The sequence below is a fragment of the Streptomyces sp. NPDC047072 genome, assembly GCF_040643855.1.
Classification (GTDB): domain Bacteria; phylum Actinomycetota; class Actinomycetes; order Streptomycetales; family Streptomycetaceae; genus Streptomyces.
In genome coordinates, this window is record NZ_JBEYVC010000078.1 from 1 (window position 1) to 44615 (window position 44615).

The window sequence follows — 44615 nt, forward strand, 5'->3', positions numbered from 1 at the left end:
CAGGGTGTCCACATGCATAGGTGCCCGGCGCGGGGTGATCGCCCGTAGTCGGCTGTTGAGGGAATCCGAGTTCGCGGAGTCGGCCGGGTGGGTCGCCTCCTGAGCGGAGAGGCGCCCCACCCGGCCGATCAAGCTCCCGGCGGCTCAGACGCCCTGGCCGCTGCCGCCGCCCGAGGCCACCTTGATCCCGCTGGTGATCTCGTCGATGACCGACTGCTTCTCGCCGACGTCCACGCCGAAGCGCACGACGACGATCTGCTGCGGATTCGCCGGCGCGGGGAACGCCAGCGACTGGACATAGCCGTCGGAGCCCTTGCTGGTGACGGCCTTCCAGCGCACCAGATAGCCCTTCTGCCCGGCCACGGTCACCGCCTTCGAGGCGAGGACGTCGTGCGAGGTGATCGAGCCGTAGGTCTTGCCGCCGTACGACTCCTCCGCGTTCGCCGAGATGTCCGCCTTGGCGACCGCCTCGGCCGTGCTGCCCGCGGTGCCGAGCGCCTGGGCGGGCGCCGAGTAGGCACCGCCCTTGGTGCACGTCTGGGAGGTGTCGCCGGGGCACTGGTAGGAGTCGTTCGAGGTGACCTGCGCGCCGACCGAGATCTCCTGGCCGTACCAGCCGGACGGGATCGGCAGGCTGATGCCGTCCAGCGAGTCGGTCACCGAACCGCTCTCGATCTTCGGCGCCTCGGAGCCCTGCGGGGAGGGCGAGGCGCCCCCGGAACCGCCGGAGCCTCCCGAGCCGCCGTTGCCGCCGAACGGGCCGCCCTGACCACTGCTGCCGCCCGAGCCGCCGTTGCCGCCGAAGGGCCCGCCCTGGCCGCCCGGCCCCTGGGAATTGGCGGTGTTGCCGCTCCCGCTGTCGTTGTCGGCCAGCGCGTACACGCCCACGCCGATGCTCGCCAGCACCACGACCGCCGCCGCCACGGCTATGCCGGTACGTATGCCGCGCCGGGGAGCGGCGGGCGGCTGCGCGGGATACGCCGGGTACGCGGGATACGCCTCGCCCGCGCTCGCGACCTGCTCCGGGGGACCCCATGCGGCGGCCGAGCCCGCGGGGCGGGTCTGCTCCGTCCACACCTTGCCGTCCCACCAGCGTTCGGTGGCCGGACCGTCACTTTTCTGCCCGGGGTCGGGGTACCACCCGGGAGGAGTCACCTGCGTCATGCCCCCACCGTATGAGGCGTCGGTGAAAGAGGGATGAGAGGGGCACCGGCCGATTGCGGCTACCTGGCCGAAATGTCAACCCAGCACGAGTCGTACGGGCCTCTCCCGCGCGGGCGGCGGAAGGCGCAGCCCGGTGCGGCCCGGGGTGAGGGAGCCGAGAACGCTCGGATGCCGGGCGCCGGTACTCGTCGGATCGGTGCCGGGCAGACCGTGCACGGTCAGGAAACCGAGGACGGCGAAGGCGTACGCCTCCTTCGCCGCCGAGGGCAGCCCGAGCGCGTCGGAGGTGCGCAGCTCCACACCCGGCAGCAGCCCGGCGAGGGTGCGCATGAGGGCCGGATTGCGGGTGCCGCCCCCGGAGGCGATCACCTCCGTCGCCCCGACCGCCCGCACCGCGTCGGCGACCGTGCGGGCCGTGAGGAAGGCCAGCGTCGCGATCACGTCCTCGGCGGACAGCCGGCCCAGCCCCGCGAGCGCCTCCTGGAGATGGCCGAGGTGGAACAGCTCCTTGCCGGTGGTCTTCGGGGCGGGCAGCGCGTAGTACGGCTCTCCCAACAGCCGCTCCAGCAACGGCTGATGGACCTCGCCGCGCGCGGCCAGGGCGCCGTCGACGTCGTACGCCAGACGCCCGCCGCTGAAGCCGTGCGCCGCCGCGTCGGTCAGCGCGCACCCCGGTCCGGTGTCGAAGGCCGTCCCGTCCGGTGCGGTGAGGTTGGCGATGCCGCCGATGTTCAGCGCGACCGGCCTGCCGGGGCGGCCTCGCAGCCACATCCGGTCGACCAGGCTGACCAGGGGCGCGCCCTGGCCGCCCGCGGCGATGTCCCGTGGCCGGAAGTCGGCGACCACCGGCAGCCCGGTCGCCTCCGCGATCCACGCGGGCTGCCCCAGTTGCAGGGTGCCGTGCACCCGGCCGCCCTCGGCCCAGTGGAACACCGTCTGCCCGTGCGAGGCGATCAACTCGGCCTGGTCGCCGCACAGTTCACGGTCGGCCCGGACGGCCGCCGCCGCGAAGGCCCGCCCGATCAGCGTGTCGAGCCGGCACACCTCCGCCATCGACGTGGTCCCCGGCGGCAGCGCCGCCGCGAGCGCCGCGCGCAGGTCGTCGTCGTACGGCGCGCCGACCAGCCCCAGCGGCCTCAACACGACGCTGTCGCCGACGAGTTCCAGATCGGCCGCCGCCGCGTCCACGGCGTCGTACGACGTGCCGGACATCAGCCCGATGACCCGCATCGGCTCACCCCGCCTTCCGTACGGCGAGCGCCACCACGCTCACCGCACAGGTCGCCGCCGCGTAGTACGCGGGGATGTCCACGCTGCCGGTGTGCTCCACCGTCTTGGTGATGATGAGCCCGGCACACCCCGAGAAGACGGCATTGGAGAGCGCGTAGGCGAGTCCCAGTCCGGTGTAGCGCACGCTCGTCGGGAACAGTTCCGCCAGCATCGCCGGACCCGGACCCGCCATCAGCCCCACGACCGCGCCCGCGCCGAACACCGCCACCCCCTTCACGGCGTCCGAAGTGCCGCCGTCCTGAAGGAGGTTCAGCAGCGGCACCGCGAGCACCACCACGAGCACCGCGCCCGCCAGCATCACCGGCCGCCGCCCGACCCGGTCGCTGAGCAGCCCGGCGGGCAGGATCGTGACGGCGAACCCGACATTGGCCAGCACGGTGGCGACGAGCGCCTCCCGGAAGGAGGCACCGAGCGTGCTCTGGAGATACGACGGCAGCACCACGAGAAAGGTGTAACCGGCCGCGGCCCAGCCCATGATCCGCCCGGCACCGAGCGCGACGGTCCGGGCGACCGCGCCCGGGGGCGGTGACACCCGCGCCGCTTCCCCGCGGAACGCCGGTGTCTCCTCCAGCCGCAGTCGCAGCCACAGCGCCCCCAGCCCCATCGGCAGCGTCAGCAGGAACGGCACCCGCCAGCCCCAGTCGGACAGTTGAGGCTCCGTCAGCACCGTGGCGAGCAGGGCGGCGGCCCCCGCACCGCCCAACAGCCCCAGCGCCACGGTGAACGACTGCCACGCCCCGTACAGCCCGCGCCGCCCCGGCGGGGCGAACTCCGTCATCACCGACACCGCCCCGCCGAACTCCCCACCCGCCGACAGCCCCTGAAGCACCCTCAGAGACGTCAGCAGCCAGGGCGCGAGCGCGCCCACCTGGTCGTACGTCGGCAGCGCGCCGATCAGCGTCGTCGCGCCCGTCATCAGCGCGATCACCAGGACCAGCACCGGCCGCCGCCCGATCCGGTCGCCGAGCCGCCCGAACAGCGCCGCGCCGACCGGCCGGAAGAAGAACGCCAGCGCGAAGGACGCGTACGTCCGCACCAGCGCCTCGGCCTCGCCGCCGCCCTCCGGCGTGAAGAACCGCGCCGCGACGACCGTCGCGAAGTAGCCGTAGACACCGAACTCGTACCACTCGATGAAGTTGCCCACCGACCCCGCGACCAGTGCCCGGCGCGAGCGCGGTGCGCCCCGGTCCTTTTCGTGAATCTGCCTCACCTCTGGTCTCCGTGGGCCACAACTGACTGTCGGTCAGGTTTGTCGACGGCAGGTCGTGGGCAGGGCGCGTCGCCTTCCGTACCCGAGATCACCCGTCAAGGCAACAGCTACCCCGACCGGCCTCCGCTTCGGCACCCGGACGGCTACGCTCGAGATCTGTACGTCGTTCGGGCGACTTGGGGAGGTAGCGGGATGACGGAGGTACGGCCCCCGGCGGCCGCCCCGGCCCTCCTGTGGGAGCGCGAGAAGGAGATCGCCGCCGTGGAGCGGGCGATCGACTCCCTGGGTGCTGACCGCGCCTCCTCGGGCAGCGTGCTGGTGGTCCGGGGCGAGGCCGGGTTCGGCAAGACCGCCCTGCTGACCGAGACCCGCCGCATCGCCGAGGCCCGCGGCTGCACGGTCTGGTCGGCGCGCGGCGGCGAGACCCTCAGGTCCGTCCCCTTCAACGTCGTACGACAGCTGCTCCAGCCCGCGCTGCTGTCCCTGATGCCCGAGGAGGCCCGCGAGTACCTCGGCGACTGGTACGACATCGCCGGACCCGCCCTCGGCATCGCCGACCCCGGCGAGCGGCAGGCCGACCCGCAGGGCGTCACCGACGGCCTGGTCGCCGCCGTACGCCGGCTGGCGCGCCGCGACTGGCCGCTCGTGCTGCTGGTCGACGACGCCCACTGGGCCGACCAGGAGACCCTGCGCTGGCTCGCCGCCTTCGCCGAGCGCCTGGACGACCTGTCCGTGCTGGTCGTGGTGGCCCGCCGCCCCGGCGAGGCCGCCGGGGAGAGCGCCCGCCTCCTCGACGCGATCGCCGCCTCGGGCCGTCCCGCCGCGGAGCTGAGCGCGCTCACCCCCGAAGCGACCGCCGGGCTGACCCGCGCCACCCTCGGCGACCACGCCGACGCCCCGTTCTGCCGCGAGGTGTGGGCCGTCACCGGCGGCAACCCCTACGAGACCGTCGAACTCCTCGCCAAGGTCCAGGACAGCGAACTGGAACCGACCGAGGGCGCGGCCGCCGAACTGCGCGAGCTGAACCGCTCGGCCCGCGGCGGCGGCCTCGTCGCCCGCCTGGAGGAACTCGGCATCGACGCCACCCGGTTCGCCTGGGCGGCCGCCATCCTCGGCACCGACATCAGCGTCTCCCTGGTGGCCAAGCTCGCCACCCTCGGACCCGAGGAGGCGACGCGTTGCGCGGCCCTCCTCCAGGACGCCCGCATCCTCACCCAACCGGACCCCGCCCGCCCCGAGGCGACCACCGGCGAGCTGGAGTTCGTCCACCCGCTCATCGCCACCGCCGTCTACAACTCCATCCCCGACGCCCTGCGCACCGCCATGCACGGCATCGCCGCCCAGGTCGTCACCGACGACGGGCTCGGCGCCGCGGCCGCCTCGCGCCACCTCCTCCAGGTCCACCCGGACGACGACGAGGAACTCGTCGAGCAGCTGCGCGAGGCCGCCCGCGAACACCTCCTGGTCGGCGCCCCCGACGCGGCCCGCCGCTGCCTGGAGCGCGCCCTGCTGGAACCCCCGCCGTCCGAGGTGCACGCCCAGGTCCTCTTCGAGCTCGGCTGCGCCACCCTGCTCACCGCGCCCGCGAAGACCATCGGCCACCTCCAGACCGCGCTCGCCATGCCCGGCCTGGACGGCAGCGCGCGCGTGGACGCCGTCTTCCGGCTCTCCCAGGCCCTCCTCCACAACGACCAGCTGGAGGAGGCCGTCCGCACCGTAGAGGCGGAGGCCGCCCGCCACGAGGAGGGCCCGGCCAGGCTCCGGCTCCAGGCCGTCCAGTACATGTGGGAGGGCATCCACGCGGGCGAGGCCGGCTCCCCGGGCCGCTCCGAGCGCCTGGCCGAACTCGCCGCCACCTGCACCGGCCGCGACAACTCCGAGCGCGCCCTGCTCATGCTGCGCGGCTTCGACGCGATGGCCCGCGGCGAGAGCGCCGAGGAGGTCGCCGAGCTCTGCGACCGCTCCCTGGTCAACGGCCGCCTCGCGCCCGGACTCGGCTGGACCGACACCGAGTGGGGCCTCGAACTGCTGTTGATGCTGGCCAACGCGTACGCCTTCACGGACCGGCTCGACCGCGCGGAGGCCCTGTACACCGAGGCGCTGCGCACCTACGAGTCGGCCGGCTGGAGCGGCGGCCACCTCGCCCTGGCCCACACCTACGTCGGCGTCGGCCACCGCAGGCGCGGCCGGCTGCGGGAGGCGGAGACCTCCCTGCGCGAGTCCCTGCGGCTCGCCGAGCGCATCGGCCGCGGTCTGCCGCTGTACTGGTCGGCCATCTGCAACCTCGTCGACGTGCTGCTGGCCCGCGGCCACACCGACGAGGCCTGGGCGATCGCCGAGCAGTACGGCTTCGCGCCGCCGTACCCCTCCACGATCGTGCTGCCCGATCCGCGGTCGGTGCGCGGCCGGCTGCTCCTCGCCGTCGGCCGCACGAAGGACGCGATCAACGAGCTGGAGGCGGCGGAGAAGGCGGCGGCGGTCCGCGGCCACCACAACCCGGTGCTCGTGCCGTGGGCCGTGGACCTGGCCCGCGCGCTGGTGGTCGAGGACCCGGTGCGGGCGGCCCAGTTGGCCTCGGACGTCCGCCGCAACGCGGAACGCCTGGGGACGGACACGGCGATAGGCGAGGCGCTCAGGTGCGCGGCGTACCTGGAGACCGGCCAGCGCGCGGTCCGGCTCGCCGCCCAGGCGGTCGCCTACCTGGAGGCGTCCCCCTGCCAGTACGAACACGCGGCGGCCCGGGTCGAGTACGGGATCCTGGCGCGGTCGGTGGCCGAACTCAACCGGGGCCTGTCGCTCGCCCGTTCGTGCGGGGCGGACGGTCTGGTGAACCAGGCCAGGGAGGTGCTGGAAACCGGCAGGGGACTGCGCTGACTAGAGCCTGAGCAACTGCTCCGTGATCGTTGCCAGACGCTTCTGGACGCCCTTGTCGTACGTCTCCTCGTGCGCCCGTGCCCGGCTCGTGCCGTCGAAGTACTGGCCCGTGCCCAAGTCCCGCGTGGCCAGGGCCAGTGCGCCCGGGGCGCCGTCGGCGACCGTGGACCAGGGGGCGACTCCGCCCTCTCGGACCATCGCCGTGTCCATGAAGGTCGCCGGGTGGAGGACGTTCACCGAGACGCCCGTGTCCGCCAACTCCTCGGCGAGGGCGAAGGTATGGGCCGCCAGGGCGAACTTGGCCCGGCGGTAGGCCGCGAAGCCGTCGTAGCCGCGGCGGAACTCGATGTCGTCGAAGACGACGGGGTCCTGGCCCACCGAGCCGACGTTGACGATCCGGGCGGGGGTGTTCGCGCGCAGGACCGGCAGGAGCGCGCGGGTCAGCACCACAGGGGCCAAGTAGTTCACCGCGAACCGGAGTTCGTGGCCGTCGGTGCTCAACTCCCGGTCCGCGCCGGGAGCCCCCGCGCCCACGCCCGCGTTGTTGATCAGGACGTCCAGGTCCGGGCGCGCGTCGGCGACCTTCGCGCCCAGCTCGCGCACCTCGGCGAGCGACGCCAGGTCCGCGACGAACCCCTCCGCCTCGCCCTCGGCCCGCAGCTCCCGCACGAGAGCGTCGGTACGGCCCGGATCGCGGCCGTGGGCGAGGACGACATGCCCGGAGCGGACCAGCTCGAAGGCGACGTACCGGCCTAGTCCGGAGGTGGCACCGGTGATCAGGATGGTCGACATGCCCCCCACCGTAGGCAGATCACGGCGCCCCCTGCCTGCCCCTGCCGGTGTCACCCTCCCGTTTCCCCTTCCTTCGCTTCCTCCGCTTCCTCCGCCAGCACCCGCTGCGCCGCCGCGAACGCCGAGTTCGCCGCCGGGACCCCGCAGTACACGGCGGTCTGGAGCAGGACGGCCCCGATCTCCTCCGGCGTCAGCCCGTTGCGGCGGGCCGCGCGGACGTGCATGGCCAGCTCGTCGTAGTGGCCGTGCGCGACCAGCGCGGTCAGGGTGATCATGCTGCGCTCGCGGCGGCTGAGCGTCGGGTCCGTCCAGATCTCACCCCAGGCGTAGCGGGAGATGAAGTCCTGGAAGCGCGCGGTGAACGGCGTCTGCCGGGCCTGCGCCCGGTCCACATGGGTGTCCCCGAGCACCTCCCGGCGCACCCCCATCCCGCGCTTGGCGCCCCCGTCGAGGTGGGCCCGCAGGGCCGTCAGCACGGCCTGAGGGCACTGCGCGGGCGCCAGATGCGAGGCCCCCGGGATCTCCACGAGCGCGGCGCCCGGCACCGCGTCCGCGATCTCCCGCAGATGTGCGGGCGGGGTCGCCGGGTCCTGGCGTCCGGCGATCAGCAGGGTCCGTGCGGAGATCTCCGGGAGCCGGTCGCTCAGGTCGAAGGCGGCCAGCGCGTCACAGCACGCGGCGTACGCCTCGGGATCGGCCTCGGCGTGGTCGCGGATCAACCGGGGATCGGTGAAGTCCCCCGCGAACCAACGGGCGTTGGCGCTCTCCAGCAGCCATCCCATCCCTTCCCGCCGCACCCGCTCGGCCCGCTCCTCCCACGGCTTGGCCCCGTTGAAGTGGGCCGAGGAGCAGATCACCGCCAGCGACTCGACGCGCTCGGGGTGGTGCACGGCGAGATGCAGCCCCACCGCACCCCCGAGCGACACCCCGGCGTACGCGAACCGCTCCACGCCCAGCGAGTCGGCGAGCGCCAACACCAGGTCGGCGAGGTCCCCGACGCTCGCCCCCTCCCGGATCAGTTCGGCCGCACTGCCTCCGTGTCCCGGCAGGTCCCAGCGGATCACCCGGTGGGTGATCGACAGCTCGGGCGCCACCTTGTCCCACAGGGCGTACGACGTGCCGAGCGAGGGCCCGAGGAGCAGCGGGGGCGCCGAAGTGGCCCCTTCGGTACGGTGGTTGAGGAGTGTCAACGTCGCTCCAGAGCACGGTCGGTGAGGGCACCGGCGGAACCGGTGTAGCGGGCGGGGTCGGTCAGCTCGTCGAGGTCGACGTCCTTCAAGTCGGGCTCCCGCGCGAGGAGTTCACCGAGCGAGAGCCCCTCGGCGTACGTGCGCTTCGCGAGGTCGGTGAGCAGCTGCTTGGCGCGGGCCCGCCCCAACACGGCGGCCAGCTCGGCCGAGAGCCGCTCAGAGACGATCAACCCGTGGGTGAGGCCGAGGTGTTCGCGCAGGGCATCCGCGTTCACCCGTAGCCCCTCGGTCAGTTCGGCCGCGTCCCGGGCGGCCCCGCCGACCAAGCGCAGCAGATCCCTGAGCGGCTCCCACTCGGCGTGCCAGGCTCCGGCCGGCCGCTCGTCCTCGGCGGCCATCGAGCCGTACAGCGTGGCGGCGAGCTGGGGAGCGCGCCGGGCGGCCGCCGCGATCAGCGTGGAGCGGACGGGGTTGGCCTTGTGCGGCATGGCGGAGGAGCCCCCGCCGCTGCCCTCCTGCACCTCGGCGATCTCGGTGCGCCCGAGGACGAGCACATCGGCGGCGATCTTCCCGAGCGCCCCCGCCGTGAACGCCAGGCATCCGGCGAGGTCGGCGATCGGGGTGCGCAGGGTGTGCCAGGGCAGGAGGGGTTCCTGGAGTTCCAGTTCGGTGGCGAAGACCGCCGTGAGGGCCCGGGGGTCCTGGGCGCCGTACACCTGGAAGGCGGCCAATGTCCCGGCGGCGCCGCCGAGTTGGGCGGGCAGGGAGCTTCGTACGACGGCGATCCGGTCCCGTGCGTCGAGGACCAGCGACCGCCACCCGGCCGCCTTCAGCCCGAACGTCGTCGGTACGGCGTGCTGGGTGAGGGTGCGTCCCGGCATCGCGGTGTCGCGGTGCTCGGCGGCGAGCCGGGCGAGGGCCCGCTGGACGCGGTCGAATTCCGGCAGCAGCAGGTCCAGCGTGCGTGCCGCGACCAGCATCGTCGCCGTGTCCTGGATGTCCTGGCTGGTGGCGCCCCGGTGCACGTACGGGCCGTACTCCTCGCCGACCGCCTTCGTGAGGTCGGCGACCAGGGGGATGACGGGGTTGCCGCCGGCCCGCGCACGCTCGGCGAGGGACCGTACGTCGAAGCGGCTCGCGTCGGCCGCCTCTGTCACGGCTGCGGCAGCCGCCGCGGGGGCCAGTCCGAGCCCGGCCTGCGCCCGGGTGAGCGCGGCCTCCGTGTCCAGCAGCGCCTGGAGCCAGGCGCCGTCGCCGGTTGCGGAGGCGGCGGGGGAGCCTGCCCACCCCGGGGCGAGCAGGCCGGTGTCTTGCGGACTGGCAGATGTCACTGGAACTCCAGGAAGACCGTCTCGCCTTCGCCCTGAAGGCGGATGTCGAAACGGTACGTTCCGTTGCCGGTGTCGGTCGCGATCAGCGTGTCGCGTCGCCCGGCGTCCACCTGGGCGAGCAGCGGGTCGGCGGCGAGGGCGGCCTCGTCGCCGGGCAGGTAGATCCGGGTGAACAGGTGGACGAGGAGTCCGCGCGCGAAGACGCAGACGCTGAGGTACGGCGCGTTCCGGCCGCGCGCGCCCGGCCGCAGCGTACGGGCGTACCAGTGGCCGTTGGCGTCGGTCTGGACACGGCCCCAGCCGGTGAACTCCACGCCGTTGCGCCCGAGATAGCCGCCGGTCGACGGATCGCGCCGGATCGAGCCGTCGGTCGTCGGCACGTTGCCGTCCGGGTCCGGCCCCCACAGCTCCACGAAGGCGTCCGGCAGCGGGTTGCCCTCGCCGTCGGTGATGTAGCCCTGGACGGTGATGGTGTCCGGGTGGCCGACGGGCGCGATGTCACCGCCGCCGGGGAAGGGCAGCGCGTACCCGTAGAAGGGGCCGACCGTGTGCGAGGGGGTGGGCAGCACGCTCTCCGGCGAGCTGGTGTCGATCTTCGTCATGGCAGGTCAGCGTCCTTCCTCGACCCAGGTGGCGTTCGGCCCGTCCAGCACGATGTCCCAGTGGTAGCCCATCGAGAACTCCGGTATGGACAGGCTGTGGTCGTAGGTCGCGACCAGCCGCTGCCGCGCCGCGTCGTCCGTCACCGACTGGATGATCGGGTCGTACGGGAAGAGCGGGTCGCTCGGGAAGTACATCTGGGTGACCAGGCGCTGGGTGAACGCCGTGCCGAACATGGAGAAGTGGATGTGGGCCGGGCGCCAGGCGTTGACGTGGTTGCGCCACGGGTAGGGGCCGGGCTGGATGGTGGTGAAGCGGTAGAAGCCGCTGTCGTCGGTGAGCGTGCGGCCGACGCCGGTGAAGTTCGGGTCCAGCGGGGCGTCGTGCTGCTCGCGCTGATGCGCGTACCGGCCGGCCGAGTTCGCCTGCCAGATCTCTATCAACTGCCCGCGCACGGGCCGCCCGTCCCGGTCGAGCAACCGCCCCGACACGGTGATCCGCTCACCTATCGGCTCCCCCCGGTGGTGCCGGGTGAGGTCGTTGTCGATCTCGGTGATGTCGCGCTCGCCGAAGGCGGGGGAGTGGAGTTCGACCAGCTCCGGGTCGTTGGCCACGTCGATGGATATGGGCGGCTGCTTCGGGTGCCGGAGCACGGAGGACCGGTAGGGGGCGTAGTCCCGGCGGGGGTGGTGCTCGACGGGCGCCCCGTCGGCGACCCGCTTCTCGTAGGCGGAGTGCTCGGCGGCGATCTCCTGGTCGATGTCCTGCTGGGTGAGAGTCATGAGAGGTCCTGATGCCTTCTTAGCGTTCGAGAACGAGGGCGAGTCCTTGGCCGACGCCGATGCAGAGGGTGGCGACGCCGACTCCCGTGCCCTTGCGGGCGAGTTGATGGGCCACCGTGCCGGCGAGCCGCGCCCCGGACGCGCCCAACGGGTGCCCGAGCGCGATCGCCCCGCCCTGCGGGTTGAGGACCGCCGGGTCGAACTCGGGCCATTCGGCCACGCATCCGAGGACCTGGGCGGCGAACGCCTCGTTCAGTTCGAGGACTGACAGGTCGTCAAATCCCTTGCCCGCCTTGGCGAGGGCACGGTTGACGGCCTCGACCGGGGCGAGTCCGAAGTAGTGCGGGTCGAGGGCGTTCACGCCGGTCGCGGAGATGCGGGCCAGCGGTTCGCGGCCGGTTGCGGCGAGTCCCTCCTCGTCGACCAGGAGCAGGGCGGCGGCACCGTCGTTGAGCGGCGACGCGTTGCCCGCGGTGACCGTCCCGCCCTCCTTGCGGAAGGACGGCTTCAGCCGCGCCATGGCCTCCAGTGAGGCGTCCGCCCGTACGGACTCGTCCGCGCCGAAGAGCACCGGGTCGCCCTTGCGCTGCGGGATGGACACGGGAGCGAGTTCGGCGTCGAGGAGTCCGGCCCGCTGAGCGCGCGCCGCCTTCTCGTGGCTGTGCAGCGCGAACTCGTCCTGCTGCTCACGGGAGATCTTGTGCTTGTCGGCGATCAGCTCGGCCGACTCGCCCAGCGGGATCGTCCACTGCGGTTCCATCTTCGGGTTGACCATGCGCCAGCCCAGCGTGGTGGAGTACAGCTCGGTGTGCCCGGCGGGGAAGGGCTTGTCGGACTTGGGCAGCACGTACGGCGCCCGGGTCATCGACTCGACGCCACCGGCGACGGCGATGTGGGCGTCCCCGAGCGCGATCGCGCGGGCCGCCTGGATCACGGCTTCCAGGCCGGACGCGCAGAGCCGGTTGACGGTGACGCCGGGGACGGAGGTCGGCAGCCCGGCGAGCAGGGCGGCCATGCGGCCGACGTTGCGGTTCTCCTCGCCGGCGCCGTTGGCGTTGCCGAAGTAGACGTCCTCGATGCGGGACGGGTCCAGATCGGGGGTGCGGGTGAGGAGTTCACGGATCGCGTGGGCGGCGAGGTCGTCGGGGCGGACCCCCGCGAGGCCGCCGTTGTAGCGGCCGATCGGGGTGCGGACCGCGTCGACGATGTAAACCGAGTTCACAGCAGAACCTCCGCGACGGTCAGTTTGGCGTCGGTCTTCGCGACGACCTCGTCCACGCTCACTCCGGGCGCGACCTCGGTCAACACGAGCCCGTCGGGTGACACGTCGATCACGGCCAGATCGGTGATGACCCGGTTCACACACGCCTTGCCTGTGAGCGGCAGCGCACACTGCTCCAGGATCTTCGGCGAGCCGTCCTTCGCGGTGTGGGTCATCACCACGATCACCGTGCGCGCGCCGTGCACCAGGTCCATCGCCCCGCCGATCCCCGTGATCATCTTCCCGGGGATCGCCCAGTTCGCCAGGTCACCGCCCGCCGACACCTGCATCGCGCCCAGCACGGCCACGTCGATGTGCCCGCCCCGGATCATCGAGAAGGACAGCGCGGAGTCGAAGAAGGCCGCGCCCGGCAGGACCGTCACGGTCTCCTTGCCGGCGTTGATCAGATCCGGGTCGACGGCGTCCTCGGCCGGGTAGGGGCCGGTGCCGAGGATGCCGTTCTCCGACTCCAGGATCACCTCCACCCCCTCGGGCAGGTAGTTCGGGATCAGCGTCGGCAGACCGATGCCGAGGTTGACGTACTGCCCGTCCCGCAGCTCGCGCGCGGCCCGCGCCGCCATCTCCTGTCGCGTCCAGGCCATCAGCTGCTCACCGTCCGCTGCTCGATCCGCTTGTCGGCCACCTGCTCCGGTGTCAGGGCCACCACCCGCTGCACGAAGATCCCCGGCAGATGCACCGCGTCCGGGTCGATCTCGCCGGGCTCCACCAGCTCGTCCACCTCGGCGATCGTCACCCGCCCCGCCATCGCCGCGAGCGGGTTGAAGTTCCGGGTGGACTTGTTGAAGACGAGGTTCCCGTGCCGGTCACCGCGCGCCGCCCGGACCAGGGCGAAGTCGGTGCGGATGCCGTGTTCCAGGACGTACTCCGTGCCGTCGAACTCCCGCACCTCCTTCGGCGGCGAGGCGAGGGCGACGCCGCCCTGGCCGTCGTAGCGCCAGGGGAGCCCGCCGTCGGCGACCTGCGTGCCCACCCCGGCCGGGGTGAAGAAGGCGGGGATCCCGGCGCCGCCCGCCCGCAGCCGCTCGGCGAGCGTGCCCTGCGGGATCATCTCGACCTCCAGCTCACCGGCCAGGTACTGGCGGGCGAACTCCTTGTTCGCGCCGATGTAGGAGCCGGTCACCCGGGCGATCCGGCCGGCCGCGAGCAGGATCGCGAGGCCGGACTCCATCGCCCCGCAGTTGTTGGAGACCACCGACAGCGAACCGGTGCCCTGCTCGAACAGCGCCTGGATCAGCACGTTCGGCACACCGCTCAGCCCGAAACCGCCCACCGCGAGCGACGCGCCCTCCGGCACATCGGCCACCGCCTCCCGGGCCGTGGCGACCACCTTGTCCATCCGCGCAGCCTCATCTTTCCATTTGCTCAGTGTACTGAGTATTTCAGCGAGGTTTCTCTTAAGCTGCCACTGTGGGACTCTGGCGTCAAGACTCATCAGTCCGTCAGTGCACCAACCAATCGCACCAACCAATCGACCCAGCCGACTCGGGAGCGCACATGGCCGCCGTGGACCTGACCACCCACCCCGGGCACCTGGCCCGACGGCTCCAGCAGGCGCACTACCTGCTGTGGAACACCATGGTCTCGGAGGAGATCACCTCACCGCAGTTCGCGGTCCTCAACGCGCTCGTCGCCGAGCCGGGGCTCGACCAGCGCACGGTGGGGGAGCGGGTGGGTCTGGACCGGTCGACCATCGCCGAGGTGATCAGCCGGCTGGGCCGGCGCGGACTGCTCGACAAGGTCCGCGATCCGGAGGACGGCCGCCGTTCCCTGCTGCGCCCGACCGAGGACGGGGTGCGCACCCACCGCAAGCTGACCGTGCGCACGGCCCGGATGAACCAGGTCTTCCTCGCGCCCCTGTCCGCCGAGGAGCAGACGGTGTTCTTCGACCTGATCCGCCGGGTCTCGGACGCGGCGGAGGGGCTGCGCAACCCGGCGGAACCCCTCGTCACCCAGCCCTGACCGGTCAGGGCGCCTTCACGAACAGCACCCACACCTGCCCCTTCGCGAAGTTCACCGGCGTGCCGTCCGCCGTCGTGAACGCCGTGCCGTCCGTCGCCTTCGGGCGTTTCCAGTTCACGTCGTAGGCGCGCCCGTCGCGCAGCACCTTCGCCTTCCCGGAGCCGACCGTCTCGGTGTACGGCGTGTTGTTGCCGAGGAAGTCGTGGAAGGCGGACGGCCGGATCCGCACGTACTGCACGACCACGGTCGCCGGCGCGAGCCGCTTGCCGTCGGCCGTCACGTCCGGTGTGCCGTCCAGCGAGACCAGCCAGCGCTGCCGGTCCGCGGACCAGGTGAAGGAGAAGCGGGCGGCCGGGTAGCGGACGGACTCCGAGGTGTCCGGTGTGCCGCCCGCGGGCGCGGCGCCGTAGCGGAAGCCGGTCGTCAGCGCGTCCGCGCCCGGGGCGGACGGCATCAGTCGCCCCGGGCGTAGGTACAGGTTGTGCGGGGCGGCCTTGTCCGAGCCGCGGTAGTAGGCGCCGGAGACGTTGCCGGGCGGTTCGGCGAGCAGCGGGGCGCGGTCGATCAGCGGCAGCAGCTTGCTCTGGGCGCCCGAGAAGGCGAGCGCGGGCCGGTCGAACTGCGCCAGCAGCTCCAGATCCGACTCGCGGGCGCTGCGCACCGGACCGACGCTCGACGGCAGCCGGGTCGCGAACACCGCCATGAGGCGGCTGAGGCCGCCTTCCACCTGCTCGGCGTAGACGACGTCCGCCGCGTCGATACCGGTCTGCGGCCGGGCCGCGCGCACGTTGTCGATCTTCACGGCCAGTACGGACCCGTGGTCTCCCTCCGGACTTGGCGCCGAACTCGGTGTGGTGCCGCGTCCGTCGTCGCCGGAGGCGCGCGGAGTCCCCTCGGTTCCGTGTCCCGTACAACTCGCGGCGAAGAGCCCCGCGACGGCCAGCAGCGCCATCGCCGCACCCCGTCGCCCGCGCGACCCGCGTCCCCCGCTCACCCTGACCGCCATAGCCACCATGCCCGTCATGCGTGCCGCGCCGCCCGTCCTGTGTCATCGATTGTGCGCTTATAAGTTCATTGGTGGCCATACCCGACCGTTTCTGTTCGTGCGCGTCGAGTGGGCCGATCGGCCCAGGAATCGGTTCGGCGGGCGGGCCCCGGGTACCCGGGGCCGGACCCCAGACCGGATCCACAGGCGTGACGGAGGGAGTGCCGTGCGATGAAGGCAGTGACCTGGCAGGGCAAGCGGGACGTACGCGTGCAGGAGGTCCCCGATCCCCGGATCGAGGAACCGACGGACGCCGTCATCCGGATCACCTCGACCGGACTGTGCGGCTCCGACCTGCACCTCTACGAGGTGCTCACCCCGTTCATGACCCCGGGCGACATCCTCGGCCACGAGCCGATGGGTATCGTCGAGGAGGTCGGCGCCGGGGTGCCGGACCTGGCGGCGGGCGACCGTGTGGTGGTGCCCTTCCAGATCGCCTGCGGCAACTGCTGGATGTGCATGACCGGCCTGCCGACCCAGTGCGAGACCACCCAGGTCACCAGCGAGGGCATGGGCGCCGCTCTGTTCGGCTACACCCGCCTCTACGGTGCCGTACCGGGCGGACAGGCCGAGTACCTGCGGGTCCCGCAGGCGCAGTACGGCCCCATCAAGGTGCCCGAGGGGCCGCCGGACGACCGGTTCGTCTACCTCTCCGACGTGCTGCCGACCGCCTGGCAGGCCGTCTCCTACGCGGACGTCCCCGAAGGCGGCAGCGTCGCCGTGCTCGGCCTCGGGCCCATCGGGGACATGGCCTGCCGGGTCGCCCAGGTGCGCGGCGCCGGGCGCGTCTTCGGCGTGGACCTGGTGACCGAGCGGCTGCGCCGGGCCCGCGCGCGGGGCGTGGAGACGTACGACCTCAGGAGCTTCGACAGCGAGAAGGAGCTGGTCCAGGCGATCCGCGACGAGACCGACGGGCGCGGCCCCGACGCGGTGATCGACGCGGTGGGCACCGAGGCGCACGGCAGCGGGGTCGCCCGGCTGGCCCAGAACGCCTCGGCGCTGCTCCCGCGCCGGCTGAGCGGACCCTTCGCGGAACGCTTCAGCGTGGACCGGCTCGCCGCGCTCCACACCGCCATCGAACTGGTGCGCCGCGGCGGCACGCTCTCCCTGACCGGCGTCTACGGCGGGATGGCCGACCCGCTGCCCATGCTCACGATGTTCGACAAGCAGATCCAGATCCGCATGGGGCAGGCCAACGTGCGGCGGTGGAGCGACGAGATCATCCCGTACCTCACCGACGAGGACCCGCTCGGCGTCGAGGACTTCGCGACCCACCATGTGCCGCTGTCGGACGCCCCGCACGCCTACGAGATGTTCCAGAAGAAGCAGGAGGGCGCGGTCAAGGTGCTCATGAAGCCCTAGGTGCCCAGGATCTCGTCCAGGTCGTAGCGCACCGGCTCCTCCAGCTGCGCGTACGTGCAGCTCCGCGGCTCCCGGTCGGGGCGCCAGCGGCGGAAGCGGGCGGTGTGGCGGAAGCGGGCGCCGTTCTCCATGTGGTCGTACGCCACCTCGGCCACCCGCTCCGGCCGCAGCGGTACCCAGGAGAGGTCCTTCTTGCCCGACCAGCGGCTCGGCGCACCGGGCAGCCGCGCGCTCTCGTGGGCGGCCTCGTCGGCCCAGGCCGCCCACGGGTGCCCGGCGGTGTCCTTGAGACGCAGTGGCTCCAGCTCCTCGATCAGCTCGGCGCGCCGCTTCATGGGGAAGGCGGCCGACACTCCTACGTGTTGCAGGGCGCCCTGATCGTCGTAGAGCCCGAGGAGCAGGGAGCCGACGACCGGGCCGCTCTTGTGCAGGCGGTAGCCCGCGACCACGACGTCCGCCGTGCGCTCGTGCTTGACCTTGAACATGGCGCGCTCGTCCTGGAGGTAGCGCAGGGTGAGCGGCTTGGCGATGACCCCGTCCAGGCCGGCGCCCTCGTACTGCTCGAACCACCGCTGGGCCACCTCGATGTCCGTGGTCGCCGGGGCGACGTGCACGGGGGCCGTGGTGGCGGAGAGGGCCGTGGTCAGCAGTTCTCTCCGGTCGGTCAGGGGGACGTCCAGGAGTGACTCGTCGCTTACGGCGAGCAGGTCGAAGGCGACGAAGGAGGCGGGCGTCCGTTCGGCGAGGGTGCGTACCCGGGAGTCCGCCGGGTGGATGCGCTCGGTCAGCGCGTCGAAGTCCAGCCGTCCGTCGCGGGCGATGACGATCTCGCCGTCGAGGACACAGCGCGCGGGCAGACGCTCTTTGAGGGCCTGAGCCAGCTCGGGAAAGTACCTGGTCAGCGACTTTCCGGTACGGCTGCCCAGCTCGACCTCGTCCCCGTCACGGAACACGATCGCCCGGAAGCCGTCCCACTTCGCCTCGTACTGCATACCCGGCGGGATCTTCGCGACCGACTTGGCGAGCATGGGCTTCACAGGGGGCATCACCGGCAGATCCATGGTTCAGATTCTGCTGGGCGTACGGGTTTTTCGCCCGGTATGCGAGCTTTGGCCGCCGGGCCTACCGTGGCCGCATGGGTGACGCGGTGGAACTGGAGGCGGGCGGCCGGACGGTACGGCTGTCCAGCCCGGACAAGATCTTCTTCCCGGAGCGCGGCTTCACGAAGCTGGACCTCGCCCGCTACTACCAGGCCGTCGCCCCCGGCATCCTGCGCGCCCTGCGGAACCGCCCCACCACCCTGGAGCGCTACCCGGACGGGGTGACCGGCGAGAACTTCTTCCAGAAGCGGGCGCCCAAGAACATGCCCGACTGGATCCCGACCGCCCACATCACCTTCCCCAGCGGCCGCAGCGCGGACGAGATGTGCCCGACGGAGGAGGCCGCGGTCCTGTGGGCCGCCCAGTACGGCACGCTCACCTTCCACCCCTGGCCGGTCCGCCGTGACGACGTCGACCGCCCCGACGAACTCCGCATCGACCTCGACCCGCAACCCGGTACGGACTACGACGACGCGGTGCGCGCGGCCTTCCAACTGCGGGAGGTGCTGGCGGAGTTCGGCGGGCTGCGCGGCTGGCCCAAGACCTCCGGCGGGCGGGGCCTGCACGTCTTCGTGCCCATCGAGCCGCGCTGGACCTTCACGCAGGTGCGCCGGGCGGCGATCGCCGTCGGGCGGGAGATGGAACGCCGGATGCCGGAGCAGGTGACCATCAAGTGGTGGAAGGAGGAACGGGGGGAGCGCATCTTCATCGACTACAACCAGACGGCCCGCGACCGCACGATCGCCTCCGCCTACTCCGTACGACCACGCCCGCACGCCCCCGTCTCCGCACCCCTGACCTGGGACGAGGTCGGTGAGGCCCACCCGGAGGACTTCGACATCGCGACCATGCCCGCGCGCTTCGCCCGACTCGGCGACGTGCACGCGGACATGGACGACCACGCGTTCTCGCTGGAGGCGTTGTTGGACCTGGCCCGCCGTGACGAGCACGACCACGGGCTCGGAGATCTGCCGTACCCGCCCGAGTATCCGAAGATGCCGGGGGAGCCCAAGCGGGTACAGCCGAGCCGGGCCGCTTCGAAGAAGGCGCCTCCTACAGCTCCTTGATCCTGATGTCGCGGTACGAGACCACGTCCGTCGTGCCGTGGACCTGGAGGCCGAGGTAGCCGGAGGCGAACCGCCGGCCGTCGGTGCCCGGGTCGTCCGAGCGCGCCGGGTAGAAGTCCTGGCCGCCGATGTTGTCGAACTCGTTGATCAGGACGCCGTTGCGGAAGACCGAGTAGTGCTGGTCGACCACCCGGATCTCGTAGTCGTTCCACGTGCCCTTCTGGGTGACACCGGCCCCGGCGAGGCCCACCCGGTCGAACCCGTAGACCGATCCCGTCTTGTACATGTCGCCGTCCGGCCGGTCGAACACCTGCACCTCGTGGCCGTACTTGATGGCGACCCACTCCGGCCGGGACTCCTCCGGGTGGTCGTGGACCCACGGGAACCGCACGAACACACCGGAGTTGGCGTTCCCGGTGCCCGGCGCGTCGTCCCGCCACTGGAGCTTCAGCGAGAAGTCGCCGTACGTGCGCTCGGGGAACCACAGCATGCCGAGCCCGGCCTTCGTGGTGCCGCTGGTGATCGACCCGTCCGCGTTCTGCGCGAACGAACCACCGCCCACCTGCTGCCACTTGGCGAAGGACCCGGCGCTGCCGTCGAGGATCGTGCGGTAGCCCTCGGTCTGCCCGGGCGTGCCGATCCCGGACTCACGGGCCGCCTCGTCGACGGCGTCGTACTCGCGCTCGTCGAGGACGCCGTCCTTGAACAGCCGGTCCAGGACCGTCTTGACGTGCTTGAGGAACAGGGCCTGGGACGTCCACTCCTTCTCGTCCTCGACCAACTCGTTGATCCGGCACCGGCTGTTGGTGATCCGGTTCGGCACCCCCGAATCGACCGTGCCGACGATTACCGTCAACCGCTCGTCGAACTCGGGGCAGTTGGGCGCGGGGACCTGGCTCGACACCACCGTGAACGTCACCGTGCGCGCGGCGGAGGTGTTGCCCGCCTTGTCGCTCGCCCGGTAGGCGAGGGTGTGCGTGCCCGCCCGGTCGACGACCACCGGCGCGGTGTACGCCAGATAGGGTCCGCCGTCGATCGAGTACTCGACGCCCGCGACCCCCGAACCGCCCGCGTCCGTGGCACTTACGGTCACCTTGGCGTTGCCCACGTAGGCCCCGTCGGAGTTCCGCGTCCCGTCCACGGTCACGCCGGTCACCGGCGGGGTGGTGTCCGGCGCGGGCGCGGCGACGACCGTGAAGTGGACGCTCTTCTCGGGGGTTGCGTTGCCCGCCTTGTCGGTCGCCCGGAAGCGCACGGTGTGCGTGCCGAGTTGATGGACCATCACGGGCAGGGTGTACGGCTGCCAACTCTCGCTGTTCACCGCGTACTCGATCGTGTTGACGCCCGAGCCGGTGTCGGATGCCGACACCGTGACCGTCGCCATGTCGATGTACGTTCCGTCGGTCTGCTGCTCCCCGCTCACCGTCGCCGAGGTCTCCGGCGGTGTGGTGTCGTCGGAGTCCGGTGCCACCACCGTGAACGCGACGCTCTTCTCGGCGGAGACGTTCCCCGCCTTGTCGAAGGCCCGGTAGCGGACGCTGTGTTCGCCCACCTGGTCCACGACGACCGGGGCGGTGTACGGCTGCCAGGCGCCCGTGGCCCCGGTCGCGTACTCGATCCGGTCGACGCCGGAGCCACCGCTCTCGTCGGTCGCGGTGACGGCCACGCTCGCCGAACCGACGTACTGGCCCTGCGCGTTCTGCGTGCCGGTCACCCGGGCCGCGGTCTCCGGCGCGGTGGTGTCCTCGCCGGTGCCCTCGGTGACGACCAGGATGCCCTGCATCTGGCCGTGGCCCGGAATGGTGCAGTGGTAGAAGTACCGGCCCGGGGTGAGGGTGACCTCGGCGGTGTGACGGCCGCCCATGTCGTCGTTCGGGTTGGCGAGGATGTTGAGCTCGACGTCGCCGTTGAACTCGGGATCGCTCGTCACGAACGTCAACGTGTGCGGCATACCGGTGGTGTTGCCGGTCGCCTTGCTGTTCTCGAAGACGATCGTGGCCGTACCGGCGACGGCGGTCGTGGGCGCCTCGTTGTACTTGGTGATGTCGTCGCCGGCGGTCCAGGTGAGCACTTGGTCGGCCGCGGTCCGTTCGGGCTCGGCGCTGCTGGGCACGCTCTGGAGCCCGATCACCATCAGTACGGCGGCCAACAGGGCCGTCCAGACTCTTCGTTGCCGTGTCACGTCACCACCCCCTCGCGAGCTGGTCGACGGCGGGGGTGGACCCACCGCCGGTGTAAGTGACCCGCCACAGCGCCGACTTGGCGTCCGAGGTGAAGAAGCCGCGTCCGTAGTCGAGGACGTACAGCGCGCCGTCCGGACCGAACTTCCAGTCCATGAGGTTCTTGATGCCGTCGTTTCCGATCGGCACGATCTTCTTCAACGACTCGGAGTGGACCGGGAGTCCGCCCTCGCCGTGGGTCCTCGGGTCCGTGATCACCGCGTTGCGCGGCTGGTCGGCGTCGTAGAAGTCGCCGACGAACCACTTGCCGTCCCAGTAGGAGGGCCACTTGGCGGTGCTCGTGCTCGCCGGGTCGTAGCGGTAGACCGGCCCGTTCATCGCGGCCTGGCCGCCGCCCTTGAGCCATGGCAGCAGGTACTTCGCCTCCTCCTGCTTGTAGGAGGGGATGCCGTTCGCGTCCCGCGGGTAGTCCGGGGCGCCGCCCTGCGGCGAGTACCAGATGTTGTTGCCGGTCACCGGCGGCAGGTTGACCAGGCCGTCGTTGTTCGGCGACTCGTTCTTCGGGTGGTCGCAGTCGTACCAGCCCAGCGGCTGGCTCGGATCCGGCAGGTTGCGGTCCCGGTAGGGCTGCTTGTTGCCCATGCAGTACGGCCAGCCCCGGTTGCCCGCCTCGGTGATGACGGCGAAGGTGTCGTACTTGGCCGGGCCCCAGGTCGTCGAGGGCGCGCTCGCGTCCGGGCCGACCCAGCCGGCGTAGAGGACATCGGTCTTCTTGTCGACGAAGATGCGGGCCGGGTTCCGGACGCCCATCACGTAGATCTCACCGCGCGTCTTGCCGCCGCCCTCGGCGGTCTCCTTGCCGGTGAAGAGGTTCCCCTCGGGGAGCGTGTACGTCCCGTCGGCCTCCGGGTGGATGCGCAGGATCTTGCCGTTGAGGTTGTTGGTGTTGCCGGCGGTGCGGCGCGCGTCCGCGAAGGAGACGCCCTTGTAGTTCGGCTGCGGGTTGTTGCCCGAGTAACCGCCGCTGAATCCGCTGGAGTTGTTGTCACCGGTCGCGATGTACAGGTTGCCCTTGGAGTCCCAGGTCATCCCGCCACCCGCGTGGCAGCAACTGTGCACCTGGACCGGCCACTTGAGCAGCACCTTCTCGCTGCCGAGGTCCAGCCTGTTCGTCGCGAGGTCGAGCGTGAAGCGGGAGACGCGCCGCTCGGCCATCCGGGTGTCGCGGTTGAGCTGGGCGTGCGGGGTGTAGTGCAGATACACCCAGCCGTTCTCCTCGAAGCGCGGATCCAGTTCGATGCCGAGCAACCCCTCCTCGACCTTGACCAGTTCGTCGCCGCCGCCCTTGTTGCCGAACACGGTCAACGCGCCCGCGAGGGTGACCTTCCTGGTCTTCGGGTCGTAGACGTGGATCTCGCCCCTGCCCTTGCCGATGTCGGGGTTGTTCCAGTCGGTGACGACCGGCTGGGAGGAGTCGGCACCGCCCCGCCCGATGTACAGCACGCGTCCGTCGGGCGCGGTGACCAGTCCGTGCGGCTCGCCGATCTGGTCGTTCTGGCCCGGCTGGTTGGGCTGGGTCAGACGCTCCGCCTTGTAGTTGCCGTTGATCGTCGCCTTGCAGTCGGCCTGCACCAGCCGGCTGGTCCACAGCAGCGCGCCGCGCAGATGCGTACGGAAGTCCGTCTCGTCGTAGGACGACACCGTGCCGCCCATGCCGGTGTAGAAGGAGCGGCCGCCGTCGTAGTCCCGGCACCAACTCACCGGGTGGTCCCAGCCGTTGGCGCTCGCGCCGGGCTGGTACGTCGACTCGCGGACCCGGGCGACCGTGTGGACGTCGCCGGAGGGGTTCTTCGTCCAGTTGAACCACAGGTCCGGGCGCTTCCACTGCACCGGCAGGTCCTTGGTCGCCGGATGCTGCCGGTCGCCCACCTCAACCACGGCTCGCTGTACGGCCGTTGGGCTGGAGGCGGCCGGACGCGCTCCGACGAGCCCCGTGAACCAGTCGCTGTACGTCTCGGCGCGGGCCGCGTCATGGATGCCGACGAAACCGCCGCCCGCCTCCATGTAGGCCTCCAGCCCCGACTCCTGGTCGGGATCGAGGACGTCCCCGCCGCCGGTCAGGAAGACGATCGCGTTGTAACCACCCAGCGCCTCCTCGTCGGTGAAGACCCTGGCGTCGTCGGTGGCCTCGGTCGCGAACCGCTGGTTCGCGGGCCCCGACAGGCCGATCCTCTCGATCGCGGCGATCCCGGCGTTGACGACCGGAGACTCGTCCCCGGCCGCCGCGGATCCGTAGAACACCAGCACCCGTACATCCGCGCCGCCCGGCGGCGACTTAATGGACATCGTTGTCGCGGACGGGTCCGGAGCGGGGAGGGCGCCCGCGGTGGGACCCGACATCAGCCCGGCGGCGACCATCCCGGCCGCCACGGTGGCCACCCAGGCCCGTCTTCTCGTGTGTGTTCCCTGTCTCGTGCTCAACCCTCGTAAGTGCATGGGCACCTCCTCGGTCACAGCAACAGCGCCTTGGAAGCTAGACGGCTTTGTGCCGCACGCCAATACCTATGACCGGGATAGTGCCAACTTTGTCCCGAGTGTGGATAAACGGCGGCGGGGCCGGTACCGTCTCACAGGTTCATCACAGGCACGTCCGATCAAACTCCGTATCAGGGTGGGGAGTTCGGCATGGACAGACGCGGGTTCAACCGACGGGTGCTGCTCGGGGGCGCGGCCGTGGCGACATCGTTGTCGATGGCACCCGAGGCTGTGAGCGTCGACCGGCCGGCGCGGACCGCTCCGGCGGGCGGCGAGGTCAAGCACCTCAAGCTGTACATCGAGAAGCTCGCGGACGGGCAGTTGGGCTACGGCTTCGAGAAGGGCAAGGCTTCGATTCCGGGGCCGTTGATCGAGCTCAACGAGGGCGACACGGCGCACATCGAGGTGGAGAACACCCTGGACGTGCCGGCGAGTCTGCACGTCCACGGCCTGGACTACGAAATCACCAGCGACGGAACGAAGTTGAACCGCAGCGAGGTCGAGCCGGGTGGGACGCGCACGTACACCTGGCGCACGCACGCGCCGGGGCAGCGCAAGGACGGCACCTGGCGGGCGGGCAGTGCGGGGTACTGGCACTACCACGACCATGTGGTAGGCACGGAACACGGAACCGGCGGTATCCGAAAAGGCCTGTACGGCCCGGTGATCGTCCGCCGCAAGGGCGACGTGGTGCCGGACGCGACCCACACGATCGTCTTCAACGACATGCTGATCAACAACAAGCCGGCGCACTCCGGGCCCAACTTCGAGGCGACGGTGGGGGATCGGGTCGAGTTCGTGATGATCACGCACGGGGAGTACTACCACACCTTCCACCTGCACGGTCACCGCTGGGCCGACAACCGCACGGGCCTCCTCACCGGCCCCGACGACCCCAGCCAGATCATCGACAACAAGATCGTGGGCCCCGCGGACTCCTTCGGCTTCCAGGTGATCGCGGGCGAGGGCGTCGGCGCGGGCGCGGGCGCCTGGATGTACCACTGCCACGTCCAGAGCCACTCCGACATGGGGATGGTGGGGTTGTTCCTGGTGAAGAAGACGGACGGGACGATTCCGGGGTATGAGCCGCATGAGCACGGGGAGCAAGGGGTGGCGGGGCACGAGCACTGACGGATCATGGGTGGGTGACCCTTGTACTGACGCGCGCGGACCTGGAGACGGTGCTGGAGCCGGAAGCGTGCCTCTCGGCGCTGAGGGAGGGCTTCCGCAGCGCCGACGAGGTGACGGTCGCGGGACAACGGGTACGAACGGACCTGCCCTTCCCCGGCACGGCGACAGCTCTGCTGCCCGGCCTGCTGCCCTCCGTCCCCGCGTACACGGTGAAGGTCAACGCCAAGTTCCCCGGCGCCCGACCCGCCCTGCGCGGGGTCCTCTGCCTGCACAGCGGTACGGACGGCGAACTGCTGGCCCTCATGGACTCGGCCACGGTCACGGCTTGGCGGACGGGACTGGCGGCGGCACTGGGGACCCATCTGCTCGCCCGGCCGGGGAAGGGAGTGGTAGGGGTGATCGGCGCGGGAGCGCAGGCCGAACTGGTGATGCGCGGGCTTGCGGCCCTACGGCCCTGGGGTGCCCTCGTCGTGCACGACACGGACGCCGACCGCGCCGTCGACTTCGCCTCGCGGCACGGCGGACGGGTGCTCGCGTCACCGGCGGAGGTTTCCGGTGCCGCCGACATCGTCCTCTCGGCGACGTGGTCGAAGCAGCCTCTGCTGGGCCTGTCGGACACGAGGGCCGGGCAGCACTTCACGAGCCTGGGGGTGGACGAACCCGGCAAGGCGGAGCTGGCGGCCGATCTGCTGGACGAGGCGGTGGTCGTGGTCGACGACCGTGAACTGGCGGCGTCCATGGGCGTGTTGACGAGCGGTGGGACTGCTGGCGCCACCCTGGGGGAAGTGGTGCGCGGCGAACACCCCGGACGGACCGGAGAGGCGGACCGTACCGTGTACGCGCCCGTGGGCCTTCCCTGGCAGGACCTCGCCCTTGCCTGGACGGCGTACGAACGGGCCGAACGGGCGGGGATCGGACGACGGCTGGACCTGCTGAGTTGAGCCGTTGCCGCGAGAGCCCCCCGCCGCTGCCTTCTCCGCACGTGGACACACGACCCCCGAGGCATCACGCGCCGGCGACGGGCGGTGATCCACCCTGGAGCGCACGCCCACGCCCACGCCCTCGCCCGCGCGCAAGCGGCTTTCGTCGGCGGCGAGAGCGCTCTCACTGTGGTGTGAGGGCGGGTCTATCCTGATCCGCATCCCGCCGATGAGGAGCCCCGAAGTGACCGACACCGCGCCGCGCCCCACTCTGGAGGCCGTGGCCGCACGGGCCGGTGTCTCGCGGGCGACCGTGTCGCGGGTGGTGAACGGTGGGGACGGGGTCCGGGAGCCGCTCGTGGAGCGGGTGCGCAGGGCTGTCGAGGAACTCGGGTACGTGCCCAACCAGGCCGCCCGCAGTCTCGTCACCCGGCGCCACGACGCCGTCGCCGTCGTGGTCGCCGAACCGGAGACCCGCGTCTTCGCCGACCCCTTCTTCGCCCTCCAGCTGCGCGGCATCAGCAAGGAGCTGACCGCCCACGACAACCAGCTCGTCCTCCTGCTCACCGAGGGCCGCGACGACCACGCCCGCGTCGGCCGCTACCTCGCCGGCGGCCATGTCGACGGCGCGCTCGTCTTCTCGCTGCACCTCGACGACCCGCTGCCCGGACTGATCCAACGGGCCGGTGTGCCCACCGTGTTCGGCGGGCGGCCGGGATGGAGCGACGGCACGACCGGTGTCGTGTACGTCGACAGCGACAACCGGGGCGGCGCCCGCGACGCCGTCCGGTACCTCGTCGGACTCGGCCGCACCCGTGTCGCCCACATCACCGGTCCCCTCGACCAGACCTCCGCCGCGGACCGGCTGGAGGGGTACCGGGACGTCGTCGGCGGTACCGGCCCCGACCTCGTCGTGCCGGGCGACTTCACTCCGGGCGGCGGGGAACGCGCGATGCGGGAACTCCTCGACCGCTGCCCGGACCTGGACGCCGTGTTCGCCGCGAACGACCTCACCGCCTCCGGCGCCCTGCGCGTGCTGCGCGAACACGGGCGCCGGGTGCCGGAGGACGTCGCCGTGATCGGCTTCGACGACATGCTGCCGGTCGCCGAACAGACCGACCCACCGCTGACGACGGTCCGGCAGGACATAGAGGAGATGGGACGGTTGATGGCACGACTGCTGCTGCGCGGGCCGGACGACGGCGGGCTTCGGGACGGCGGCGGGGGAGAGGGGACTCGCGTCACCGGGGAAGGCGGGACTCAGGTCGCCGGGGAAGCCGGGGCTCGGCTCGCCGGGGCGACCGCACCCGCCGGTGTCGTCCTGCCCACCACGCTGGTACGGCGCGCCTCGGCGTGACCCCGGCCCCACGCCCTGCCCACTCTCCCCGATGAGCCCGCCCTGAACCCGCCCCGTCACACCTCCTGCGGTGCCGTCTTGATCACCGCAAAACGTGCCCCCGCCGGGTCGGCCAGCCGCGCCACCCGGCCGACGCCCGGGATGTCCGTGGCCGGCAGGCTGACCGTGCCGCCCAGCTCCCGCGCCTTCGCGACCACCGCGTCCGGGTCCGTGACCTCGAAGTACGGCAGCCAGTGGGCCCCGGCGGCCGCCTCCAGGGGGTCGTCGGCGAGCGGGACGACGCCGCCGAACATGGCGTCCTCGCTCTGCCCGCCCGGCAGGATCGTGGTGTAGCTGCCGCCCGGGAAGTCGACGCCGTAGGTCTCCAGGCCCAGGGCCGCGTGGTAGAAGAACGCGGCCATGGGCAGGTCCGCGGTATACAGCTCGACCCAGCACAGCGAGCCCGGCTCCTGCACCACGTCCAGCCCCTTGGTCCGCCCCGGCTGCCAGATGCCGAACGGCACGCCCGCCTTGTCGGCGAGAACCGCCATCCGGCCCTCCTCCATGACGTCCATCGGCGGCATCAGCACCTTGCCGTGAGCCTGCTCGGCCGCCTTCGCGGTGGCGTCCGCGTCCGGAGTCTGGAAGTACACCGTCCAGGACGGCGGGCCCTGCTCGCCGGTGGTCCGCATGCCGCCCGCGGCGGTCCTGCCGTCGAGCCGGAAGAAGCCGTAGCCGCCGGCTTCGGGCGGGCCCGGCTGGAACTCCCAGCCGAACAGGGCGCCGTAGAAGGAAATGGCGCCGTCGAGGTCGGGGGTGCCGAGGTCGAGCCAGTTCGGAGCGCCGGTGATGTAACGGGTGGTGAGCATTACTGCCCCTCCTCTGAAGGGTCCCGTGTCCTGCCACGACCGAGTCTTGCACCGCCCACTGACAATCGCCGCCGGGATGCGCGAGGGAGCCCGCCCCGGGTGCACCGAGGAGCCGCACAGCACACCCCGCCACACGCCCCGCTCCGCGCGCCGCCGTGCGCCCGTGCGTCGGACGCGGCACGATCGGGTCGGCCGGGGGCCATGAACGGCCGCGTTGATCCGGCGTTGATCGAACGTTTTTCGCTGCCCGGCACGATCTCGGCCATGAACGTGGACACCATCACCCCGGCCGACCTCTCCTGGCAGACGCGGGCCCTGTGCGCGGAGACCGGGGCGGACTTCTTCTTCCCCGAACCGGGCAGCTCGGTCCGTGAGGCCAAGAAAATCTGCGGCATGTGCGAGATGCGCCCGGCCTGTCTCGAGTACGCGATGCGCCACGACGAGCGCTTCGGCGTCTGGGGCGGCCTGTCGGAGAAGGAGCGCCTGGAACTCAGGCGGCTCGAAAACCGGTGAGCCGCCGGGACGGCGGTGCGGTTAGGATCCGGGAGCGCACCCGGGCGTAGCGCAGAGGCAGGCGCACCGCCTTGCCCAGGCGAAGACGTCGGTTCGAATCCGATCCCCGGGCTGCGTGCGCGGGCCCTGTGGAGCAGAGGCAGACTCGCCGCCCTCTCAAGGCGGATACGCCGGTTCGAATCCGGCCGGGGCCCATCACACGGGGGTCGGTAGCGCAGAGGCAGGCGCGCCTTCATCGCATGAAGGAGACGTCGGTTCGAATCCGACCCGGCCCACGCAGGCACCGAGGGGGCGGGGACACATGGGTGACGTGATCGGCGAGGAGGAGCTGGCCGCCTTCCATCGCACGGTCGGCAGGATGCGCGAGCTGCCCGTGGACGACCCCGTGCGGCTGCGCGCCGAGCAGGTCGCCGCCTCGTTCGCCCGCGACGGACGGCTCAGGCGCCGCAAGGCGCGCGGTGCGGAGATCTCCGCCGCCGACGCCGAGACGATGGCGGCCACCGCGACCGGCGCCCACGACCGGCGCGAGGACGCGCCCCTGGCCGTCCCCGGCGACGAGGGACTCTTCCACCGGGCGCGCAGTTGCTATGTCTGCAAGTCGCCCTATCGACAGGTCGACGCCTTCTACCACCGCCTCTGCCCGCGCTGCGCTGCCGACAACACGGCCCGCCGGGGCCTGACCACCGACCTCGGCGGACGCCGTGTCCTGCTCACCGGCGGCCGGGTGAAGATCGGCTTCCAGCTGGCCCTGATGATGCTCAGGGACGGCGCGGAGCTGCTGGTGACCAGCCGTTTCCCGCACGACACCCGGCGCCGCTTCGAGGCCGAGCCGGGCAGCGGTGCGTGGCTCGACCGGCTGACGGTCGTCGCGGTCGACCTGCGCGACCCCCGCCAGGTCCTCGGCCTGTGCGAGGAGCTGCGCCAGGAGGGCCGCCCGCTGGACGTCCTCGTCAACAACGCCGCGCAGACGGTCCGCCGGCCGCCCGAGTCGTACGCCCTGCTCGCCGCCGGAGAGCGCGACGCGCTGCCCGAGGGCACCCGCAGGGCGCCCGGCTTCACGCCGACCCGGATGCTTCAGAGCGGCGCCGCGTCGCTGCCCGCCGCGCTGCGCGAGGCTGACGAGGCCGGCCTGCTGCCCGACCCGTCCCCGGAGAACTCCTGGTCGGCCCGGCTCGGCGCGCTCGACCCGGCCGAGGTCCTGGAGACCCAGCTCGTCAACGCCCTCGCTCCGGCCCTGCTCTGCGACCGCCTGCTGCCCCTGCTGCTCGCCTCCCCGCACCCGCGCCGCTACGTCGTCAACGTCACCGCCGTGGAGGGGCGTTTCGCCGTCCGCAACAAGATGGCCGGGCACCCGCACACCAACATGGCCAAGGCCGCCCTCAACATGCTCACCCGCACCAGCGCCGCCGAACTCGCCGAGCGGGGCGTGCACATGTGCGCCGTCGACACCGGCTGGATCACCGACGAGAACCCGGCGCCGAAGAAGGAGCGGATGTCCCGCGCCGGGTTCCGCACGCCGCTGGACATCGTGGACGGGGCGGCCCGGGTCTACGACCCGATCGTGCGCGGCGAGGCGGGCGACCCCGTGTCCGGCGTGTTCCTGAAGGACTACCGGGAGGCGGAGTGGTGAGCGAGGACGGACCGGAGGAGGCGGGCGGCTTCGCCGGGGTGCCGTACGTTGTGCCGCGCCCGGCCGCCGAACTCGCCCCGCTGCTCGACTGGTTGCGGTCCGGCCGCCCGGCGGGCGAGCGGCTGGACTTCACCGCGGGTACGGCGCTGCCTGACGGGCGGCTCGACCTGTGCAAGCAGTCCCTGGGTGCCGAGGGTGCCGCACTGGTCGCCGACGCGCTGGCTCAAGGGCCTTCTCCGATACGGCATCTGCTGCTCGGGACCGACGGGCTGGGCGACGACGGGGCGGCCGCGGTGGCCGGGGCGGGCACCGGTGTCGAGACGCTCTACCTCGGGTGCAACGGCATCACCGAGGGCGGCGCCTGCCGGATCGCCGACCAGCTGCGGGCCGCCCCGCAGGTCGTCACCGGCGTGTGGCTCAAGCGCAACCCGCTGGGCGGCGGGGGCGGCCGGGCGGCGGCCGAACTCGTCGACGCCGCACGTGCGTTGCGCACGCTGGACCTCGTCCAGACCGGGCTCGACGCGGCCGGCCTCACCGTCCTGGCCGACGCGCTCCTGGCCGCGGCGGAGAACGGCCGGCGCATCGAGCGGCTGTTCGTCGGCGGCAACCCGCTCGGGGAGGCCGGGGCGCGGGCTCTCGCCGAGGTGATCGCGGCGGGCGCGGTCGACGAACTGTACGTGTCAGCCGCCCGGTTGGGCGACGGCGGAGCGCTTCGCCTCGCCGAGGCGTTGGGTCGGGCGCCGTACGGACGGCTCGTCCGGCTGTCCGTCGCGAGCAACGGCATCGGGCCCGCCGCCGCGGCCCGGCTGGTCGCGGCGGCGACGGCGGCCGGGGTCGAACTGCTGGACCTCGGACGGGTGCGGGCGGCGGGCGTGCTCGGGGCGCGAGACAACCGTGTCGACCTGACGGCGGCGGAAGCGATCGCGGACGTCCTCGCGAGCACCGCCGGACACCGCCTCACCCACCTGGTCCTCACCCACACCGGTCTGCGCAGCCGCGAGGCCCACCGTCTCCTGGACAGGGCGCCGCACGCGACGACGGCCACCCGCTTCGTCCTCGGCCAGGGCATCGCCACGAGCGTCAAACGCCGCCTCGACGCCCTGGCCGCCCACGTCCCGCTCCCTACGGTCCCGCCCGACGTGCGCGCCGTGCGCAGCGTGCACCGGACGGCGCCGCCGGATCCCGACGGTTGAAGCGCGCACCCCCGGTTCACCGCCGCATCGCCATGAACACCTCTGTCCAGAACCGCTGTTGCCGCGCCGACGCCCCCACCAGATACGTCGCCCGCAGCTTCGCCGGCAGCAGGGCCACCAGGCGGGTGACGGCGGCGCGGTGCTTCTTCAGCTGGGACAGCTCCGCGTTGGCGAGGACCTGGTGGACGACGTCGCTGTCGTCGCCGCCCTCCGAGGAGTGGTCGGCGGCCTGCCGAAGACGGGCCTCCCAGGCCGCGATGTCACGCGCGAGTTCACGAAGTCCCGTGACCGGCCTGCCCCGGAAGCGGTCGATCAGCGCGGTGAGCGGCACGGGCGCGTACTCGCCGTCGCCGAGATAGACCGTGCCCATCTCCAGCGGCAGCCCCCGCCGGTGCAGCTTGATCAGCCGCTCCAGCGTGCGCTTGGTGATCCAGGCCCGCCCGTCGTCGTCGATGTCGTGCTTCCACCACTCCAGGACCGTTTCCGCGTCCGCGCCGTACCGGGCCAGCAGCCACTCGTTGGCCGGTATGTCCTCGGGCTCGACCTGGAGCGAGGCCGTGAAACGGGTCGCCTGCGCGATGTTGTTCCGGGACACGAGCATCTTGCGGCCCAGATGGTACGGCGGGTTCTGCACCGCGATCTGCGCCCGCAGGTTCTCGATCCGCCGCCCCGCCAGCGACCACTCCTGAGTGATCTCCATCAGCTTGGCGAACGCGGCCTTGTCCTTGGGCCGGTTGTACTCGTCCCACACGATCGCCTTGGGCTCGGGCCCGGTGAACTTCGCCGCCAGGAGGTTGTCGAGGGTCCCGTCGGCCGACGGGATGGGCGCGCACAGGTCCTCGACGTTCGTCACCGGCAGCGAGAAGTACAGCGGCTCCCGCCCCAGCCCCATCCGCACCGTCTCCCGCACCAGCTCCGTCTTGCCGCAGCCCGGCGGGCCCTGGAGCAGCACCGTCCAGCGGTTGCGCAGCGCGGCGCGCACGACCTGCCGTACCGGATCGGGGATCGTCGCGGGGTTGGGCACACCGAGCGACTCGGCCACGCGGTCCAGGATCTCGGCCGTGCGGTTCTGCCCGGGCCGGCCGTCCGGTCCCGGCTCGGCGAGCCGCAGCCGCTCGCCGTCGACCAGGGGCAGGCCCCAGCGCAGCGGGAAGCCCTCCCGGGCGTTGGCCAGCACATGGTCCAGGGTGCGCGGGGACAGCAGCTCGCGCAGAGCGGGGGAGAGCGACGCCCACAGCGAGAACACCGGACGCAGGTCCCACGGGCGGTACTTGGCCGCCAGATGCCGTCGCCACGAGGTGTCGTTCGCCGTGATGCGCAGCGTCACCATGCGGTCCAGCAGGGCGAGGTCGCTGCGCCGGGCCGAGGTCTCGGCCAGCGACTCGTTGTCGGTGAGGAAGACGCCGACGCAGCCCAGCGCGCGCAGGTCGTGCTCGCCGAGCGTCCAGTCGCAGGCGATCTGCATCAGCTGCGACTGGATCGTCTCGCCCGCCTGGAGGGAGTCGTCGACGAGCAGCACGAACGGCTGTCCAGGCTTCAGCTGGCTCATCACCAGCTGGCGCAGCACCAGTTCACCGGTGTGCGGGTCGCGCACCGGCGCGTTGACGAGCAGGTCGTCCGGTGTGAGGTTCGCCGCCGGGACGTACACCAGCGTCGCGTCCGGGTACGCCCGGCCGATGTGCGAGAAGAACGTCGCCGTCTTGCCGATGCCGTGCTCGCCGAAGATCTGCCCCGTCTGCCCCATGTCGATCATCGCGTCGATGAAGGACTCCAGGCGCGAGGTCGTCAACTGCTCGGTGTCTGTGGTCATTTACCGTGATCCTGTAGTGACGCGATGGCAGTCCATCGCCGGGGTGTGCGTCTCGGGCCACTCGCTGCCGCCCTCCGTGATCAGCCAGATCCACTTGTCCGGCTCGGCGGGCGTGATCGGCGGGGCGTATCCGTCGGTGAGCACCACGACCGCGTCCGGGGTGACGTCGAAGCGCCGCCCCCTGACCTCCGTACGGCCCTCCACGTAGTCGGCGACCACCTGGAAGCTCGTGCCGCCACCGCCGTAGACCCGCTCGCCGGGCTTGAACGGCATGACCTCGCCGTCGAAGGACAGCCAGTGCGCCTCGACTCCGTCGATCCGCCCCACGAGCCGGGTGAGCCACTCGATCACGTGGTCCGGCATGGAGCCCGAGGTGTCGTAGGCGACGACGAGCACCTTGTCCCGGACCGGGCCGCGCCGCGAGAGCATCGGGTCCTGGCCGAGCGCCGCGAGCAGCGCGCCGCGCTTCTTCGGGTACACCAGCCGCTCGCCGTCGCGCAGTCGGGAGCCGAGCACGTCGACGAGCCAGCGCTGCCACCAGTCGACCGTGCGTGTGCGCGAGGTCTCGCCGCGCAGCGCGCCCGCGCCGAGGTTCCCCCAGATCCGCGCCGCGCGCGCGTTGCCGTCCGCGGTGCGGCCCATCAGGTCGAGCAGCTCGCGCTCCGCGCCGGTGTGCCCCCGCCGGGCCGCCAGCAGGGAGTTGAGGAGCGCCGAGGAGACGACCGCGTCGACGGTCTCCTGGTCGGCCGGGACGCCGCCCTCCACCAGGTGGGCGCAGAGCCGCCGTTCGGGCACGGGCGGGTGGCGCATGCGCTTCAGTTCGCCGTACACCCGCATGTCCGTCTCGGTGAATGTCTCGTACGGGACCGGCTCCAGGCCCTGCTCGGTCAGGTCCAGGACGTAGGTGTCGTAGACCTCGCGCGGGTCGACGCCTGTCGGCCGGCCGTCCAGCAGGGGCAGGTCCCGGCGGCCGAGGCGGACCAGCCCGACGTGGTTGACGGACACCTCGCAGGCCAGCTCGAACACCGGGTCCGCGCGCAGCTCGGGGTCGGTGAACAGGTGCCGGTGCACGAGATGCCGGGCCTCGTGGAAGAGCACGAACTTCACGCCGTCCAGGCCGAGTCCGACGAAGAAGTCCGGGTTGTAGAGCAGCAGGCAGGAGCCGTCGCCGGAGGCGACCACGGCCGCGGTGTCGATCGCGGTCGTCGGGATCTGATGACGGCACTTGGCGTACAGCCACGACGCCACCGCCGACTCCGTCAGCCCGAAGTCCAGCAGCGCGGCCTCCTTCAGCCGCCGCGCCTCCTTGACCACCGCCGCGTCCGTCGGCCGGTACCGCTCCAGCGCCCTGCGGTCGGCCAGGTCGACCACCGGGACACGCCGCCCCCGCTCTCCGTACGCCATCTCGAGCCCCCCGTACCGAAATCTCCCCCGTGCCTCATTGGTAGCAGCGCCCACTGACAACGGGCCAACGCATTACGCTCGGGGACCAAGGGCGGGGCCGTAGCGCAGAGGCAGGCGCACCGGTCTCCAAAACCAGAACACGCTGGTTCGAATCCAGCCGCCCCGCCCCCCTGCCCCCAGCGTTCGGGAAACGGCGGTTCAGGCGATCGCGCCCGCCGTCACCACCAGTTCGGGCGCCGTCCCGTGGAACGTGTCGACGAGCTGCGCGAGCACCGCCCAGGCCTCCTCGCGGTCGCCCAAGTGCTCGCGGACCAGGGGGCGCAGGGCGTCCTCGGCCTGGCGGACCCTGGCCGGGAACATCACATGACCCAGCGACAGGATCTTCAGCACGTGTGCGGCGGGGGAGTGCGACGTCGTGTACTCCGCGGGACCGGCCAGGACTCCCGCCTGCCGGACGCGGTGGGTGAACTTGGCGTGGCTGCCGAACCGTTCGCGCAGCGCGGGCGGACAGTCCGGGCGCACGGACAGCGCCCAGCGGGCGTAGCCGGGCAGCGGTTGCTCGTGGTCCGCCTCCGCGACGGCCACCCAGTCGCCGCGGCCGGTGACCATGGTGACGGTCTCCCGCGCGATCCCCATGGTGGTCACCTCGCGCAGCGCGCCGACGAGGCCGAGCCGGGTGACGGGCTCGGGAACGCGGAGGTCGTGATGGCGCAGGGATCGGTGCACCCGCACCGACCGGCTGCCGTCGGGCCCGAACGGCTCACCGCGCAGGACGGCCCGCCGCAGGCCGGAATCGGTGGAACGGTGCTGCCACACCACGAAGTTGAGGTCGGGGTCGTCCTCCTCCAGCACCCACAGCAGGACCGACGACGGGACGGCCGTGGATCCCCAAGGGGGCGCGGCGGTCAGTTGACGCCTGGCCTGCGTCAGGCCCTTTGACGCGGGTCTGGGCAGGCCGATCCGCGCCCGCACCCGGTCGGCCGTCCCGGCGTCGATCAGGCGCAGCAGGAAACCGACCGCATGGCCGGAGGTGACGTCCGCTCGCATGTGCGCATGATGCCGCAGGCGCGGCGAGGGGCGCACCGGGAATTCGGGCGCCCCGGTGGGTGTCAGGCGCTCGCGCGCGCCGCCATCCGCGCCTTGCGGGCCGCCAGCTTCTCGTCGAACTTCGAGGCCTCCGCGTCCAGGCCGTTCATGTAGAGACCCAGCTCCTCCTGGGCCTTGAGGCCCTCGGGACCGAGGCCGTCGATGTCCATGACCTTGAGGAAGCGCAGGACGGGCTGGATGACGTCGTCGTGGTGGATGCGCATGTTGTAGATCTCGCCGATCGCCATCTGCGCGGCGGCCCGCTCGAAGCCGGGCATGCCGTGGCCGGGCATCCGGAAGTTCACGATGACGTCCCGCACCGCCTGCATCGTCAGGTCGGGCGCGAGCTCGAAGGCCGCCTTGAGCAGGTTCCGGTAGAAGACCATGTGGAGGTTCTCGTCGGTCGCGATGCGCGCCAGCATGCGGTCGCAGACCGGGTCGCCCGACTGGTGGCCGGTGTTGCGGTGCGAGACACGGGTCGCCAGCTCCTGGAAGGAGACGTAGGCCACCGAGTGCAGCATCGAGTGGCCGTTGTCCGACTCGAAGCCCTCGCTCATGTGGGCCATGCGGAACTCCTCCAGCTTGTCCGGGTCCACCGCGCGCGAGGCGAGCAGGTAGTCCCGCATCACGATGCCGTGGCGGCCCTCCTCGGCCGTCCAGCGGTGCACCCAGGTGCCCCAGGCGCCGTCCCGGCCGAAGAGCGAGGCGATCTCGTGGTGGTAGCTGGGGAGGTTGTCCTCGGTGAGGAGGTTCACCACCAGGGCGATCCGGCCGATCTCGGTGACCTTGGACTGCCCCTTCTCCCAGGCCTCGCCGTCCTCGAAGAAGCCGGGGAAGTTGCGGCCGTCGCCCCAGGGCACGTACTCGTGCGGCATCCAGTCCTTGGTGACCTTCAGGTGCCGGTTCAGCTCCTTCTCGACCACTTCCTCCAAGGCGTACAGCAGCCGCGCGTCGGTCCAGTTGGCGGACGGGCTGCCGAGGTGAGGGGAAGTGATCGTCACAGGTACTCCAGGGGGGACGCGGTGAGAACAGGGGGAGTGCCGGCGAGCGGCGCCGGGAACTTACGGAATCGTAGGCTACGAAGCCGTAGGTTACGAGACCGTAGGTTAAGCCCGCTGTAAAGATCCCTGATCAGCGATGTTCCCTGCACATGACAAGCTACCCCGTGAGTCCCAGGTCCGGGGCCGATCGGGTGAGGCGATCACCCGGTCAGGCGTAGAGGTCCCGGAGCCGGACCGAGAGGCACGTCACACACCCTTCGAGCTTCTCGAACTCGCTGATGTCGACCAGGACCGGCTCGAAGCCGAGATCGGTGAGCAGGTCCGCCGTCTTCGGCGCGCTCGCCGCCATCAGCAGCTTGGGGCCGCCGAGGAGCACCACATGGGAGCCCGCCTCCTCGGGGACGGACAGGAAGCGCGGGAAGAGCGAGGGGCGGTCGACCTTGGGGATGTGCCCGATGACGGTCCCGTCGGGCAGCGCCGTGACCGCCGACTTCAGATGCAGCACCTTGCTCACCGGGACGGCCACCACGCGCGCGCCGAGCGGCTCGAAGGCGGCCCGCAACTGCTGGACGCCGGCCGCGTTGGTGCGCCCGCCCCGGCCCACGTAGATCGTGTCGCCGACCTTCAGGACGTCGCCGCCGTCCAGGGTGCCCGGCTCCCAGATCCAGTTCACCGAGCAGCCGAGGCGCGCCACGGCCTCCTCGACGCCAATGGTCTCCTCGCGGCGCGACTCGGCGCCGGAGCGCGCGATCAGGGCGACGTTCTTGTACATGACCACGGTGTCCTCGACGAACACCGAGTCCGGGCAGTCGTCCTCCGGGTCCACCTCGACGGTCTCCCACCCGTGCGCCCGCAGGGCCTCGACGTAGGCCTCCCACTGCTCGGCCGCGAGATCGACGTCGACCTTCTCCCGCTCGACATGCGTCACCAGGCCTTCGGCGAGGCGCGGGCTGGGGCGGCGGACGAGGGCCTTCTTGCTGGGCACGAGGAACTCCGTATCGGCGGGACGGTGGCGGCGCCCGCGCGGGGCACCGGTCAGCCATCATGCAACCCGCGTCCGTGTCGACAAAACCCTCGTGGTCAGGCTGTGGCCCTCCTGAGACGCATCACACCTCACCCGTTCCGACGGGCGACACGCGCGCGTGCCGCTTCATGGGCCTCCCGCAGCAGCCGTACGACGGTCCCCGTCGTCCGCTCGCCGGGGACGACGACGCAGATCCAGCCGAGGGCGCCGTACACCGGGTGCGGCAGGACGCGGTCCGCCTCCGCGAGGTCGTAGGGGGCGACGAGGTCGCCGGTGAGCCTCCGCAACGCCGTACGGCCCACATGGACGTTGACGCGCCACCGGCCCGGGGCGTCGAGGGCGGAGTCGGTGTCGCCGGGGTGGTCCTTGGTGACGATCGTCCCGTACGGCTGGGTGGTGCGGGGCAGCACGCCGTCGGGGGCGTAGTAGAAGAACGCGTCGCCCCACGCGATCTCCGGAAAGTCTCCACCGGGCTCCGGGGCGACCACCAGCGCCCCCTCGAAGCCGCGCACGGTCGTGATGATCTGCTCCATACTCATGGTTCGAGCATCACCTTCAAGTGCTGATGTGGGGTTGGCCGGATGCGGACCGTCGATGTCGCCGAGGAGACCGGGTACTCGGTGCAGCAGGTGCGCGACCTGGAGCGGCTCGGGGTGATTCCGCCGGCGGCCCGGTCGGACAACGGCTACCGCTCCTATACGACCGTCCATGTGCACGCCCTGCGCGCCTACCGGGGGCTCGCGGGCGCCCTCGGCCCCGTCGAGGCACGCCGACTGCTCACCGCACTGCGGGCGGGGACGCTCACGGAGGCGGCCGCCGCGGTCGACGAGGCGCACGCGCGGCTCGCGCGGGAGCGGGCGGAGGTGCTGCGGGCCCAGGGGGCGCTCCGGGCGATCCAGGACGAGGAGACCGGGCCGGACGGCGACTCCATGACGATCACCGAACTCGCGGAGGCGCTCGGGGTACGGTCCTCCACGCTGCGGTTCTGGGAGCAGGAAGGGCTGGTCGAACCCGAGCGCGTCACGACGCTACGGGCCCGTCGCTACGGTCCCGCCGCCGTCGGGGCGGCCCGGATCGTCACCGCGCTGCGGGCCGGCGGCTACGGCGTCCCGGCCGTCCGCGAGATCATGGGCACCCTGGACGGCCGCGACGGCCTGGAGGAGACCCGGCGCCTCCTCGGGGACCGCCTCGACCGCATCGCCGCCCGAAGCGTGGCGCTGCTCCGGGCGGGCGCGGATCTGGCGGAGGTCGTCACCGCCGTACGGGAGTCGGCCGTACAGGAGACGGCCGTACCGGAAGTCGCTACGCCGGGTGCTCCACCTCCTCCGGCGTGATCTCCCGCAGCTCCCCGTCCAGCAGCAGCCAGCGGGTGATGCCGATCGACTCCAGGAACGGCACGTCGTGGCTGGCCACGATCAGCGCCCCCTCGTAGGACTCCAGTGCCGTGGTCAGCTGGCGCACGCTCGCCATGTCGAGGTTGTTCGTCGGCTCGTCGAGCATGAGCAGCTGGGGTGCCGGTTCGGCCAGCATCAGCGCGGCCAGTGCCGCCCGGAAGCGCTCGCCGCCGGAGAGCGTCGCCGCCCGCTGGTCGGCGCGGGCACCCCGGAACAGGAAGCGGGCGAGACGGGCCCGCACCCGGTTGTTGGTGGCACCCGGCGCGAACCGGGCCACGTTCTCGGCGACGGTCAGCTCGCCGTCGAGCACGTCGAGACGCTGCGGCAGGAACCGCAGCGGCACATGGGCCTTCGACTCGCCCGACACCGGCTCCAGTTCCCCGGCTACCGTCCGCAGCAGCGTCGTCTTGCCCGCGCCGTTGCGCCCGATCAACGCCACCCGCTCCGGGCCCCGCAGGTCGAAACCGCCCTTCACCCGCGCGCCGTAGGCGAGTTCGAGGTCCAGCAGCGTGAGGACCGTACGGCCCGGCGGTACCGCCGTGTACGGCAGGTCGACGCGGATCTCGTCGTCGTCCCGGACCGCCTCCACCGCCTCGTCGAGGCGTTCCTTCGCCTCCGAGAGCCGCTCCTCGTGCATGATGCGGTGCTTGCCCGCGGACTCCTGCGCCGCGCGCTTGCGCGCCCCCATGACGATCTTCGGCTCGCGCTTCTGCTCGAACATCTTCTGGCCGTACCGCTTGCGGCGGGCCAACTTCATCTGAGCGTCGGCCAGTTCGCGTTTCTGCTTGCGGACGTCGGACTCGGCGACCCGCACCATCCGCTCCGCCGCCTCCTGTTCGACGGAGAGCGCCTCCTCGTAGGCGGAGAAGTTGCCGCCGTACCAGGTGACCTCACCGGAGCGCAGGTCGGCGATCTGGTCGACCAGGTCGAGGAGTTCGCGGTCGTGGCTGACCACGACCATGACGCCGGGCCAGGTCGAGACGGCCGTGTACAGGCGCCTGCGGGCGTACAGGTCAAGGTTGTTGGTCGGTTCGTCGAGGAGCAGGACGTCCGGCCGGCGCAGCAGCAGCGCGGCCAGCCGCAGCAGTACCGACTCGCCGCCCGAGACCTCGCCGGTGGTGCGGTCCAACCCGATGTGGCCGAGGCCGAGTTCGCCGAGGGTGGCGAGGGCGCGTTCCTCGACGTCCCAGTCGTCGCCGACGGTCTCGAAGTGCTCCTCGGACACGTCGCCCGCCTCGATGGCGTGCAGGGCGGTGCGCCGCGCGGCGATGCCGAGGGCCTCGTCGACCCTCAACCGGGTGTCCAGCGTGACGTTCTGCGGGAGGTAGCCGACCTCGCCGGCCACCCGGACGGTGCCGTCGGCCGGGGCGAGTTCGCCGGCGATCAGCTTCAACAGGGTTGATTTCCCCGATCCGTTGACGCCGACGAGCCCGGTGCGGCCGGTGCCGAAGGTGACGTCGAGGCCCTCGAAGACGGGGCTGCCGTCGGGCCAGGAGAAGGCGAGGGAGGTGCAGGAAATGGCTGTAGGCATGTGTGCCTCCGCGGTTGCTCGATGCGATCAGGGGCAAACGCGTATCGAGACACCTGTGACCCAGGAGGCGAGAGGAGGCCCAGGGCACGAAAATGGCCCTGTCCGTCGGGACGGCTCGGCTGCCGAGGTCACACTCGGTGCACCCCACCTGGGGTGACACGGTGTCTCAGGACCTCAGACGAGCAACGTCCTACTCCGATCGACGACAACAGAACCGTTGTACAACGTAGGAGGCGGCCCTCGGGGCTGTCAACGCATTAACGCCCCTAGGAGGCCCTGTGCGCGGCCCTGTACCCCACGGCTCGCTCTCCCTGCCCGCCCGGCTCGCCCTGCTGAGCCGGGACGGTGACGGGGCGGAGATTCCCGGGACCGCCCAGGTGGTCCGGGCGGGCGCCCTCGTGGAGTTGGCCGTCCGCGGACTGCTCGTCGACGAGGACGGCATCGCGACACCGGCCGACATGGACTCCGACTCCGGCGACCCCGTCCTGGACGGGCTCCTGGAACTCGTACGGGAGTCCGGGCCGCACGGGTGGCGGACCTGGGTGACGCTGCACTCCCGGGTCACGCGGGACGTCGTACGAGAGCAACTGGCCGCCGCGGGATATCTGCGGGGCCGCAGGAAGTGGACGCTCGGGATCTTCCCCTCGGTCGCGTACGAGTCGGCGGCTCCCGGCGAGGCGGCGGCGCTCCGGCTCCGGCAGGACGTACGGGGAATCCTGGACGGGCGGGTGCCGGCCGAGGAGGTCTCCGAGCGGGACGTGGCGACGACCGTCCTGGCGGCCGCGGCCGGTCTGAGCGCGCTGTCGCCTTCTGACGGCCCCGAGGACATGGCTCGCGTCGAGGACCTGATCGAACGCGGCGGTGAGGTGGCTCCTGTCCTGCGGGAGGTCGCCCATGAGGTGCGGGCGACGGTGGGCGGGAGGGCGTCGGCCGCGGCTGGCACCATGCCCCGGTGAGCTATTTCTCGTATTTCAGGATCGGTCCTGATGACGACTGGCAGCGGCCGCCGGAGCCCCAGCGCGCCGAGCCCGGTCAGTGGCCGAAGCTGGAGGCCGCCCTCGCGGTGGTCAACAGGGACGTGACGGCGACCCTGCCGGGTCAGGACCCGCTGGTACTGATGGTCGACGAGGGCCGGGTCCATGTGGCGATGCCCGACGGCCGCTGGCAGGGCAACCCGGTGAACGCGCAGGCCCCGGAGGAGGGCGACCCGCTGGAACCGGACGATCCGGACACGGTCCTGACCGTGGTCGCCGATGCGGCGCAGGAGACCGTCGTGGAGTTGCTCTGGCAGGTCTGGCCGGTCTGCCGGGAACACCGGATCGGCATGCACCCGCGGCCCCCGGGGACCACCGACGACTGGTACGAGGACGCGAAGCACGAGGCCGGCCCACCGGTGTGGTGGTGCCGGGGCAGTCGGGACGGCAATGGCCACGACGTCTGCCCGGTGGGCGAGTTGGCCGGCACCCTGCCGGGAAAGGAGCGGCGCGCACTACGGCGCGACCGGCGCCGGTAGTCGCCCGGACGCGAGCCCACGTCCACGTCGGATTCCTGCCAGCCCCGCCCGTCGTCGGCTGCTTGGCTGGGCCGCATGACGCACTACGACACCCTGCGGGAAGCCGCCGTCGCCTTCCGCGCCCTGCACGTCCCCGGGACCCCGCTCGTCCTGCCCAACGCCTGGGACGTCCCCAGCGCCCGCCTCGTCGAGGACGCCGGTGCCGCCGCGGTCGCGACGACCAGCGCCGGGCTCTCCTGGGCGCTGGGGGTGGCGGACGGGGACCGGGCGGAGCGGGAACGGGTGTCGGCGGCCGTGGGGCGGATCGTGGCGGCCGTACGGGTGCCGGTCAGCGCGGACATCGAGACCGGCTACGCGAAGGACGCGGAGGGCGTCGCCGACACCGTCCGCGCGGTGCTCGCCGCGGGCGTGGTGGGCGTGAACATCGAGGACGCGCTCTACGAGGAGGGAGCGGCGCCGCTGCGGTCGGTCGCCGAACAGCGCGAACGCATCGCCGCCGCCCGCGAGGCCGCCGATGCCGAGGGTGTGCCGCTCTTCGTCAACGCCCGTATCGACACGTTCCTGCGCGGTGCCGGCGACATCGACCGCACCCTGGAGCGCGCCGCCGCCTTCCGCGCCGCGGGTGCCGACGGGATCTTCGTCCCCGGGGCCGTCGACCCGGGAACCCTGAAACTCCTCGTCGACGGAGTCGACGCACCGCTGAACGTCCTCGCCGGACCCGGCGCCCCGCCCGTCGCCGAACTCGCCGCGCTCGGAGTGGCACGCGTCAGCACCGGCTCGTCCCTCGCCGAGGCCGCGCACGCCGTGGTCCACCGCGCCGCTCGGGAGCTGCTGGGCACGGGGACGTACGAATCGCTGGAGGGCGGGCTCGCCTACGGCACGCTCAACACCCTGCTGGGCGGGCGTCGTTAAAGCGCGTCCTTAAAGCGCGTCCCGCATCAGCTCGGCCAGGTCGTGGTCCAGGTCGAGCTGGAGGTGCTCCAGACCGACCGGCACCAGGTCGTTGGTCGCCTCCAGGAACCGGCGCACCTCGCTCGACCGGACATGGACGACGGCGGTGCCCTCGGGGGCGTGGAACTCCAGGACGGTGCGGTCGTAGCCGTAGGGCCGCACGCGGACGTCGCCGTGGCCCTGCGGTTCGTGCTGGCCGAGGGTGAGCAGCTCGCGGCTGAAAGTCCAGCAGACCTCGACACCCTCCAGGGTGGCGGGCGCCGGGAAGGTCATCCGGACGGCGAACGGATCGGTCCGGTCGTAGTGCAAGGTGGCGGGAATGCTCGGCATCCGCGGTGCCGCGGCGACGAGACGGGCCTCGACGGGCTGCTCAATGACGGTGGACAACGCCTTGCTCCCTTGTGACGGCGGATGTGACGGCGGACGGGACGTCCGGGGATGAGGCCGGGCACTGACAGAGACGTCGGAACGACCCGATCCGTGCACACCTTTTTCGAGTGACCTCCGTCACCGCCGTTCATACACGCGTGTGACGAGATCCACCTCCCGTGCCCCGAAGGGCACTTGGGAATCCCGTGCCACCGACGGCCGTCTGGACGCCGTCCGGCCGGGCGGCTAACTTCGCCCGCCATGAGGCGCTCGGGGAACACGCGACGAACGAGACGGACGATGCGCACGATGGCCGCGGGGGCGGTCTGCGCCGCGGCGCTGGCCGCCCTGACCGCCGTACCGGCCGAGGCGCACGCGCGCGACGGCCGTGCACCGCACTGGGAACTCAAGAACACCGGCACCAATGGCGTACGGTTCCGGGGCCTCGCGGCGGTCAGCAGGGACACCGCCTGGCTCGCCGGCACCCAGGGCACCGTGCTGCGCACCACCGACGGTGGCAAGAGCTGGCGAAACGTCTCGCCGCCCGGCGCCGTCGATCTCCAGTTCCGCGATGTCGAGGCCTTCGACGCGCGCCGGGCCGTGGTGCTGGCCATCGGCGAGGGCGAGGCGTCCCGGGTGTACCGCACCGAGGACGGCGGGGCGACCTGGACCGAGTCCTTCCGCAACACCGACGCGAAGGCCTTCTACGACTGCCTCACCTTCTTCGACACCCGCCACGGCCTCGCCATGAGCGACCCGGTGGACGGGAGGTTCCGCATCCTGTCCACCGCCGACGGCGGCCGCTCCTGGAAGGTGCTGCCGGACCAGGGCATGCCGGCCGCGCTCGACGGCGAGGCGGGCTTCGCGGCGAGCGGGCAGTGCCTGGTCTCCGCCGGTCCCAGGGACGTCTGGCTGGCCACCGGCGGCGGCGCACGCGCGCGTGTACTGCACTCCGCGGACCGCGGGCTGACCTGGACGGCCTCCGACACGCCGATCCCGGCGGGCGCGCCCGCCAAGGGCGTCTTCGCCCTCGCCTTCCGCGACCGCGCGCACGGGCTCGCGGTCGGCGGCGACTACAACCCCGACCAGGCGTCCCCGCAGGCGGGCGCCCGCTTCACCTTCAGCCAGTCCGGCACCCCTCGCGCCGCACCGGCGATGCCGATCTGCTCGGTCATCC

The 44615-nt window shown here is 71.9% G+C and carries 39 protein-coding genes and 4 tRNA genes; 19 read left to right on the forward strand and 24 right to left on the reverse strand.

All coding sequences use genetic code 11. The annotated features are described in order from the left end of the window. Positions 1–144 precede the first annotated feature (144 nt). From ABZ896_RS28840 to ABZ896_RS28850, 3 genes are all read right to left on the reverse strand, one after another. The gene (locus ABZ896_RS28840) at positions 145–1164 is read right to left on the reverse strand and encodes a DUF2510 domain-containing protein (protein WP_360935319.1); all 1020 of its coding nucleotides are present in this window, start codon (positions 1162–1164) and stop codon (positions 145–147) included. Positions 1165–1239: 75 nt separating this feature from the next. Then, positions 1240–2394: an anhydro-N-acetylmuramic acid kinase gene (locus ABZ896_RS28845; RefSeq protein WP_360935322.1), complete on the reverse strand. Its 1155-nt coding sequence runs from the start codon at positions 2392–2394 to the stop codon at positions 1240–1242. 4 nt (positions 2395–2398) lie between these two features. Further along, complete coding sequence (locus ABZ896_RS28850) at positions 2399–3664, reverse strand: MFS transporter (protein ID WP_360935325.1); 1266 nt, start codon at positions 3662–3664, stop codon at positions 2399–2401. A gap of 192 nt (positions 3665–3856) precedes the next feature. On the opposite strand from ABZ896_RS28850, the gene ABZ896_RS28855 reads away from it, so the two are divergent. After that, positions 3857–6538 carry an AAA family ATPase gene (locus ABZ896_RS28855; protein ID WP_360935328.1) on the forward strand — a complete coding sequence of 894 codons (2682 nt, stop codon included), beginning with the start codon at positions 3857–3859 and terminating at the stop codon, positions 6536–6538. On the opposite strand, the gene ABZ896_RS28860 is transcribed toward ABZ896_RS28855, so the two are convergent. Genes ABZ896_RS28860 through ABZ896_RS28895 form a run of 8 tightly spaced genes read right to left on the reverse strand, consistent with a single transcriptional unit; the run spans position 6539 to position 13851 of the window. Beyond that, the gene (locus ABZ896_RS28860; RefSeq protein WP_360935331.1) at positions 6539–7330 is read right to left on the reverse strand and encodes an SDR family NAD(P)-dependent oxidoreductase; all 792 of its coding nucleotides are present in this window, start codon (positions 7328–7330) and stop codon (positions 6539–6541) included. 50 nt (positions 7331–7380) lie between these two features. Next, complete coding sequence (gene pcaD / locus ABZ896_RS28865) at positions 7381–8520, reverse strand: 3-oxoadipate enol-lactonase (protein WP_360935334.1); 1140 nt, start codon at positions 8518–8520, stop codon at positions 7381–7383. Further along, positions 8517–9851, reverse strand: coding sequence for a 3-carboxy-cis,cis-muconate cycloisomerase (pcaB, locus tag ABZ896_RS28870; RefSeq protein WP_360935337.1), 1335 nt, complete (start codon positions 9849–9851; stop codon positions 8517–8519). Before pcaB ends, pcaD begins: the two co-directional genes overlap by 4 nt. Continuing rightward, a complete protein-coding gene (gene pcaG / locus ABZ896_RS28875; RefSeq protein ID WP_360935340.1) occupies positions 9848–10453 on the reverse strand; it encodes a protocatechuate 3,4-dioxygenase subunit alpha in 606 nt (201 codons plus the stop codon). Before pcaG ends, pcaB begins: the two co-directional genes overlap by 4 nt. A 6-nt stretch (positions 10454–10459) precedes the next feature. After that, positions 10460–11233 carry a protocatechuate 3,4-dioxygenase subunit beta gene (gene pcaH, locus ABZ896_RS28880; RefSeq protein ID WP_360935343.1) on the reverse strand — a complete coding sequence of 258 codons (774 nt, stop codon included), beginning with the start codon at positions 11231–11233 and terminating at the stop codon, positions 10460–10462. A gap of 19 nt (positions 11234–11252) precedes the next feature. Then, a complete protein-coding gene (locus ABZ896_RS28885; protein ID WP_360935346.1) occupies positions 11253–12455 on the reverse strand; it encodes an acetyl-CoA C-acyltransferase in 1203 nt (400 codons plus the stop codon). Continuing rightward, positions 12452–13096 carry a CoA transferase subunit B gene (locus ABZ896_RS28890; protein WP_360935349.1) on the reverse strand — a complete coding sequence of 215 codons (645 nt, stop codon included), beginning with the start codon at positions 13094–13096 and terminating at the stop codon, positions 12452–12454. The genes ABZ896_RS28885 and ABZ896_RS28890 overlap by 4 nt, the downstream gene beginning before the upstream one ends. After that, entirely contained in the window at positions 13096–13851 is a 756-nt protein-coding gene (locus tag ABZ896_RS28895) for a CoA transferase subunit A (RefSeq protein WP_360935352.1), read from the reverse strand. The genes ABZ896_RS28890 and ABZ896_RS28895 overlap by 1 nt, the downstream gene beginning before the upstream one ends. Positions 13852–14009: 158 nt before the next feature. On the opposite strand from ABZ896_RS28895, the gene ABZ896_RS28900 reads away from it, so the two are divergent. Beyond that, positions 14010–14474, forward strand: a complete 465-nt coding sequence (locus tag ABZ896_RS28900; protein ID WP_360935355.1) for a MarR family transcriptional regulator — start codon at positions 14010–14012, stop codon at positions 14472–14474. A gap of 4 nt (positions 14475–14478) precedes the next feature. Here the strand turns inward: ABZ896_RS28900 and ABZ896_RS28905 are convergent, their stop codons facing one another. Next, positions 14479–15426, reverse strand: a complete 948-nt coding sequence (locus ABZ896_RS28905; RefSeq protein ID WP_360935358.1) for a DUF3048 domain-containing protein — start codon at positions 15424–15426, stop codon at positions 14479–14481. Between the two features lie 264 nt (positions 15427–15690). Between ABZ896_RS28905 and ABZ896_RS28910 the strand changes: the two genes are divergently transcribed. Next, the gene (locus ABZ896_RS28910; protein ID WP_360935361.1) at positions 15691–16881 is read left to right on the forward strand and encodes a zinc-dependent alcohol dehydrogenase; all 1191 of its coding nucleotides are present in this window, start codon (positions 15691–15693) and stop codon (positions 16879–16881) included. Here the strand turns inward: ABZ896_RS28910 and ABZ896_RS28915 are convergent. Beyond that, positions 16878–17942: an ATP-dependent DNA ligase gene (locus ABZ896_RS28915; protein ID WP_360935364.1), complete on the reverse strand. Its 1065-nt coding sequence runs from the start codon at positions 17940–17942 to the stop codon at positions 16878–16880. The two genes, ABZ896_RS28910 and ABZ896_RS28915, sit on opposite strands and share 4 nt — an antisense overlap. Positions 17943–18016: 74 nt before the next feature. Here ABZ896_RS28915 and ligD point away from each other — a divergent pair, with 74 nt between their 5' ends. Next, positions 18017–19048, forward strand: a complete 1032-nt coding sequence (gene ligD, locus ABZ896_RS28920) for a non-homologous end-joining DNA ligase (RefSeq protein WP_360935366.1) — start codon at positions 18017–18019, stop codon at positions 19046–19048. Here ligD and ABZ896_RS28925 read toward each other — a convergent pair. Then, on the reverse strand, positions 19035–21182 hold the full coding sequence (locus tag ABZ896_RS28925; RefSeq protein ID WP_360935426.1) for a family 16 glycoside hydrolase: 2148 nt from the start codon (positions 21180–21182) through the stop codon (positions 19035–19037). The genes ligD and ABZ896_RS28925 overlap by 14 nt on opposite strands. 49 nt (positions 21183–21231) lie before the next feature. Beyond that, a complete protein-coding gene (locus ABZ896_RS28930; protein ID WP_360935369.1) occupies positions 21232–23724 on the reverse strand; it encodes a ThuA domain-containing protein in 2493 nt (830 codons plus the stop codon). A 189-nt stretch (positions 23725–23913) separates the two neighbouring features. Between ABZ896_RS28930 and ABZ896_RS28935 the strand changes: the two genes are divergently transcribed. The 3 genes from ABZ896_RS28935 to ABZ896_RS28945 all read left to right on the forward strand — a co-directional run bounded on the left by ABZ896_RS28935 (position 23914) and on the right by ABZ896_RS28945 (position 27171). Beyond that, on the forward strand, positions 23914–24894 hold the full coding sequence (locus ABZ896_RS28935) for a multicopper oxidase domain-containing protein (protein WP_360935372.1): 981 nt from the start codon (positions 23914–23916) through the stop codon (positions 24892–24894). A 14-nt stretch (positions 24895–24908) separates the two neighbouring features. Then, positions 24909–25835 carry an ornithine cyclodeaminase family protein gene (locus ABZ896_RS28940; RefSeq protein WP_360935375.1) on the forward strand — a complete coding sequence of 309 codons (927 nt, stop codon included), beginning with the start codon at positions 24909–24911 and terminating at the stop codon, positions 25833–25835. A 223-nt stretch (positions 25836–26058) separates the two neighbouring features. Beyond that, a complete protein-coding gene (locus ABZ896_RS28945; RefSeq protein ID WP_360935378.1) occupies positions 26059–27171 on the forward strand; it encodes a LacI family DNA-binding transcriptional regulator in 1113 nt (370 codons plus the stop codon). Positions 27172–27227: 56 nt separating this feature from the next. Here the strand turns inward: ABZ896_RS28945 and ABZ896_RS28950 are convergent, their stop codons facing one another. After that, positions 27228–28019 carry a VOC family protein gene (locus ABZ896_RS28950; RefSeq protein WP_360935381.1) on the reverse strand — a complete coding sequence of 264 codons (792 nt, stop codon included), beginning with the start codon at positions 28017–28019 and terminating at the stop codon, positions 27228–27230. 201 nt (positions 28020–28220) lie between these two features. Here ABZ896_RS28950 and ABZ896_RS28955 point away from each other — a divergent pair, with 201 nt between their 5' ends. The 6 genes from ABZ896_RS28955 to ABZ896_RS28980 all read left to right on the forward strand — a co-directional run bounded on the left by ABZ896_RS28955 (position 28221) and on the right by ABZ896_RS28980 (position 31355). Next, the gene (locus tag ABZ896_RS28955) at positions 28221–28532 is read left to right on the forward strand and encodes a WhiB family transcriptional regulator (protein ID WP_360935384.1); all 312 of its coding nucleotides are present in this window, start codon (positions 28221–28223) and stop codon (positions 28530–28532) included. A 39-nt stretch (positions 28533–28571) separates the two neighbouring features. After that, positions 28572–28644 (forward strand) — tRNA-Gly (locus ABZ896_RS28960). A gap of 10 nt (positions 28645–28654) precedes the next feature. Next, positions 28655–28726 (forward strand) — tRNA-Glu (locus ABZ896_RS28965). Positions 28727–28735: 9 nt separating this feature from the next. Beyond that, positions 28736–28807: transfer RNA gene (locus ABZ896_RS28970), tRNA-Ala, on the forward strand. A 26-nt stretch (positions 28808–28833) separates the two neighbouring features. After that, on the forward strand, positions 28834–30162 hold the full coding sequence (locus tag ABZ896_RS28975) for an SDR family oxidoreductase (protein ID WP_360935387.1): 1329 nt from the start codon (positions 28834–28836) through the stop codon (positions 30160–30162). Then, positions 30159–31355, forward strand: coding sequence for a ribonuclease inhibitor (locus ABZ896_RS28980; protein ID WP_360935390.1), 1197 nt, complete (start codon positions 30159–30161; stop codon positions 31353–31355). Before ABZ896_RS28975 ends, ABZ896_RS28980 begins: the two co-directional genes overlap by 4 nt. Before the next feature lie 16 nt (positions 31356–31371). Here ABZ896_RS28980 and ABZ896_RS28985 read toward each other — a convergent pair whose 3' ends face one another. Both ABZ896_RS28985 and ABZ896_RS28990 read right to left on the reverse strand, forming a co-directional pair. Then, positions 31372–33165: an AAA family ATPase gene (locus ABZ896_RS28985; protein WP_360935393.1), complete on the reverse strand. Its 1794-nt coding sequence runs from the start codon at positions 33163–33165 to the stop codon at positions 31372–31374. Then, a complete protein-coding gene (locus tag ABZ896_RS28990; RefSeq protein WP_360935396.1) occupies positions 33166–34569 on the reverse strand; it encodes a hypothetical protein in 1404 nt (467 codons plus the stop codon). Positions 34570–34660: 91 nt separating this feature from the next. On the opposite strand from ABZ896_RS28990, the gene ABZ896_RS28995 reads away from it, so the two are divergent. After that, positions 34661–34736: transfer RNA gene (locus ABZ896_RS28995), tRNA-Trp, on the forward strand. 31 nt (positions 34737–34767) lie between these two features. On the opposite strand, the gene ABZ896_RS29000 is transcribed toward ABZ896_RS28995, so the two are convergent. The 4 genes from ABZ896_RS29000 to ABZ896_RS29015 all read right to left on the reverse strand — a co-directional run bounded on the left by ABZ896_RS29000 (position 34768) and on the right by ABZ896_RS29015 (position 38213). Next, entirely contained in the window at positions 34768–35616 is an 849-nt protein-coding gene (locus ABZ896_RS29000; protein WP_360935399.1) for a hypothetical protein, read from the reverse strand. A gap of 62 nt (positions 35617–35678) precedes the next feature. Then, on the reverse strand, positions 35679–36656 hold the full coding sequence (locus ABZ896_RS29005) for an acyl-ACP desaturase (protein WP_360935402.1): 978 nt from the start codon (positions 36654–36656) through the stop codon (positions 35679–35681). Positions 36657–36864: 208 nt separating this feature from the next. Further along, a complete protein-coding gene (gene ddaH, locus ABZ896_RS29010; protein ID WP_360935405.1) occupies positions 36865–37641 on the reverse strand; it encodes a dimethylargininase in 777 nt (258 codons plus the stop codon). Positions 37642–37769: 128 nt separating this feature from the next. Continuing rightward, positions 37770–38213, reverse strand: coding sequence for a DUF6194 family protein (locus tag ABZ896_RS29015; RefSeq protein ID WP_360935429.1), 444 nt, complete (start codon positions 38211–38213; stop codon positions 37770–37772). A 48-nt stretch (positions 38214–38261) separates the two neighbouring features. Here ABZ896_RS29015 and ABZ896_RS29020 point away from each other — a divergent pair, with 48 nt between their 5' ends. Continuing rightward, complete coding sequence (locus ABZ896_RS29020; RefSeq protein ID WP_360935408.1) at positions 38262–39014, forward strand: MerR family transcriptional regulator; 753 nt, start codon at positions 38262–38264, stop codon at positions 39012–39014. Here ABZ896_RS29020 and ABZ896_RS29025 read toward each other — a convergent pair. Continuing rightward, a complete protein-coding gene (locus ABZ896_RS29025) occupies positions 38983–40605 on the reverse strand; it encodes an ABC-F family ATP-binding cassette domain-containing protein (protein WP_360935411.1) in 1623 nt (540 codons plus the stop codon). The two genes, ABZ896_RS29020 and ABZ896_RS29025, sit on opposite strands and share 32 nt — an antisense overlap. Before the next feature lie 278 nt (positions 40606–40883). Here ABZ896_RS29025 and ABZ896_RS29030 point away from each other — a divergent pair, with 278 nt between their 5' ends. The 3 genes from ABZ896_RS29030 (at position 40884) to ABZ896_RS29040 (ending at position 43030) form a co-directional block, all read left to right on the forward strand. After that, complete coding sequence (locus ABZ896_RS29030; protein WP_360935414.1) at positions 40884–41561, forward strand: GPP34 family phosphoprotein; 678 nt, start codon at positions 40884–40886, stop codon at positions 41559–41561. After that, a complete protein-coding gene (locus ABZ896_RS29035) occupies positions 41558–42118 on the forward strand; it encodes a hypothetical protein (RefSeq protein WP_360935417.1) in 561 nt (186 codons plus the stop codon). Before ABZ896_RS29030 ends, ABZ896_RS29035 begins: the two co-directional genes overlap by 4 nt. 75 nt (positions 42119–42193) lie before the next feature. Beyond that, the gene (locus ABZ896_RS29040; protein ID WP_360935420.1) at positions 42194–43030 is read left to right on the forward strand and encodes an isocitrate lyase/phosphoenolpyruvate mutase family protein; all 837 of its coding nucleotides are present in this window, start codon (positions 42194–42196) and stop codon (positions 43028–43030) included. 9 nt (positions 43031–43039) lie between these two features. Here ABZ896_RS29040 and ABZ896_RS29045 read toward each other — a convergent pair whose 3' ends face one another. After that, positions 43040–43456, reverse strand: a complete 417-nt coding sequence (locus ABZ896_RS29045; protein WP_360935423.1) for an SsgA family sporulation/cell division regulator — start codon at positions 43454–43456, stop codon at positions 43040–43042. 291 nt (positions 43457–43747) lie between these two features. Here ABZ896_RS29045 and ABZ896_RS29050 point away from each other — a divergent pair. Beyond that, a partial coding sequence (locus tag ABZ896_RS29050) for an oxidoreductase (RefSeq protein ID WP_360935432.1) occupies positions 43748–44615 on the forward strand: 868 nt, incomplete at its 3' end.

Excerpts from the sequence above, each read along its gene's own strand:
- ABZ896_RS28840 (WP_360935319.1), bottom strand. The coding sequence starts at position 1,164 with ATGACGCAGGTGACTCCTCCCGGGTGGTACCCCGACCCCGGGCAGAAA.
- ABZ896_RS28845 (WP_360935322.1), bottom strand. The coding sequence starts at position 2,394 with ATGCGGGTCATCGGGCTGATGTCCGGCACGTCGTACGACGCCGTGGAC.
- ABZ896_RS28855 (WP_360935328.1), top strand. The coding sequence starts at position 3,857 with ATGACGGAGGTACGGCCCCCGGCGGCCGCCCCGGCCCTCCTGTGGGAG.
- ABZ896_RS28860 (WP_360935331.1), bottom strand. The coding sequence starts at position 7,330 with ATGTCGACCATCCTGATCACCGGTGCCACCTCCGGACTAGGCCGGTAC.
- pcaG (WP_360935340.1), bottom strand. The coding sequence starts at position 10,453 with ATGACGAAGATCGACACCAGCTCGCCGGAGAGCGTGCTGCCCACCCCC.
- pcaH (WP_360935343.1), bottom strand. The coding sequence starts at position 11,233 with ATGACTCTCACCCAGCAGGACATCGACCAGGAGATCGCCGCCGAGCAC.
- ABZ896_RS28890 (WP_360935349.1), bottom strand. The coding sequence starts at position 13,096 with ATGGCCTGGACGCGACAGGAGATGGCGGCGCGGGCCGCGCGCGAGCTG.
- ABZ896_RS28895 (WP_360935352.1), bottom strand. The coding sequence starts at position 13,851 with ATGGACAAGGTGGTCGCCACGGCCCGGGAGGCGGTGGCCGATGTGCCG.
- ABZ896_RS28900 (WP_360935355.1), top strand. The coding sequence starts at position 14,010 with ATGGCCGCCGTGGACCTGACCACCCACCCCGGGCACCTGGCCCGACGG.
- ABZ896_RS28905 (WP_360935358.1), bottom strand. The coding sequence starts at position 15,426 with ATGGCGCTGCTGGCCGTCGCGGGGCTCTTCGCCGCGAGTTGTACGGGA.
- ABZ896_RS28910 (WP_360935361.1), top strand. The coding sequence starts at position 15,691 with ATGAAGGCAGTGACCTGGCAGGGCAAGCGGGACGTACGCGTGCAGGAG.
- ABZ896_RS28915 (WP_360935364.1), bottom strand. The coding sequence starts at position 17,942 with ATGGATCTGCCGGTGATGCCCCCTGTGAAGCCCATGCTCGCCAAGTCG.
- ligD (WP_360935366.1), top strand. The coding sequence starts at position 18,017 with ATGGGTGACGCGGTGGAACTGGAGGCGGGCGGCCGGACGGTACGGCTG.
- ABZ896_RS28925 (WP_360935426.1), bottom strand. The coding sequence starts at position 21,182 with ATGGTGATCGGGCTCCAGAGCGTGCCCAGCAGCGCCGAGCCCGAACGG.
- ABZ896_RS28930 (WP_360935369.1), bottom strand. The coding sequence starts at position 23,724 with ATGCACTTACGAGGGTTGAGCACGAGACAGGGAACACACACGAGAAGA.
- ABZ896_RS28935 (WP_360935372.1), top strand. The coding sequence starts at position 23,914 with ATGGACAGACGCGGGTTCAACCGACGGGTGCTGCTCGGGGGCGCGGCC.
- ABZ896_RS28950 (WP_360935381.1), bottom strand. The coding sequence starts at position 28,019 with ATGCTCACCACCCGTTACATCACCGGCGCTCCGAACTGGCTCGACCTC.
- ABZ896_RS28955 (WP_360935384.1), top strand. The coding sequence starts at position 28,221 with ATGAACGGCCGCGTTGATCCGGCGTTGATCGAACGTTTTTCGCTGCCC.
- ABZ896_RS28975 (WP_360935387.1), top strand. The coding sequence starts at position 28,834 with ATGGGTGACGTGATCGGCGAGGAGGAGCTGGCCGCCTTCCATCGCACG.
- ABZ896_RS28985 (WP_360935393.1), bottom strand. The coding sequence starts at position 33,165 with ATGACCACAGACACCGAGCAGTTGACGACCTCGCGCCTGGAGTCCTTC.
- ABZ896_RS28990 (WP_360935396.1), bottom strand. The coding sequence starts at position 34,569 with ATGGCGTACGGAGAGCGGGGGCGGCGTGTCCCGGTGGTCGACCTGGCC.
- ABZ896_RS29000 (WP_360935399.1), bottom strand. The coding sequence starts at position 35,616 with ATGCGAGCGGACGTCACCTCCGGCCATGCGGTCGGTTTCCTGCTGCGC.
- ABZ896_RS29015 (WP_360935429.1), bottom strand. The coding sequence starts at position 38,213 with ATGGAGCAGATCATCACGACCGTGCGCGGCTTCGAGGGGGCGCTGGTG.
- ABZ896_RS29020 (WP_360935408.1), top strand. The coding sequence starts at position 38,262 with ATGCGGACCGTCGATGTCGCCGAGGAGACCGGGTACTCGGTGCAGCAG.
- ABZ896_RS29025 (WP_360935411.1), bottom strand. The coding sequence starts at position 40,605 with ATGCCTACAGCCATTTCCTGCACCTCCCTCGCCTTCTCCTGGCCCGAC.
- ABZ896_RS29040 (WP_360935420.1), top strand. The coding sequence starts at position 42,194 with ATGACGCACTACGACACCCTGCGGGAAGCCGCCGTCGCCTTCCGCGCC.